At 72.5% G+C, this 52,662-nt stretch carries 58 protein-coding genes and 1 tRNA gene (1 of these 59 cut by a window edge); 36 read left to right on the forward strand and 23 right to left on the reverse strand.

Annotated features, from left to right (window positions below; genetic code table 11):
• Positions 1-1,098: the 5' portion of a CTP synthase gene (locus tag ACQUQ1_RS02295; protein ID WP_435062634.1), read on the reverse strand. 615 nt of this gene lie to the left of the window's left edge; only the first 1,098 of its 1,713 coding nucleotides appear in the window; its start codon is at positions 1,096-1,098; the stop codon falls past the left edge of the window.
• 285 nt (positions 1,099-1,383) lie between these two features.
• Here ACQUQ1_RS02295 and ACQUQ1_RS02300 point away from each other — a divergent pair, with 285 nt between their 5' ends.
• From ACQUQ1_RS02300 to cofC, 4 genes are all read left to right on the forward strand, one after another.
• Positions 1,384-2,319 carry a complex I NDUFA9 subunit family protein gene (locus ACQUQ1_RS02300; protein ID WP_435062635.1) on the forward strand — a complete coding sequence of 312 codons (936 nt, stop codon included), beginning with the start codon at positions 1,384-1,386 and terminating at the stop codon, positions 2,317-2,319.
• A 329-nt stretch (positions 2,320-2,648) separates the two neighbouring features.
• Positions 2,649-3,830, forward strand: coding sequence for a tubulin/FtsZ family protein (locus ACQUQ1_RS02305; protein WP_435062636.1), 1,182 nt, complete (start codon positions 2,649-2,651; stop codon positions 3,828-3,830).
• Positions 3,799-4,590, forward strand: coding sequence for a hypothetical protein (locus tag ACQUQ1_RS02310; RefSeq protein WP_435062637.1), 792 nt, complete (start codon positions 3,799-3,801; stop codon positions 4,588-4,590). Before ACQUQ1_RS02305 ends, ACQUQ1_RS02310 begins: the two co-directional genes overlap by 32 nt.
• A gap of 19 nt (positions 4,591-4,609) precedes the next feature.
• Positions 4,610-5,278, forward strand: a complete 669-nt coding sequence (gene cofC / locus ACQUQ1_RS02315) for a 2-phospho-L-lactate guanylyltransferase (RefSeq protein WP_435062638.1) — start codon at positions 4,610-4,612, stop codon at positions 5,276-5,278.
• 49 nt (positions 5,279-5,327) lie between these two features.
• Here cofC and ACQUQ1_RS02320 read toward each other — a convergent pair whose 3' ends face one another.
• Positions 5,328-5,996 carry an alpha/beta hydrolase gene (locus tag ACQUQ1_RS02320; RefSeq protein ID WP_435062639.1) on the reverse strand — a complete coding sequence of 223 codons (669 nt, stop codon included), beginning with the start codon at positions 5,994-5,996 and terminating at the stop codon, positions 5,328-5,330.
• Positions 5,997-6,412: 416 nt separating this feature from the next.
• On the opposite strand from ACQUQ1_RS02320, the gene cofG reads away from it, so the two are divergent.
• From cofG to uppS, 5 genes are all read left to right on the forward strand, one after another.
• A complete protein-coding gene (cofG, locus tag ACQUQ1_RS02325; protein WP_435062640.1) occupies positions 6,413-7,558 on the forward strand; it encodes a 7,8-didemethyl-8-hydroxy-5-deazariboflavin synthase subunit CofG in 1,146 nt (381 codons plus the stop codon).
• 227 nt (positions 7,559-7,785) lie between these two features.
• Entirely contained in the window at positions 7,786-9,531 is a 1,746-nt protein-coding gene (locus ACQUQ1_RS02330) for a nitrite/sulfite reductase (protein ID WP_435062641.1), read from the forward strand.
• Positions 9,524-11,281: a Coenzyme F420 hydrogenase/dehydrogenase, beta subunit C-terminal domain gene (locus ACQUQ1_RS02335; protein ID WP_435062642.1), complete on the forward strand. Its 1,758-nt coding sequence runs from the start codon at positions 9,524-9,526 to the stop codon at positions 11,279-11,281. The genes ACQUQ1_RS02330 and ACQUQ1_RS02335 overlap by 8 nt, the downstream gene beginning before the upstream one ends.
• Before the next feature lie 191 nt (positions 11,282-11,472).
• A complete protein-coding gene (locus ACQUQ1_RS02340; protein ID WP_435062643.1) occupies positions 11,473-12,393 on the forward strand; it encodes a mechanosensitive ion channel family protein in 921 nt (306 codons plus the stop codon).
• Between the two features lie 152 nt (positions 12,394-12,545).
• Entirely contained in the window at positions 12,546-13,448 is a 903-nt protein-coding gene (uppS, locus tag ACQUQ1_RS02345; RefSeq protein ID WP_435062807.1) for a polyprenyl diphosphate synthase, read from the forward strand.
• A 90-nt stretch (positions 13,449-13,538) separates the two neighbouring features.
• On the opposite strand, the gene ACQUQ1_RS02350 is transcribed toward uppS, so the two are convergent.
• On the reverse strand, positions 13,539-14,147 hold the full coding sequence (locus ACQUQ1_RS02350) for an undecaprenyl diphosphate synthase family protein (RefSeq protein WP_435062644.1): 609 nt from the start codon (positions 14,145-14,147) through the stop codon (positions 13,539-13,541).
• A gap of 205 nt (positions 14,148-14,352) precedes the next feature.
• Here ACQUQ1_RS02350 and ACQUQ1_RS02355 point away from each other — a divergent pair, with 205 nt between their 5' ends.
• Entirely contained in the window at positions 14,353-15,867 is a 1,515-nt protein-coding gene (locus ACQUQ1_RS02355) for a DUF92 domain-containing protein (RefSeq protein WP_435062645.1), read from the forward strand.
• On the forward strand, positions 15,864-16,316 hold the full coding sequence (locus ACQUQ1_RS02360) for a GNAT family N-acetyltransferase (protein WP_435062646.1): 453 nt from the start codon (positions 15,864-15,866) through the stop codon (positions 16,314-16,316). Before ACQUQ1_RS02355 ends, ACQUQ1_RS02360 begins: the two co-directional genes overlap by 4 nt.
• 6 nt (positions 16,317-16,322) lie before the next feature.
• Here ACQUQ1_RS02360 and ACQUQ1_RS02365 read toward each other — a convergent pair whose 3' ends face one another.
• On the reverse strand, positions 16,323-17,015 hold the full coding sequence (locus ACQUQ1_RS02365; protein ID WP_435062647.1) for a VTT domain-containing protein: 693 nt from the start codon (positions 17,013-17,015) through the stop codon (positions 16,323-16,325).
• A 204-nt stretch (positions 17,016-17,219) separates the two neighbouring features.
• On the opposite strand from ACQUQ1_RS02365, the gene ACQUQ1_RS02370 reads away from it, so the two are divergent.
• Entirely contained in the window at positions 17,220-17,609 is a 390-nt protein-coding gene (locus ACQUQ1_RS02370; protein WP_435062648.1) for a DUF5830 family protein, read from the forward strand.
• Positions 17,610-17,664: 55 nt separating this feature from the next.
• Here the strand turns inward: ACQUQ1_RS02370 and ACQUQ1_RS02375 are convergent, their stop codons facing one another.
• Positions 17,665-18,720: a DUF7115 domain-containing protein gene (locus ACQUQ1_RS02375; protein ID WP_435062649.1), complete on the reverse strand. Its 1,056-nt coding sequence runs from the start codon at positions 18,718-18,720 to the stop codon at positions 17,665-17,667.
• Positions 18,721-18,931: 211 nt separating this feature from the next.
• On the opposite strand from ACQUQ1_RS02375, the gene ACQUQ1_RS02380 reads away from it, so the two are divergent.
• A tRNA-Met gene (locus ACQUQ1_RS02380) sits at positions 18,932-19,080 on the forward strand.
• A gap of 494 nt (positions 19,081-19,574) precedes the next feature.
• Complete coding sequence (gene fmdA, locus ACQUQ1_RS02385; RefSeq protein WP_435062650.1) at positions 19,575-20,843, forward strand: formamidase; 1,269 nt, start codon at positions 19,575-19,577, stop codon at positions 20,841-20,843.
• A 57-nt stretch (positions 20,844-20,900) separates the two neighbouring features.
• Here the strand turns inward: fmdA and ACQUQ1_RS02390 are convergent, their stop codons facing one another.
• On the reverse strand, positions 20,901-21,224 hold the full coding sequence (locus tag ACQUQ1_RS02390; protein ID WP_435062651.1) for a hypothetical protein: 324 nt from the start codon (positions 21,222-21,224) through the stop codon (positions 20,901-20,903).
• Positions 21,225-21,314: 90 nt separating this feature from the next.
• Positions 21,315-21,461, reverse strand: coding sequence for a hypothetical protein (locus ACQUQ1_RS02395; RefSeq protein ID WP_435062652.1), 147 nt, complete (start codon positions 21,459-21,461; stop codon positions 21,315-21,317).
• Positions 21,462-21,677: 216 nt separating this feature from the next.
• On the opposite strand from ACQUQ1_RS02395, the gene ACQUQ1_RS02400 reads away from it, so the two are divergent.
• The 5 genes from ACQUQ1_RS02400 to ACQUQ1_RS02420 all read left to right on the forward strand — a co-directional run bounded on the left by ACQUQ1_RS02400 (position 21,678) and on the right by ACQUQ1_RS02420 (position 25,423).
• Positions 21,678-22,034: a hypothetical protein gene (locus tag ACQUQ1_RS02400; protein WP_435062653.1), complete on the forward strand. Its 357-nt coding sequence runs from the start codon at positions 21,678-21,680 to the stop codon at positions 22,032-22,034.
• Between the two features lie 47 nt (positions 22,035-22,081).
• Entirely contained in the window at positions 22,082-23,848 is a 1,767-nt protein-coding gene (locus ACQUQ1_RS02405) for a nitrite/sulfite reductase (protein WP_435062654.1), read from the forward strand.
• Positions 23,849-23,857: 9 nt separating this feature from the next.
• A complete protein-coding gene (locus ACQUQ1_RS02410; protein ID WP_435062655.1) occupies positions 23,858-24,145 on the forward strand; it encodes a DUF6360 family protein in 288 nt (95 codons plus the stop codon).
• 132 nt (positions 24,146-24,277) lie between these two features.
• A complete protein-coding gene (locus tag ACQUQ1_RS02415; protein ID WP_435062656.1) occupies positions 24,278-24,514 on the forward strand; it encodes a hypothetical protein in 237 nt (78 codons plus the stop codon).
• An 84-nt stretch (positions 24,515-24,598) separates the two neighbouring features.
• Positions 24,599-25,423: an HpcH/HpaI aldolase family protein gene (locus ACQUQ1_RS02420; RefSeq protein ID WP_435062657.1), complete on the forward strand. Its 825-nt coding sequence runs from the start codon at positions 24,599-24,601 to the stop codon at positions 25,421-25,423.
• A gap of 79 nt (positions 25,424-25,502) precedes the next feature.
• Here ACQUQ1_RS02420 and ACQUQ1_RS02425 read toward each other — a convergent pair whose 3' ends face one another.
• From ACQUQ1_RS02425 to ACQUQ1_RS02435, 3 genes are all read right to left on the reverse strand, one after another.
• The gene (locus tag ACQUQ1_RS02425) at positions 25,503-25,679 is read right to left on the reverse strand and encodes a hypothetical protein (protein WP_435062658.1); all 177 of its coding nucleotides are present in this window, start codon (positions 25,677-25,679) and stop codon (positions 25,503-25,505) included.
• A 125-nt stretch (positions 25,680-25,804) separates the two neighbouring features.
• Entirely contained in the window at positions 25,805-26,422 is a 618-nt protein-coding gene (locus ACQUQ1_RS02430) for a DUF1684 domain-containing protein (RefSeq protein WP_435062659.1), read from the reverse strand.
• A 79-nt stretch (positions 26,423-26,501) separates the two neighbouring features.
• Complete coding sequence (locus ACQUQ1_RS02435; RefSeq protein WP_435062660.1) at positions 26,502-27,110, reverse strand: DUF7282 domain-containing protein; 609 nt, start codon at positions 27,108-27,110, stop codon at positions 26,502-26,504.
• Between the two features lie 242 nt (positions 27,111-27,352).
• Here ACQUQ1_RS02435 and ACQUQ1_RS02440 point away from each other — a divergent pair, with 242 nt between their 5' ends.
• Positions 27,353-28,597, forward strand: a complete 1,245-nt coding sequence (locus ACQUQ1_RS02440; protein WP_435062661.1) for a threonine synthase — start codon at positions 27,353-27,355, stop codon at positions 28,595-28,597.
• Between the two features lie 54 nt (positions 28,598-28,651).
• On the opposite strand, the gene sucD is transcribed toward ACQUQ1_RS02440, so the two are convergent.
• The 3 genes from sucD to ACQUQ1_RS02455 form a co-directional block, all read right to left on the reverse strand.
• On the reverse strand, positions 28,652-29,521 hold the full coding sequence (gene sucD / locus ACQUQ1_RS02445; RefSeq protein WP_435062662.1) for a succinate--CoA ligase subunit alpha: 870 nt from the start codon (positions 29,519-29,521) through the stop codon (positions 28,652-28,654).
• 79 nt (positions 29,522-29,600) lie between these two features.
• Positions 29,601-30,746 (reverse strand): ADP-forming succinate--CoA ligase subunit beta, encoded by a 1,146-nt coding sequence (sucC, locus tag ACQUQ1_RS02450; protein WP_435062663.1) that lies wholly within the window; start codon positions 30,744-30,746, stop codon positions 29,601-29,603.
• Positions 30,747-30,868: 122 nt separating this feature from the next.
• Positions 30,869-31,153, reverse strand: coding sequence for a hypothetical protein (locus tag ACQUQ1_RS02455; RefSeq protein WP_435062664.1), 285 nt, complete (start codon positions 31,151-31,153; stop codon positions 30,869-30,871).
• Positions 31,154-31,315: 162 nt separating this feature from the next.
• Between ACQUQ1_RS02455 and ACQUQ1_RS02460 the strand changes: the two genes are divergently transcribed.
• Positions 31,316-32,278: an NADPH:quinone reductase gene (locus tag ACQUQ1_RS02460; protein WP_435062665.1), complete on the forward strand. Its 963-nt coding sequence runs from the start codon at positions 31,316-31,318 to the stop codon at positions 32,276-32,278.
• A 49-nt stretch (positions 32,279-32,327) separates the two neighbouring features.
• Here the strand turns inward: ACQUQ1_RS02460 and ACQUQ1_RS02465 are convergent, their stop codons facing one another.
• The gene (locus ACQUQ1_RS02465) at positions 32,328-34,718 is read right to left on the reverse strand and encodes a bacterio-opsin activator domain-containing protein (protein WP_435062666.1); all 2,391 of its coding nucleotides are present in this window, start codon (positions 34,716-34,718) and stop codon (positions 32,328-32,330) included.
• Positions 34,719-34,923: 205 nt separating this feature from the next.
• Here ACQUQ1_RS02465 and ACQUQ1_RS02470 point away from each other — a divergent pair, with 205 nt between their 5' ends.
• Complete coding sequence (locus ACQUQ1_RS02470; protein WP_435062667.1) at positions 34,924-35,268, forward strand: DUF7344 domain-containing protein; 345 nt, start codon at positions 34,924-34,926, stop codon at positions 35,266-35,268.
• Positions 35,269-35,280: 12 nt separating this feature from the next.
• On the opposite strand, the gene ACQUQ1_RS02475 is transcribed toward ACQUQ1_RS02470, so the two are convergent.
• Positions 35,281-35,427: a DUF7563 family protein gene (locus tag ACQUQ1_RS02475; protein ID WP_435062668.1), complete on the reverse strand. Its 147-nt coding sequence runs from the start codon at positions 35,425-35,427 to the stop codon at positions 35,281-35,283.
• Positions 35,428-35,634: 207 nt separating this feature from the next.
• Here ACQUQ1_RS02475 and ACQUQ1_RS02480 point away from each other — a divergent pair, with 207 nt between their 5' ends.
• Positions 35,635-36,009: a DsrE family protein gene (locus ACQUQ1_RS02480; protein ID WP_435062669.1), complete on the forward strand. Its 375-nt coding sequence runs from the start codon at positions 35,635-35,637 to the stop codon at positions 36,007-36,009.
• 454 nt (positions 36,010-36,463) lie between these two features.
• Here the strand turns inward: ACQUQ1_RS02480 and ACQUQ1_RS02485 are convergent, their stop codons facing one another.
• Positions 36,464-36,934, reverse strand: coding sequence for a hypothetical protein (locus ACQUQ1_RS02485; RefSeq protein WP_435062670.1), 471 nt, complete (start codon positions 36,932-36,934; stop codon positions 36,464-36,466).
• Here ACQUQ1_RS02485 and ACQUQ1_RS02490 point away from each other — a divergent pair.
• Positions 36,912-37,619: a CARDB domain-containing protein gene (locus tag ACQUQ1_RS02490; RefSeq protein WP_435062671.1), complete on the forward strand. Its 708-nt coding sequence runs from the start codon at positions 36,912-36,914 to the stop codon at positions 37,617-37,619. The two genes, ACQUQ1_RS02485 and ACQUQ1_RS02490, sit on opposite strands and share 23 nt — an antisense overlap.
• A 71-nt stretch (positions 37,620-37,690) precedes the next feature.
• On the opposite strand, the gene ACQUQ1_RS02495 is transcribed toward ACQUQ1_RS02490, so the two are convergent.
• The gene (locus tag ACQUQ1_RS02495; RefSeq protein ID WP_435062672.1) at positions 37,691-38,599 is read right to left on the reverse strand and encodes an A/G-specific adenine glycosylase; all 909 of its coding nucleotides are present in this window, start codon (positions 38,597-38,599) and stop codon (positions 37,691-37,693) included.
• 136 nt (positions 38,600-38,735) lie between these two features.
• Between ACQUQ1_RS02495 and ACQUQ1_RS02500 the strand changes: the two genes are divergently transcribed.
• From ACQUQ1_RS02500 to ACQUQ1_RS02510, 3 genes are all read left to right on the forward strand, one after another.
• Positions 38,736-39,059, forward strand: a complete 324-nt coding sequence (locus tag ACQUQ1_RS02500; protein ID WP_435062673.1) for a hypothetical protein — start codon at positions 38,736-38,738, stop codon at positions 39,057-39,059.
• 32 nt (positions 39,060-39,091) lie between these two features.
• A complete protein-coding gene (locus ACQUQ1_RS02505; RefSeq protein WP_435062674.1) occupies positions 39,092-39,433 on the forward strand; it encodes a hypothetical protein in 342 nt (113 codons plus the stop codon).
• Positions 39,434-39,524: 91 nt separating this feature from the next.
• A complete protein-coding gene (locus ACQUQ1_RS02510) occupies positions 39,525-40,028 on the forward strand; it encodes a hypothetical protein (protein WP_435062675.1) in 504 nt (167 codons plus the stop codon).
• A gap of 5 nt (positions 40,029-40,033) precedes the next feature.
• On the opposite strand, the gene ACQUQ1_RS02515 is transcribed toward ACQUQ1_RS02510, so the two are convergent.
• Together ACQUQ1_RS02515 and ACQUQ1_RS02520 are read right to left on the reverse strand one after the other, a co-directional pair.
• Complete coding sequence (locus tag ACQUQ1_RS02515) at positions 40,034-41,383, reverse strand: aminotransferase class III-fold pyridoxal phosphate-dependent enzyme (RefSeq protein ID WP_435062676.1); 1,350 nt, start codon at positions 41,381-41,383, stop codon at positions 40,034-40,036.
• A 214-nt stretch (positions 41,384-41,597) separates the two neighbouring features.
• Positions 41,598-42,884: an MgtC/SapB family protein gene (locus tag ACQUQ1_RS02520; RefSeq protein WP_435062677.1), complete on the reverse strand. Its 1,287-nt coding sequence runs from the start codon at positions 42,882-42,884 to the stop codon at positions 41,598-41,600.
• A gap of 89 nt (positions 42,885-42,973) precedes the next feature.
• Here ACQUQ1_RS02520 and ACQUQ1_RS02525 point away from each other — a divergent pair, with 89 nt between their 5' ends.
• Positions 42,974-44,269: an AI-2E family transporter gene (locus ACQUQ1_RS02525; RefSeq protein ID WP_435062678.1), complete on the forward strand. Its 1,296-nt coding sequence runs from the start codon at positions 42,974-42,976 to the stop codon at positions 44,267-44,269.
• Positions 44,270-44,284: 15 nt separating this feature from the next.
• Here the strand turns inward: ACQUQ1_RS02525 and ACQUQ1_RS02530 are convergent, their stop codons facing one another.
• Positions 44,285-44,563 (reverse strand): PadR family transcriptional regulator, encoded by a 279-nt coding sequence (locus ACQUQ1_RS02530; protein WP_435062679.1) that lies wholly within the window; start codon positions 44,561-44,563, stop codon positions 44,285-44,287.
• Between the two features lie 226 nt (positions 44,564-44,789).
• Here ACQUQ1_RS02530 and ACQUQ1_RS02535 point away from each other — a divergent pair, with 226 nt between their 5' ends.
• Positions 44,790-45,062, forward strand: coding sequence for an amphi-Trp domain-containing protein (locus ACQUQ1_RS02535; protein ID WP_435062680.1), 273 nt, complete (start codon positions 44,790-44,792; stop codon positions 45,060-45,062).
• Between the two features lie 198 nt (positions 45,063-45,260).
• Here ACQUQ1_RS02535 and ACQUQ1_RS02540 read toward each other — a convergent pair whose 3' ends face one another.
• Positions 45,261-45,407: a hypothetical protein gene (locus ACQUQ1_RS02540; protein WP_435062681.1), complete on the reverse strand. Its 147-nt coding sequence runs from the start codon at positions 45,405-45,407 to the stop codon at positions 45,261-45,263.
• A 153-nt stretch (positions 45,408-45,560) separates the two neighbouring features.
• Entirely contained in the window at positions 45,561-46,376 is an 816-nt protein-coding gene (coxB, locus tag ACQUQ1_RS02545; RefSeq protein WP_435062682.1) for a cytochrome c oxidase subunit II, read from the reverse strand.
• Positions 46,377-46,617: 241 nt separating this feature from the next.
• Between coxB and ACQUQ1_RS02550 the strand changes: the two genes are divergently transcribed.
• The 4 genes from ACQUQ1_RS02550 to ACQUQ1_RS02565 all read left to right on the forward strand — a co-directional run bounded on the left by ACQUQ1_RS02550 (position 46,618) and on the right by ACQUQ1_RS02565 (position 49,446).
• A complete protein-coding gene (locus ACQUQ1_RS02550) occupies positions 46,618-48,015 on the forward strand; it encodes a heme o synthase (protein WP_435062808.1) in 1,398 nt (465 codons plus the stop codon).
• A gap of 3 nt (positions 48,016-48,018) precedes the next feature.
• Entirely contained in the window at positions 48,019-48,696 is a 678-nt protein-coding gene (locus ACQUQ1_RS02555; RefSeq protein WP_435062683.1) for a DUF7546 family protein, read from the forward strand.
• 124 nt (positions 48,697-48,820) lie between these two features.
• Complete coding sequence (locus tag ACQUQ1_RS02560; protein ID WP_435062684.1) at positions 48,821-49,060, forward strand: DUF2061 domain-containing protein; 240 nt, start codon at positions 48,821-48,823, stop codon at positions 49,058-49,060.
• A gap of 143 nt (positions 49,061-49,203) precedes the next feature.
• The gene (locus ACQUQ1_RS02565) at positions 49,204-49,446 is read left to right on the forward strand and encodes a SelT/SelW/SelH family protein (protein WP_435062685.1); all 243 of its coding nucleotides are present in this window, start codon (positions 49,204-49,206) and stop codon (positions 49,444-49,446) included.
• A gap of 68 nt (positions 49,447-49,514) precedes the next feature.
• Here ACQUQ1_RS02565 and ACQUQ1_RS02570 read toward each other — a convergent pair whose 3' ends face one another.
• Positions 49,515-50,243, reverse strand: coding sequence for a class I SAM-dependent methyltransferase (locus ACQUQ1_RS02570; RefSeq protein WP_435062686.1), 729 nt, complete (start codon positions 50,241-50,243; stop codon positions 49,515-49,517).
• Positions 50,244-50,370: 127 nt separating this feature from the next.
• Between ACQUQ1_RS02570 and ACQUQ1_RS02575 the strand changes: the two genes are divergently transcribed.
• From ACQUQ1_RS02575 to ACQUQ1_RS02585, 3 genes are all read left to right on the forward strand, one after another.
• On the forward strand, positions 50,371-50,631 hold the full coding sequence (locus ACQUQ1_RS02575; RefSeq protein ID WP_435062687.1) for a hypothetical protein: 261 nt from the start codon (positions 50,371-50,373) through the stop codon (positions 50,629-50,631).
• A gap of 148 nt (positions 50,632-50,779) precedes the next feature.
• Positions 50,780-51,817: an ABC transporter ATP-binding protein gene (locus tag ACQUQ1_RS02580; RefSeq protein ID WP_435062688.1), complete on the forward strand. Its 1,038-nt coding sequence runs from the start codon at positions 50,780-50,782 to the stop codon at positions 51,815-51,817.
• On the forward strand, positions 51,814-52,593 hold the full coding sequence (locus ACQUQ1_RS02585) for an ABC transporter permease (protein ID WP_435062689.1): 780 nt from the start codon (positions 51,814-51,816) through the stop codon (positions 52,591-52,593). Before ACQUQ1_RS02580 ends, ACQUQ1_RS02585 begins: the two co-directional genes overlap by 4 nt.
• Positions 52,594-52,662: the final 69 nt, after the last annotated feature.

Genomic DNA, 52,662 nt, shown 5'->3' on the forward strand with positions numbered 1-52,662 from the left:
GGAGCCGAAGCCGCCGGGGACGACGACGCCGTCGGCGGACTCCAGGCGGTCGCGGTGGGCGCCGTCGGCCTCGTCGGCGGCGACCCAGACGACGTTCACGTCGACGCCGTGCTCCAGCCCGGCGTGTTTCAGCGCCTCGTGGACGCTCATGTACGCGTCCTCCAGGTCGTACTTGCCGACGAGCGCGACGTCGACCTCGCCGGTGCGCTCGCGGGTGACCAGGTCGCGCCAGGTGTTCTCGCGCTCGGCGCGCGGCAGCGCCTCGTCGGTCAGGTCGAGGCGCTCCATCACGTACTCGTCGAGGCCCTCCTCCTCGACCGTGAGCGGGACGTGGTACACGTCGTCCACGTCGGGGTTCGAGAAGACGGCCTCGGTGGGCACGTCGCAGAACAGCGCGATCTTCTCCTTCGTTGAGGGGTCGAGCTCGTCGTCACAGCGGCCCACGAGGATGTCCGGCTGGAGCCCGATGGAGCGCAGTTCCTTCACCGAGTGCTGGGTGGGCTTGGTCTTCTGCTCGCCGTTCTTCGAGTACGGGACGAGCGTGACGTGGGTGAAGAGGATGTCCTCGTCGTCCTCCTCGTGGGCGAACTGCCGGAGCGCCTCGAGGTACGGCATCCCCTCGATGTCGCCGACGGTGCCGCCGATCTCGACGAGACAGACGTCGGTCCCCTCGGCGGCCTCGCGGATGCGCCGCTTGATATCGTCGGTGACGTGCGGGATGACCTGCACCGTCTTCCCCAGGTAGTCCCCGGCGCGCTCCTTCTCGATGACGTGCTGGTACACCTTCCCGGTCGTGACGTTGTGGTCGGAGGTCATGTCGACCCCGAGGAAGCGCTCGTAGTTCCCCAGGTCCAGGTCGACCTCGCCCCCGTCCTTGAGAACGTACACCTCGCCGTGCTGGTAGGGGTTCATCGTCCCCGCGTCGACGTTGAGGTACGGGTCGATCTTGACCGCGGTCACGTCGAAGCCGGCGTTGGCGAGCAGGCGCCCGGTCGACGCCGCGGTGATCCCCTTCCCCAGGCCGGACATCACCCCGCCCGTGACGAAAATGAACTTGCGACCCAGCGATGGGTCGTACCCCGTCTGTTCGGTCGGCATACTGACCGTGCGGCAGGGCGGTGGAAAACCGTTTCGGAGCGCGGTTCCGGCCGCCGAGCGACCGTCGTTTCCGGCCGGTTCAGGGCGCCTTCCCCGGTCCCCGCCCTCCCCCGCCGTTCGTCCGAGTTCCCGTGGTGGCGGCGGTCGGCGCGGTCGCGACGCCCGGGTCGGGGCGGGTCGGGGCGGGTCGGGGCGCAGCGGTGTCCACGCGCCGCGGTCCCGTCGGGGACTCGTCGCCGTCGCGTCGACCGCACCTTTAGGTTCCGCCCGCCCCTGGGACGGGTCATGCGCGTAGTCGTCGCCGGCGGCACCGGCTTCATCGGGACGCACCTCTGCACGGAACTCGACCAGCGCGGCCACGACGTGGTGGCGCTCTCGCGCGACCCGTCCGGCGCCGGCCTCCCCGACGGCGTCGTCACGAAGGCGGGCGACGTGACCGACCGCGACTCGCTCGAGGGCCCCGTCGCGGACGCGGACGCGGTGGTGAACCTCGTCGCGCTGTCGCCGCTGTTCAAGCCGGACGGCGGCGACGAGATGCACGACCGGATCCACCGGCAGGGGACCGAGCACCTCGTCGCCGTCGCGGAGGAGGCCGGCGTCGACCGGTTCGTCCAGATGTCCGCGCTCGGCGCCGACCCGGACGGGGCCACCCACTACATCCGGGCGAAGGGCCGCGCCGAGGGGGCCGTCCGCGACTCCGACCTCGAACACGTGATCGTCCGTCCGTCGGTCGTCTTCGGCGACGGTGGCGAGTTCGTCCACTTCACGAAGCGCCTGAAGGAGATATTCGCGCCCGGCGTCCCCGTCTACCCGCTCCCGGGCGGCGGGCGGAACCGCTTCCAGCCGATCTGGGTGGGCGACCTCGTCCCGATGCTGGCCGACTCCGTCGCTCAGGCGGAGCACGGCGGGGAGACGTACGAGCTCGGCGGCCCGGACGTGCTGTCGCTGCGGGACATCGCGGAGAAGGTGTTCGAGTCCGAGGGGCGGTCGATCAGCGTCGTCCCGCTGCCGATGGGGCTCGCGAAGGTCGGCCTCACCGTCCTCGGCTCCGTGGGTTTCCCGATGGGCCGTGACCAGTACCGGTCGCTCCAGTTCGACAACGTCGTCTCCGACAACGACGTGGGCGCCTTCGGCGTCGCGGAGGCGGACCTGAAGACGTTCGACGAGTACCTCGGGCTGACGGCGGCCGGCGACGGGGCCGACGCGACGGCGACGGCGTAGGTGTCGCCGCCGGCGGTCGGGGACGAGGGCCGGCGCTGCCGGTCGACGGCGACCCGCGCCCGAACCGGATGCCCGTCCCGGTCGGGGGGAAGCCGCCCCGATCGGGGGGTCGGTCGCCGCGGTCGCCCCCGCCCGGTCGGAAGGTATAAATGTGTCATACGCACGTCTCATCCGTCGCCCCGGCCCGGTCCGGACCACACGATAGCCCCGGCGCCTGCGTGCGGTTTTCGGCGGTCGGGTCCGGTGGCGGCCTCTCGCGACTGATAGCCTCATCACAAGGCTTATACTTGTTCTGTCTCTGATTCTGGCCTAATGAGGAGGGGAGACGTATGAAACTGGCACTCATCGGATTCGGTCAAGCTGGGGGGAAGATCGTCGACAAGTTCGTCGAGTACGATCGACGCACGGGGAGCGACATCGTACGGGCGGCTGTGGCGGTCAACACGGCTAAGGCGGACCTCATGGGCCTGGAGAACATCCCGAACGACCAGCGGGTCCTGATCGGGCAGTCCCGGGTGAAGGGCCACGGCGTCGGCGCGGACAACGAGCTCGGCGCGGAGGTCGCCGAGGAGGACATCGACGAGGTGCAGGGGGCCATCGACTCGATCCCGGTCCACGAGGTGGACGCGTTCCTCGTCGTCGCCGGCCTCGGCGGCGGCACCGGCTCCGGCGGCGCGCCGGTGCTCGCGAAGCATCTCAAGCGCATCTACACCGAACCGGTCTACGGCCTGGGCGTGCTGCCCGGCTCCGACGAGGGGGGGATCTACACGCTCAACGCCGCGCGCTCGTTCCAGACGTTCGTCCGCGAGGTGGACAACCTCCTGGTGTTCGACAACGACGCCTGGCGCAAGACGGGCGAGTCCGTCTCCGGCGGCTACGACGAGATCAACGAGGAGATCGTCAAGCGCTTCGGCATCCTGTTCGGCGCCGGGGAGATCGATCAGGGGCAGGAGGTCGCCGAGTCCGTGGTCGACTCCAGCGAGATCATCAACACGCTCTCCGGCGGCGGGGTCTCGACGGTCGGCTACGCCAGCGAGGAGGTCGAGGAGACCGCCGGCGGGGGCGGCCTGCTCTCTCGACTCACCGGCGACAACGGCGACGACGACCTCGACACGGCTCACACGACTAACCGGATCACCTCGCTCGTGCGGAAGGCGGCGCTCGGCCGCCTCACGCTCCCGTGTGAGATCGAGGGCGCAGAGCGCGCCCTGCTCGTGATGGCGGGCCCGCCCGAGCACCTCAACCGCAAGGGGATCGAGCGCGGCCGCAAGTGGCTCGAGGAGCAGACGGGCTCGATGGAGGTCCGCGGGGGCGATTACCCCGTCACCGGCTCCGGCTTCGTCGCGAGCGTCATCCTGCTGTCGGGCGTGACGAACGTCCCGCGGATCAAGGAGCTCCAGCAGGTCGCCATCGAGGCCCAGGAGAACATCGACGACATCCGGCAGGAGAGCGAGGACAACCTCGACAGCCTCATCAGCGATGACGAGGACGAACTTGAGTCGCTGTTCTAGGCTCACCGCGGTCCTCGCAGTCCTCGTCGTCCTGTTCGCTGCGGTCGCCCCGGCGGCGGCCGTGTCGGTTCAGGAGACCGACGTGCCCGACAGCGGCGAGGTCGGCTCGCAGGTGACCGCGACGATGACGCTGACGCAGCTGTACGACACCTACGAGACGTGGCAGCTGGCGGGCTCGACGGAGCTGCGGAACGTCACCTGGACGGTGACGTTCCTGAACCAGGCGGGCAACCAGGTGCGCCAGGAGTCCTACGACGGCCAGACCTTCTCCGGCGCGACCGTCGACATCGAGGAGGGCACAGCCGAGGTTCGCGTCCGCGTGACCGGCACGGTGCCGGCCGTCGAGTCGTACAGCTACGACCCGCAGCAGTCGTTCACGCTGACGGCGCTCAGCCAGACCCGCCAGGGCGGTACGTCGAACGAACTGGCGAACGTGTCGGCGACCCACTACACCGCCGACAGCCGCGAGGCACGCGAGGCGATGGAGTCCGCGCGCGCCGCCATCGACGCCGCGGGCAACCCCTCCGAGGCCACGGAGACGTTCCAGAGCGCCGTGAGCGCGTACAACGCCGGTAACTTCGAGAACGCGATCCGCCTCGCGAACAACGCTGAGGAGGAGGCCAACCGGGCGCAGAGCTCACAGCAGCGCACGCAGCTGATCCTGTACGGCGTCGGGGGGCTCGTCGTGCTCGGCGTCGTCGCCGGCGGCGTCGTGCTGTTCCTGCGGAACCGCGGGGACGGCTACGACAAGCTCGGCTGACGCCGGCCCCCGCGTTCCCGTGCCCGATCGCGTCGACGCGCTCGTTCCGTTCTCGCCCGACCGTCCCAAGACGCGGCTCTCGGACACGCTCGACCCCGCGGAGCGCCGCGAGTTCGCCGGGGCGATGCTGACGGACGTGCTCGCGGCGCTGCGGGCGGCGGGCTTCGCGCCGCGGCTGCTCACGACCGAGGCGACCGGCCGCGACGTGCCCGAGACGGTCGACGACCGGCCGCTCACCCCGGCGGTGAACGCCGCGCTCGACGCGCACGGCCCCGGGCCGGGTTCGCCGCTGGCGGTCGTGATGGCGGACCTCGCGCTGGCGACGCCGCGGGCGCTCGCCCGCCTGCGCGGCGACGGCGAGGCCGGGACCGACGCCGGGGACCCCGCCGACGTGGCCATCGCGCCGGGTCGCGGCGGCGGCACGAACGCGCTGCTGGTGCGCCACCCCGCGTTCCGCGTCGACTACCACGGCGCCTCCTACCTCGACCACCTGCGGGTCGCCCGACGGATCGGCGCGAGCGTCCGCGAGGTGGACTCGCGGCGGCTGGCGACCGACGTCGACGAGCGGGAGGACCTCGTGGAGGTGTTGCTCGCGGGCGACGGCGCCGCGCGGGACTGGCTGGTCGATGCGGGCTTCCGGCTAGAAGCGGGAGACGGGCGGGTTTCGTTCGATCGAATGCGGGACTAGGAGCGGGTCGGATCGGTCCGGGGCCGCGGAACCCGGAGTCCGACGCCGCCTACTCCCCTGCCAGTTCGAGGCTCGTCACCATCCCCTTCGCGGCGGCGAGTTCGTCCTCGTTGACGCCGTGGCCCATCCCCTCGTAGATGCGCTCGTCGACCTCGGCGCCCAGGTCCGAGAGCACCTCGGTCGTCTCCTTCACGCGCTCCAGCGGGATGTGCGGGTCCACGTCCGAGCAGCCGAGGAAGACGGGCGTGCCGTCGAGGTCGCCGTCGTACTCGCGGGGCGTCCCCTCGGGGCCGATCAGCCCGCCGGAGAAGCCCACGAGGCCGCCGTAGCGCCGGGCGTTGCGGGCGGTCCACTCGGAGGCGAGACACGCGCCCTGCGAGAAGCCGAGCAGGAGCACGCGCTCGTGGCCGACGGCGTCGGCGACCGCGTCGACGACGTGGCCGACGAGCGCCAGCGCGGAGTCGAGGTGCGGTTGGTTCTTGTCCATCTCCTCCATGAAGGAGTGAGGATACCAGGTGTTGCGGCTGGCCGAGGGGGCGAGGTACGCGACCGAGTCGGTGCCGAACTCGCCGGCCATGCCGAGGATGCTGCGGGCGGTGGCGCCGCGGCCGTGGACCATCACGACCGCCGCGTTCGCGTCGGCGAGGTCGGCCCCGGCGTGGCGCACCGGCTGTCCGCCGTGGGGGCCCTCGACCTCCGTGGTGTCGATGTCGGTCATCGGGTCTACCGCGGCCCGCCACGGGGGAATCGGTTGCGGTGGCGGAAGCCGCGCTCGCGGACCGTTCCTGGTGATCGTCGCCGGCGTGTGGTCGGGACCGATCCGTGGTAGTTGTCGCCGGCGTGTGGGCAGGGTCGACTCGGACTGCGGGTTCGGGGGACTGATCGGGCACGGACTCCGTCACATGACAGCCACGTCCTCCCCAGTCGATTGCGTTCCTCGCTCCCTCCGGTCGCTGCGGTACTCGTCCCTCGCGCGCGTTCGGCGGGCACTACCCGGGACCTTCGGTCCCGTGAGTTCACACTCGCTACGCTCGCGTGAACGCGGGCCCGCCGCCGCGCGCCACCGCGTGGGTCGTTCGAGCCGTCGTCGCCGGGACCGACTCGTTTTTGCCCCTCCGTGGGGGAGTTCCCGGCGTGTTCCCCGGCGCCGACGAGTACGACATCGACGTCGAGGTGTCCGACCGCGAGGTCGAGCGCCTGCTGTCGGTGACGCCCGCCGACGTGTCGGCGGCGCCGGAGCTCACGTTCGCCCGGAACGTGTTCGTCCCGCTGACCACCGCGTGCCGGTACACCTGCACGTACTGCACCTACTACGACGTGCCCGGCGAGGCGAGCCTCCTGGCCCCCGAGGAGGTGCGCGAGCGGTGCCGCGTCGGCGCCGACGCCGGCTGCACCGAGGCGCTGTTCACCTTCGGCGACAAGCCGGACGACCGCTACACCGCGATCCACGACCAGCTGGCCGAGTGGGGGTACGACTCGATCGTCGACTACCACGAGCGCGCCTGCGAGATCGCCCTGGAGGAGGGCCTGCTCCCCCACTCGAACCCCGGCGACCTGGCCGAGGCGGAGTTCCGCCGCCTCCGCGACGTGAACGCCTCGATGGGCGTGATGCTGGAGACGACCGCCGACGTGGACGCCCACGCCGGGTCGCGGCGGAAGACGCCCGGCCAGCGCCTGCACACGATCCGCGCCGCGGGGGAGGCGCGCGTCCCGTTCACCACGGGCATCCTCGTCGGCATCGGCGAGGGCTGGCGCGACCGGGCGGAGTCGTTGCTCGCGATCCGCGCGCTCCACGAGCGCTACGGCCACGTCCAGGAGGTGATCGTCCAGCCGGTGACGCCCAACGAGCGCTCCGACTTCGAGGCCCCCTCGACGGCGACGATGCGGCGGGTGACGGCGATGGCGCGGGCGGCGCTGCCGGCGGAGGTGTCGGTGCAGTCGCCGCCGAACCTCGCGCCCGTCGGCGACCTGCTCGACTGCGGCGTCGACGACCTCGGCGGCGTCTCACCGGTGACGGACGACTACATCAACCCCGACTACGCGTGGCCCGCCCTCGACGAGCTCCGCGCGGTCGCCGACGCCGGCGGCGTCCCGCTGCACGAGCGCCTCCCGACCCACGAGCGGTACCTCCCCGAGGAGCACCGGCGCGCCGGCTTCGACGGCGACCCCGAGCCGGGCCGCTGGCTCCACGGCCGGATCCCGGACGCGCTCGCCCGCGAGGACGTCCACGGCGCCCGGTTCCGCGGGGTCGCCCGCCGCGACGCGCCGCTGCCGGTGTGAGCGGACGCCGCCGATAGGCGGACTATGTTGCCGGATATCTCGACGCCGCGCGCCCCGCCGCGGCGGACCGATCACCTCGTTCGAACGCGCTCGGGGGAAGAATTCGCCGATCCGGGACGCGTGCGGTATGTTGTCGATCGACACGGATACTGCCCGTATCGGGGAGCACGGGCGAGGGCTGCCACTGTGGGAAGGCCCACCTCGGTGTGTGGTGTGTTCACACGTCCATGAACACGGTGGAGCGCTGGAAACAGGAGAAACACCCCCTCGACGTGATCGAGGACGTGTACGCGTACGCGGAGGGGTCGCTCTCGTTCGACGAGATCGAGGCGCGGGCGGGCGACGGCGAGTGGGAGCGGCTCAAATGGGCCGGGCTGTACAGCCACGGGCGCCAGGACGGGTACTTCATGATGCGAACGAAGGTACCGGGCGGGCGCCTCACGCCCGAACAGGCCGAGGTGATCGGCGAGGTGGCCGACGAGTACGCCACCGCGCCCCCGGAGTACGGGGGCGAGAAACAGAACCCGGTGTGGGGGGACGCGTTCCTCGACATCACGACCCGACAGGACGTCCAGATGCACTGGATCGAGATCGGGGACGTCCCCGAGATCTGGGAGCGCTATGACGGGGTCGGCCTCACCACGATTCAGGGGTGCGGCGACTCGGCGCGCAACGTGCTCGGCTGTCCGGCCGCCGGCCTGACAGACCACGAGTGCTTCGACGCCCAGCCGGTGGTCGACGCCGTCTCGGAGTTCTTCACGGAGAACCGGGAGTACGCCAACCTCCCCCGGAAGTTCAAGATGACCGTTACGGGCTGTCGGGAGGACTGCGCGCAGTCGCAGATCAACGACGTGGGGCTGACGCCGGCGCGGAAGACGGTCGACGCCGACGCGAGCGGAGGCTCGTCGGACGAGTCCGACGGAGGCGAGGACGTGTACGGCTTCCACGTTCGGGTCGGCGGCGGCCTCTCGGACGGCCCGCGGATGGCCTCCCCGCTCGACGTGTTCGTCCCGCCGGCGGACGCCGTCGAGTTCTGTCGCGCGGTCGCCCAGACGTTCAAGGAACTCGGCGACCGGCACAACCGCGGCGTCTGCCGGATGCGCTACCTCGTCGAGCAGATGGGCCCCGAGGCGTTCGAGGCGGCCGTCCGCGACCGCTGTTCGGTCGACCTCCCGAGCAGGGGGACGGACCTGACGGTGGGCTACACCGGCGACCACGTCGGCGTCCACGAGCAGAAGCGGGAGGGTCTGCGCTACGTCGGTTTCAACGTGATCGCGGGCCGGATGGGCGGCGACGAGTTCGCCGCGGCCGCCCGCGCCGCGAAAGAGTACGGCACCGACGACGCGACGGTCAGGCTCGCCACCGACCAGAACTTCCTGATCACCCATCTCCCGGAGGGGGACGTGAACGACCTGCTCGCGGAACCGTTCGCCGCGGACTACCGGCCCGACCCGGGACCGTTCTCCCGCGGCGCCGTCGGCTGCACCGGCTCGGAGTTCTGCAACTACGGCATCATCGAGACGAAGAACCGCGTCCGCCGGTGGGCGAAGGAACTCGACGAGCGCGTCGAGACGCCCGACGACCTGGAGGTGGTGCGGATGCACATGTCGGGCTGTTCGGCCTCCTGCGCGCAGCCGCAGATCGCCGACATCGGCTTCCGGGGGGAGACTGTCAACGTGAGCGACGACCCGGATAGCACCGACGCCGAGGGCGACAACATCGTGGAGGGGATGGACTTCGGCCTCGGCGGCAGCCTCGGCGCCGACAACGAGTTCCTCGACTGGGTCGAGACCGCGGTCCCGGCGGGGTCGGTCGTCCCCGCGCTGGAGGAGCTGTTCGCGGCGTTCTCCGAGGAGCGCCGCGAGGGCGAGCGGTTCTACGAGTGGTGTCGCCGCCGCGACAACGGCGACCTCAGGGAGGTCATGCAACGGGCCGAGGCGAACGTCGCGGGGGGTGTCGCGGCCGATGACTGACGAGCGCGACCGCGTGGACGACGGCAGCGCCGACCGGCCGGCCGCCGAACCTCGGTCGAGCGACGCGCCCGCCGACGCCGCGCCCGAACTCGCGGAGACCGGGGACGTCGCTCGCGACGGCACGGACCGCCCGCTCCCGCGGGTGCCGGACGCCGGCGGGGCCGACGGGGAGGCGGGCGTGCCGCCCGTGAGCGGGGACGGCAGTCGGGGCGGTCGCGTCGGCGGCGACCCGTCCGACTGGAAGCCGATCCGGTACGTCCGGGGCCGTGACCGCGACCCCGGCGGCGACGGCGACGCCCGGGACGGCGCGGACGACGCCTCCGCCGCCGGCGACGCCTGCGGCTGCGGCGGCGCGTGCGGCTGCGGCGGGACCGGCGGTCGGCCCGCCGCGGCCGACGGGGGCACGACGCCGGCGAACGTCGACGCGGACGGGACCCTCCGCGACCTCGAGTTCACGCCGCCGGCCGAGGGAACGAGTCAGGACGTCGACGGCGGCGACCCGGCCGAGCGGGTGAACGTCCCCGAGGGGGTCGATCTCGACACGCCGGGCTACTCCATCCGGGGGGAGATGAACGACATCGAGACCCCGGACGAGAAGACGTGGTTCATGGAACTGGACGCGGCCGTCATCGACGAGGGGCGGTGCATCCAGTGTGGCACCTGCGTCGCCTCCTGCCCCTCCGACTCCATCGGTATCGGGGACGACGGCCTGCCGGAGCTCGTGAAGATGTGTACCGGCTGCTCGCTCTGCTGGGACTTCTGCCCCCGCGGCGGGCTCCGCTACGAGCGCCAGTGGAAGATCACCGGCGGCGAGGACAACGTGAAGGGGGCGGGCGACCCGATCACGGAGTTCTCTGCGAAGGTCGAGGAGGAGTGGCGCGAGAACGCCCAAGACGGCGGCGTCGTCACCTCGGTCCTGATCCACCTGTTGGAGGCCGGTGAGATCGACGGCGCGCTCGTCGCCACCGAGTCCGAGGAGGAGCCCTGGAAGGCCGAGAGCTTCCTCGCGACGACGCCCGAGGAGCTGATCGAGAACGCGGGGAGCTTCTACAACCAGACGATGGCGCTCGGGAACCTCGGGCTCGACCAGTGGCGACACAAGCTCCCGGACAGGCCGCCCGAGGACCTCTCGCTCGCGCTGGTGGGAACGCCCTGCGAGATCGAGGGGATCCGGGCGCTCCGGGACTTCGAGTGGGACTACGCCGCCCAGGAGGAGGGCGTCCGCGCGGTCGACTACACGATCGCGTTGATGTGCACGAAGAACTTCAACTACGAGCGGCTCGTCGGCGAGCAGCTGGCCGAGAAGCGCGACATCCCCCCGGAGGACATCGGGAAGCTCGACGTCCTCCACGGCGACATGATCGTCTACGGGCGCGACGGCGAGGAGGTCCTCCGGGAGGACGTCGAGCGGTTCCACGACGCCGCGCTGAAGGGGTGTGACGAGTGCGCCGACTTCACGGGGTACTGTGCGGACCTCGCGGTCGGCTCAGTCGGATCGAGCGACGAATACTCGAGCGTCATCGTCCGCACGGAGCGGGGGATGCGGGCGTGGGAGCTGACCGAGCCGGACCTGGACTACCACGACCTGGAGGACCGGTCCGCCATCGGGGGGCTCCAGTCGTGGGACAAGAAGAAGGCGTTCGAATCGCTGAAGCGGCCGTTCGACCCGGACGCCCCGCGGTTCATCGAGTACACCGACCACGCCGAGCGGTACGGCACGGTGGTGAACCCCCACGAGGCCGACCACTGAGCCGAGGCGCTCGCGGCGATCGGCCCGAGGACGCCCGCGGCACTCGGTTCCGTGAGGTCGCTCGCGTGGGAACGGCGCCGTGGGCGCGCCGCCGGTGCGGGCCCGGACCGCCGGGACGGACGACGCGACCCGCGCGAGAGCCGCCGACGCCAGCAGATTCTTCCGTCGCCCGACCGAGCCGGGATCCGTACATGTACGGCGTGACACCGACGGTCGCGGCGCTCGCCCTGCAGATCGACGCCGGGGCGGTCGTCGCCCGGCTGGGCGGCTACGCGACGAACGTGATCGGCTTCGTCCTCGGGTTCCTGCTCACCTACCTCCTGGGGAAGCTGGTCCTGCTCCCGATCGCACATCGGGTACTGAACCGTCGCGGCTTCGACCGAACCGTGCTCAGCCTCGCGGACAGCGTGCTGGCGGCGCTCGTCGTCGTGCTGGCGATCTCTATCGGGTTCATGGCCGCCGGCTTCCCGCGATTCCTCACCGCGGTCGCGACGCTCGGCGGCGCGCTCGCGCTCGCGGTCGGCTTCGCCGCCCAGGACCTCATCGGCAACTTCGTCGCCGGCGTGTTCATCATCAAGGACAAGCCGTTCGAGGTGGGCGACTGGATCGAGTGGAACGACAACGCGGGGCGCGTCGAGGACATCGACCTGCGCGTCTCGCGGGTGCGGACCTTCGACAACGAGCGGATCACCGTCCCGAACGGCGAGCTCGCGAACAACGCGATCACCAACCCCGTCGCCTACGACACGCTCCGCCAGAAGTTCGTCTTCGGCATCGGCTACGACGACGACATCGACCACGCGACCGACTGCATCCTCGAGGAGGCCGAGGGGGTCGACGGGATCCTCGACGACCCGGCGCCCTCGGTGCGCGTCATCGAGCTCGGCGACTCGGCGGTGGGGCTCCAGAGCCGCTTCTGGATCGACGAGCCCGACCGCGGGGACTTCGTGCGCGTCCGGTCGGAGTACGTGCAGGCGGTGAAGGAGCGCTTCGACGAGGAGGGGATCGACATGCCGTACGTCCACCGGCAGCTCACCGGCGAGGTGGAGGTGCTGGAGTCGGTCGCCGGCGAGACGGCGGCCGGCTCGACCGCCCCCGGCGACGACGCCTGAGCGGGGAGACGGGCGCGCGGCGCGGGGGTCGGGGGGCGGCGCGGGCCGCCGGCCGACATTCCTCGCAAGACACATATCCCGCGGCGTTCACAGGGCCGGTAGTGAGCCTTCGATCGCGCCTGGGGGAACTGGTAGACCGGGCCTACGAGCGGATGCTGCGCCGGGAGATCGGCGACGGGCCGGACCACGTCGCGATCATCCAGGACGGCAACCGGCGATACGCCCGCCGGCAGGGCGCGGACGCACACGACGGCTACCACGCGGGGGCCGACACGACCGAGCGGGTGCTCGACTGGTGTGCGGACCTCGGGATCGAGGAGCTGACGCTGTACGCCTTCTCGACGGAGAACTTCGACCGACCGGCGGAGCAGCGGGAGACGCTGTTCGACCTGCTGGAGGACAAGCTCCGCGAGTTCGCCGACGCCGACCGCGTCCACGAGCAGGGCGTGTGCATCCGCGCGCTCGGCGACGTGGAGCGCCTGCCCGAGCGCGTGCGGGAGGCCGTCGACTACGCCGAGGCGCGGACCGCCGAGTACGACGACTTCACGCTCAACGTCGCGCTGGCGTACGGCGGCCGCAACGAGCTGCTGGGGGCGGTCCGGGCGGTCGCCCGCGACGTCGCCGACGGCGACCTCTCCGCCGACGAGGTGGGCGTCGCGGAGGTGGAGTCGCGGCTGTACCGCCGGCCCGTCCGCGACGTGGACCTCATCATCAGGACGGGGGGAGACGAGCGCACCTCGAACTTCCTGCCGTGGCACGCCAACGGCAACGAGGCGGCGGCGTACTTCTGCTCGCCGTACTGGCCGGAGTTCTCGAAGGCGGACTTCCTGCGCTCGATCCGCACCTACGAGGCGCGCGAGGAGTCGTGGCGGCGCACCCGGACGAAGCGGGCGGCCGCGCTCGTGCGGGCCGTCGCGGAGGTCGAACTCGACGAGGCCCGCCGCGTCGCCGCGCGCCTGCGCGAGCGCCTGCCGGGCGAGACCGAGGAGGTCGACGAGGCGCTGGAGGCGGGCGACGTGGGCGAACCCGCGGCGGCGGGCGAGACGGCGGACTGAGGCGGCGCGGACGCCGTCGGTCGACGACCGCCCGCCTCCCGAACCGACCTCGCCTCGCTCCGCTCGCGACGGGGGTCGGAAGGCGAGCAGTCACCGTCCGAACCGCCGCTGGCGGTTCTGGTAGTCGAGCACCGCGCGGAGGTAGTCGCGCTTGCGGAAGTCCCGCCAGTTCACGTCGGTGAAGTACAGCTCCGAGTAGACGGACTGCCAGATGAGGAAGTCCGAGAGGCGCTCGGCGCCGGTCTTGATCACCAGGTCGGGCTCCTCCGGGAAGATGAGCCGCTCCTCGATGTCGGCCTCGGCGATCCCGTCCGGGTCGAGGTCGCCCTCCTCCACCGCCGCGGCGACCTCGCGGACGGCGCGGGCGAACTCCCGCTTGCCGCCGAGGCCGATGTTCACGCGGATCGGCGCGTCGGCGCGCTCGGTGTCGTCGGGCGTGCGGACGGCGAGCGGGCGCGGGGCGTCGACGCCCGCGAGTTCGCGCGCGAGCGTGTCGACGACGGCCTCGTCGAGCACCGAGACGGAGACGGTGACCCGCTCGGCGCCGTACTCGAACGCCCAGTCCAGGAACGCCTCGAGCGTGTCGTAGGCGCCCTGTTCGAGCAGGTCGCGCTCGGTGATGACCAGCGCGACGTGCTCCGGGGGGTCGCCCTCGTTTCGGCGGTGGCGCACGCCGAGGTACGCGTCGTAGAGTCCCACTGCGTTCCGAGGTGTGCGCCCGGACGGGGGAAAGCGTTACCGCTCCCGACGGGAGCCGTCCGCGGACGCGTGTGGTCGCCGGGGCGGCGACCCCCGAGGCCGCGGCCGGTGCCGGGGCTGGGACGGCGCCGCCCGCTCGCGGCGCGGGCGCCCGGCGAGGGGGTGTCCCGGGACCGTTAAGTGTGCGTCGGGGGTACCCTCGGCCGTGAGACACCGACTCCGGCGCGCGGGGGCGTTCGCCGTCGTCGCCTCGACGGTGTTGGCCGCGCCGGCGTTGGGTCCGGCCGCCGCCGCCCCGTTCGCCGCCGTCGCCGTCCTCGCGGCGTTCGTCGTCGACGACGGTCGGGTCTTCGACCTGTTCGCCCGCCCGGGCGACTACGAGGACCGCCGGCTCAACGGCCTCGCGGGCTTCGCGCTCGCGGCGACTGCCCTCGGCGTGCTGACGGCGCTCCCGCAGGCGCCGATGCCGACGACGGTGTTCGCGGCGGCCGTCCTCTCGCTGGCGTACGGCGTGCTCGGTCGCGAGTTCGTCCGCGAGTCCACGGGCGACGAGTTCGCCACGACGACGGCGTTCGCGTTCGCCGGCTTCGTCGCCGCGACGCTCGGCCAGGTCGGCGTCGCCGTCGCCGGCGCCGGCCTCGACCCGTCGGCCGTCCCGGTGTACGTCTTCCTCGCGGCGACGGCCGCGCTCGTCGCCGCGCTCCTCCGCTCGGTGCTGTTCCCCCGCGACGACCCCATCGTCATGGTGTCGGTGGGCTTCCTCCTGTGGCTGCTGTGGGCGCTCGTCTCCGCCGACGGCGTCGCCGTCACGCCCGCGCTGGTCGCGGCCAGCCTCGCCGTCTCGGTCGGCCTCGGCCTCGTCTCGTACGTGCTGGAGACGGCCTCCGTCTCCGGGATGCTCACGGGCGTGCTGCTCGCGTTCCTGACGGTCGTCCTCGGGGGGATCGGCTGGTTCCTCGTGCTGATCTCCTTCTTCGCGGTCGGCGGCCTCGCGGCGAAGTTCCGCTTCGAGGAGAAGGACGCCCGCGGCGTCGCCGAGGGCAACGACGGCGCCCGCGGCGCGGGCAACGTCCTCGGCAACTCCGGGATCGCGCTGCTGGCGGTGCTCGGGTACGCCGCCTCCAGGGCCGCGTGGCCCGACACCGCCGTGGCGACCCTGCTCGCGTTCGCGTTCGCCGGCTCCGTCGCCGCCGCGATGGCGGACACGCTCTCCTCGGAGTTCGGCGGCCTCTTCGACGCGCCCCGCCTCGTCACGACGCTGCGGCCGGTCGAGCCGGGCACGGACGGCGCGGTCACCTGGCAGGGCGAGGTCGCCGGCGTCGCGGGCGCCGGGCTGGTGGCCCTCACCGCCGTGCTGGCGATGCCGCTCGGGGCGGACGCCGGGGTCGTCGTCGGCTCCCCCTCGCCGGTCGTCTCCGCGGGCGCCGCGTTCGCCCCCGCGGCCGTCGCGGTCGCCGGCGCCGGCTTCGTCGGCATGACCGTCGACAGCTTCCTCGGGGCGACCGTCGAGGGCGACCGGCTCGGGAACCAGGCGGTGAACACGCTCGCGACCCTCTCGGGGGCGCTCGCCGGCGTCGCCCTCTCGGTGCTCGTCGGCGCGGCGCCGCCCCCCTCGCCGTCGGCGCTGACGGCGGCGCTAGAGGCGGCGCTGACCGTGGCGCCGGAGACGGCGCTCCCGGTCGCGACCGCGGCGCTCGCGACCCTCCCCGTCCTCCCGTGACGGTCCGTCCGGGGCGGCCGGCCGACGAACCCGCGCTCCGCGCCCTCCAGGGGTACCTCCGCGAGCCGAGCCCGGACCTCCTCGCGCACGGGCTCCGGACGGGCGCGGTGCTCGTCGACGACGTCGGTACCGAGGAGGACCGGTCCGGCTCCGGCCCCGCGGGTCCGGTCGGCTACGCGCTCCCCGTCGCCGGCGACGGCGTCCACGTTGCGGAGCTGGTCGTCCACCCCGAACGCCGGCGCGAGGGGCGCGCCACGCGGCTGCTCTCGCGGGTTCTCGACGGCGCCGACGGGCGGGTCACGCTCCTCGTCGCCGCCGACAACGACGCCGCCGGGCGGCTCTACGAGGGACTGGGGTTCCGACGGGTCGAGCGCCGGCCGGGGTTCTACGACGACGGCACGGACGCGCTCCTGCTGGCCCGGGAGCCGGGTCAGGGCGCCGACGAGTAGTCCGGGTCAGGGCGCCGACGAGTAGTGACGGTACGCCGGGCCGACGAGCAGCAGGGCGCCAGCGACCCCGGCGGCGGCGACGAGCCACGGGTCGAACACGCCCTCCAGGCCGGAGGTCGCGATCCGGCCGGCGGAGGCGCCGGCGACCGTCCCGGCGACGGCCCAGGGGAGTTCGCCGAGGGCGCTGCCGACGACGAAGGGGACCGTCCGGACGCCGGCGAGGCCCGCCCCGACCGAGACGGCGTCGGAGGGCAGCGGCAGCAGGCGGGAGGCGGCGACTGACCGGGTGCCGCCGGCGACGGAGACGGCGCGCTCGCCGGCGCCGACGGCGCGCTCGACGGCGCGGCCCACGGCCGCGGTCGCGCCCGTTCCGGCGGCGAGTTCGGCGCCTACGGCGCCCTCCTCGTCGCGGCCGCGGCGGGCGAACAGGTACGGCGGGACCGACGTGAGCACCATCAGCCCCAGCGCCAGCGGCACCGCCCGGAGGCCGAAGCCGTAGCCGGCGACGACCGCCAGCAGCGTCACCGGCCACGCCAGCGCCGGCCGCACCAGCGCGAGCGCGACCGCCGCCGCGAGAAAGCGGACCGGGTCGGCGACGATCCAGTCGACCCGCTCCAGCACCGCCGCCGGCGAGGTAAGCGCGGCGGCGACGGCGACCGCGGCGACGACGGCCCCCCCGGCGACGACTCGACGGTTCACGGCCGAAGTGGGCGCGTCGGGCGAATAAACGACGCGGTCCCGGCGGGGCGTCGGCACCGCGGCGGAACCGCAGTGAACGGCGTTTGGTGAAACTGCACGGGGCGCCGTGGGGCGAACTGCGAGGCGAGCCGTGGGGCGCTCCGGCGGCGTCCCCGGACGCTCCCGGGACTGTTAAGCGCCGGCGTCGCCAACCGACGCGGCGACGTGACGGACGACCGGGACGGGCCGGCGCGGCCGCGCGAGGAGACGGTCGCGCTCGGCGTCGAACTGCTCGACCACCTCGAGGACGACGAGCTCCCGCTCCCTGAGCTGCTGGACCGGCTGGAGACCGTGACGACCAGCCCCGCCGTCACACGGGAGGTGCTGGAGGAGGCCGAGCGGCGCGGCGTCATCGAGCGTGAGGACGCCGTCGTCCGCGTCCACGGCTCCGGGTTCGTCCGCTTCGACTCGCAGGTGGTCCGCCGGGAGGGCGACTTCTCGTGTCGCCGCTGCGGCGCGGGGATCACGACCGGCCACTTCGTCCGTCTGGACGCGGGGGAGCTCGGGCCGTTCGGCTCCTCGTGTATCAGGAAGGTCACCGGCCGGGAGGAGTAGTCGCGGCGGCGAGGCCCGGGCGGCGACGGCCCGGGAGCGGACGCGGCCGGAGCCCTCAGCGGCCGCGGCGGAGTTCCTCGATGAGCTGCTCGATGAGCTCGTTGTGGCGTTCGAGCCGTTCGGCCTGCCGGTCGACGGTCTCGCGCAGCGCCGCCACCTCCTCGGCGAGGTCGTCGGTCGGCTCGGCCGGCTCGAAGCCGCTGTCGCCGAACGCGTCCCCGGCTGCGGCGGCCTCGCCGGCCGCTCCGGCCTCGGCGTCGTCGGCCCGACGGGGCGGCTCCGTCGCGGCGGCGCCGACGCCCGCGGTCGTACCGTCGGCGGCGCCGCCGGGGTCGGACGGGGGGTCCTCCAGCGGGTCATCGCGGGTGCCGGCGTCGGTGTCGATCTCGGCCGGTTCGGCCGAAAGCGGGTCCGGCCCGCCGCCGAAGTCGGCGCGGTCGAGCGCGCCGCCGTCGCCGTCCTCGCCGTCGGCCTCCGCCGAGAGCGCGCGGAACTCCTCCAGGGTCGCCACGTCGTAGTGGTCCAGCAGCGCGTCCGCGAGGGTCTCCTCGATCTCGCGGGCGCGGTCGCTGGGCGCCTTGAACCGCTCCTGGCGCCCGTTCGTCGCGAGCACGAGCGTGGTCGCGTGGCTCCCCTCCTCGACGTCGAAGTCGCTCACGTCGTCGTAGCGGAACTCCTCGTAGTCCTCGTCCCAGACGGCGGCGCCGACGTGCTTCACCAGGCGCGCGGAGGTGACGACCAGCGTGAGTTCCGAGAACCGGAACGTCCGCTCGACGGTCTCGCCGGGGTCGGTGATCCCCGCCGCCGAGAGGACGCCCGCGAGGACCGGGTGGAGCACCTCCTCGAGGCTCCCGCGCGGCACCGAGAAGGTGCGCTCGCCGTCGAGGCCGTACTCGAGGGTGACCTTCGCCTTGCGGCGCGACTCGGAGACGGAGACCCGCTCGGCGTCGTGCGGGTACTCCTCGACGGACTCGTCGGAGAGCAGCCCCTCGGCGCGGTAGACGAGGGTGCGGGTCGCGGTGACGAACAGCTCGTCGTCACCGCCGAGGTGGACGCGGGCGACCGGGCTCTCCTCGCCCAGCTCCCCCTGGACCAGTTCCGGCAGCGTCATACCAGCCGTTCGCCCGCCGCGTGGCTTAAACCCGGCGGGTACGCGCCCGGCCGGCGAGAACGCGCCCGCGATCCGCCGGCGCCGCCGGACCGCCCGCGTCTCCGTCGCCGCCGGCGCGGCGCCGCCGGACCGACCCGCGGGTGTGACCCGTCGTGCCGAACCCGCTCGGGATGGGAAGGTTCAAGAGTGCGACCGCCCGACGTGGACGTGAGCCGGGGTGGCTTAGCTGGACATAGCGCCGCACTCATAGGGTTTCGAGATTCGGTGCGGAACGCCTTGGAAGCCTCCGCCCCAACGGGGCCCGCCGAGCCTCGTACCTGGGCCATGCGGAGATCGTGGGTTCGGAGCCCACCCCCGGCATGTTTTCACTCCGTTCGACGACCGAACGCGTTCTCGTGCGTCTCGTCGCCGTGCCGACCCCGCCGGGACGCCGCACCGATCGGTCGCCGGGAGGGAAGGGGAGAGACGTTCGGGAAGCGGGTGGGAGGACGTCCCCCCACCCTCGCCAACGCCGCACGGAACGAGGCCGATGAGCAAGCGGAGAGTGGGGCATGGTGACCGACGGTGGCTATCGTCGGTGCCTGCTCCGGCCTCGACGGGAACGACGACGGCCGGCGTGATAGATCCCCGTGTTAACGAGAGTTATCACAAACGAACCGTTCACGCCGCCCCCCACGAGGGCGTCTCGGAGGGGCACGTGAGGACGCCCGTCGCCGCGACCTCGGGTCCGCCCGGTCGCCGGATCGCCCGATGGCCCCCCGTTCGGACTGCACGCCCCACGACCGTGAGAATTGTGAACAACCCTTACTTATTGTCGGTACAATAGGTACGCGGGTGCGTCAGCCCAGACTGCCATGCCCGAAGTACACTTCGAGGTCGACACCACGAGACCCCCGGACGACCAGCCCGGGGCGAACCCGTTCAACCGATGGCATCCCGAGATCGAACCGGCGGTCCACGCCGAACCCGGGGAGACGGTTCGGCTCGAGTGCCTCGACTGGACCGGAGGACAGATACTCGACAACGACGATCCGAACGAGGTCCGCGACGTGGACCTCAACCAGGTCCACTACCTCAGCGGGCCGGTGGAGGTCGCGGGCGCCGAGCCCGGCGACCTGCTCAAGGTCACGCTGCTCGACATCGGCGTACTGAACGACCGGTCGGAGTTCGGATTCACCGGCATCTTCTCCCAGCAGAACGGCGGCGGCTTCCTGACCGACCACTTCCCGGACGCCGCGAAGGCCATCTGGGACCTCGACGGCACGTACGTCTCGTCCAGGCACATCCCGGACGTGTACTACGAGGGGAAGATCCATCCCGGGCTGATCGGGACCGCGCCGTCGCAGGAACTGCTCGAGGAGTGGGTCGACCGGGAGGCCGAACTGATCGACAAGCACGACGAGGACCCCGAGTCGATCCCGAACCACCCAACGGGGGAGTCCGAGCCGCCGGTCGCGAGCCCGCCCACGCCGGACGGCGCCCAGGCGGGCGAGGCGGAGGGCGAGGTCGCCGAGCGCATCGAGGAGGAGGGCGCCCGGACCGTCCCGCCCCGCGAACACGGCGGCAACACCGACATCAAGGACCTCTCGCTGGGCTCCACCATCTACTTCCCGGTGTTCGTGGAGGGCGCGAAGTTCGGCATCGGCGACATCCACGCCTCGCAGGGCGACGGCGAGATCACGTTCTGCGGCGCCATCGAGATGGCCGGGTACGTCGACGTGAAGTTCGAGCTCGTCAAGAACGGGATGGAGACCCACGGCGTCGGCCACCCGATCTTCGAGCCGGGACACCGCGGTCCGACCTTCTCGGACTACGTGGTGTTCGAGGGCTACTCCGTCGACGAGGACGGGACCCAGCACTACATGGACCCGCACGTCGCGTACCGACGGGCCTGCCTCGAGGCGATCGAGTACCTGAAGAAGTTCGGCTACACCGGCGAGCAGGCGCTGATGATCCTCGGGACGGTGCCCATCGAGGGGCGCCACAGCGGCGTCGTCGACATCCCGAACGCCTGCTCGACGCTCGCGCTCCCGAAGGAGGTGTTCGAGTTCGACATCAGCCCGGACGAACTCGGCGAGACGGAGGACCGGGGGCAGATCCCCGTCACCGACGACCCCCTCTGACCGTCCCCTCGGGACCGACTCCCCGACCGTTATTCGCCGACGGCGCGGACCCGGCGGTCACCCGTCGCCGGACTCGGGGTCGCCCTCGTCGTCGACGGCCCGCCGGATAGACGCCGCGAGCGCGGCGAGGGGGTCCGCCCCGGACGCCTCGCGGTCGCCCGTCGCCACGGCGTGATACCGGGCCCCGCTCTCGAGCGCCAGCCGTATCGCGTCGTCGGTCGTGAAGACGCGTTCGCCCGCCGCATCGTTCAGGTCGTCGCGGACCGCCCGGAGCAGGTCGCGGGTCTCCATCGACATCGTCAGCGACACCTGGAACCGATGGGGGATGTCCTCGTGGAACTCCCTGACGGCCGCCGCCAGTTCCGGTTCTCCGTCCGACATGTTCCGTGAGGTGGACGCGTCCGACAGTAAGCGTTTGGGCGGATTCGGGACCGCGGGCCCGCGAGAATCGGTGGTCGAACGGCGCGGCGCTCAGTCGGCGTCGACCGGGTCCCCGTCCTCGTCCTCCGAGAGGTGCTCCCACACCTCCGCGCAACCGCACCCGTCCTCGAGATCGTCGAGATGAGACGTGTCGACTTCCTCGTCGCCGTATCGATCGTCGGTCGTCTGTTCTGCCATCGGTGCAGTACACGGACCCTACCCTCATAAACCACCCACGCCCGACCAAGCCTCACCGAGGCTCCCCGGTAGCGAACGATGTTGCCGGTATCTCGAACGCGCGTCTCGACCGGATCCGAGGGAGGTCGGCGGGTTCGTCGCCGAAGCGGCGTCACCGGAACCGTCGGCCGTTGCGACCGGCGACGGGGGTATGTCCGCCGGCCGCGTCGGTCGGGTATGAGCGTCGCCCTCCGCGTGCTCGACGACGGCGCGTGGGTGTCCGTGAACGACGAGCGCCGGGTCAGCGTCAGCGAGCTGTGGCGGGTCGGCGACCCGGACGCGTGCGCCTGCGAGTGTGCCGACTACGTCGTCGAGGGGTTCACCGACGTGGGCGTCGACGGCCGGACCGTGACCGCGGACGTGTACGGCCAGTGCATCCGGTGCGGACGGGCGGCGAGCGTCCCGGGCCTCCCGGTGGGACGGATCGTCGGCGGCGAGTTCCGGCCCGTCGCGGGCGGCGCGATCCGGTTCCCGCGCGGGGGGCTCGGGGCGCCGCAAGCGTTGCCGCTTCCCGGCAGCGCCGGGGAGGATTGACGGGGAGGCGCGCTTTAGGGGCGTCGGGCGAATGTGTTCGTGCACGAATGCCGACGGACGTCGAAAAGTGGAAATCGGAGGTGTACGGCAACGAGATCAGGGAGCACCTGATGGAGTTCGCCGAGGAGGGGTGGGAGTCGATCCCGGAGGACGAACACGACGCCTGGTTCGAGCGCTTCAAGTGGTGGGGGCTGTACCACCAGCGGAACGGCCAGGAGAGCTACTTCATGATGCGGATCGGGACGCCCAACGGCGTGCTGAAGCCGGGGCAGGTCGAGGTCGTCGCCGACATCGCCGACGAGTACGCCCGCGGCCCCGCCGAGAACCCCGAGTTCGGCGACGCGTACGTCGACTGGACGACCAGGCAGTCGATCCAGCTCCACTGGATCCGGCTGGAGGACGTCCCGGAGATCTTCGAGAAACTGGAGGCGAACGGCCTGTCCACCCAGCAGGCGTGCGGCGACTCCTGGCGTAACATCGTCGGCTGCCCCGTCGCGGGCAAGGACTCCGCGGAGTTCGTCGACGCCCTCCCCGTCGCGATGGACCTCAACGAGACGTTCAAGGGCAACGACGACCACGCGAACCTCCCGCGTAAGTGGAAGGTGAGCGTCACCGGCTGCCGTGAGGGCTGCGGCCAGGGCGACATCAACGACCTCGCGTTCGAGCCGGCCGAGAAAGACGGCGTCAAGGGGTTCAACGTCCGCGTCGGCGGCGGCCTCTCGCGCAACGAGCCGCGCCTCGCGCGCAGCATCGACGTGTTCGTCCCGCCGGAGGACGTCGACGCGGTCGCGGGCGGCATCTCGGCGCTGTTCAACGACCACGGCGACCGCGAGGACCGGTACAACGCCCGGATGAAGTTCCTCACCGACGAGTGGGGCACCGAGAAGATCCGGCGCGTCCTCCAGGAGGACTACGTCGACTTCGAGCTCCAGCGCGCCGGCGAGGACCTCCGCGACGAGTACACGTACAACTCCGGGCGCAACGACGCCGGCCACCACGACCACGTCGGCGTCCACGAGCAGAACGACGGCAACTACTACGTCGGCCTGAACGTCCTCGTCGGACGGATGGGCGCCGACGACACCCGCGAACTCGCCCGGATCGCCGACGAGTACGGCTCCGGCGAGGTGCGCGTCACCCAGCGGCAGAACGTCATCGTCACCGACGTGCCCGAGGAGAACCTGGACGACCTGCTCGCCGAGGACCTGCTCGACACCTACGAGCCGGACCCGCACCCGTTCATGCGCGGCTCCATCGCCTGCACGGGCACGGAGTTCTGCTCGCTGTCCATCGTCGAGACGAAGAACCGGCAGGTGCGGTACGCCCGCTGGCTCAAGGACAACGTCGAGGTGCCCGACGGCGTCGAGGACTTCCACATCCACCTGTCGGGCTGCACCGCATCCTGCGCGCAGCCGCAGATCGCCGACATCAGCCTGCGCGGCATGAAGACCCGCAAGGACGGCGAGCCGGTCGAGGCGCTCGACATCGGCCTCGGCGGCGGCCTCGGCGAGGACCCGCGCTTCGCCGAGTGGGTCGAACAGCGTGTGCCCGCCGACGAGGTTCCCGGCGCCATCGCGAACCTCCTCGCCAACTTCGAGGAGCGCCGCGAGGGCGACGAGAGCTTCCGCGACTTCGTCGAGCGCACCGACGAGGAGACGCTGAAGGAGCTCGTCGAGCCGGAGGAGACCTCCTACGAGGACCCCTACATGCACAACACGAAGATGACGTGGTACCCGTACGCCGAGGACGACGACATGGACGCCTCGCCCGCGCCGGCGCGCGCGGACGGCAGCCCTATCCCGTCGGACGACTGAGGGCCGCCCATGCCCGACCGGCTCATCCGCGTCAACGCCTACACAACCTTCGACTTGCTCGACGGCTTCGCCCGCGGCCACGACTTCGAGGAGGAGGCCGTCGCCGTGCTGAACGTGACGGCGCCCCGCGAGGACCCCGATGAGGTGACGCTCGAACTCGAACTCGACAACACCGGGCTCGCCGAGCTCCCGGCCCACGCCGAGGGCGTCACCCTCTCGGCGGCCGAGGCGCGCGAGCTCGCGGGCGAACTTGAGAAGTACGCCGCCCGGGTCGAGGCCGCACAGCGCGAGGACTGAGGTCCGTCGGCCCCTCGCCCCGCCTCGCCCCCCGTTCGCCGGCGCCGCCCTCCCCGAGTCGGCGACGCCCGCGTTCTCACGCCCGAGACGCGGGGACGAACCCTTTTACGGTCCGGCGGGGGAGCCGCCCACATGTGGGTACGGGAGCGGGACGCGGTCGACTACCTCGGCATCGGCGCCGTCACGCTGCTGGCGTGGATCCACTTCCCGTACCGCTTCCTCGTCTACACGCAACTGCGCTACTGGGCGTGGTGGCTCCAGCGGTGGGTCGACCAGTCGCCCACGCAGGCCATCGGGCTCGTGGTCGTCGTCGCGGCGCTGGTCGGGGGGCTGTTCCTCGCGGGCATCGTCCGGTCGGCGTCGACCTGAGCGGACGACCACGCGTCCTGCCGGTCCGAGGTCCACTTGGCCGCTTTCTCGGGGCTTGATGTGTCGCCGGCGCCGAGCGCCCCCATGACCGACCGAACCGGCCTCAGGGCCGCGCTCCGGGAGGGGCCCGCCGGCCACTGGTGTGCGATCCCCGCGCCGGGGGTCGCCGAGTCGCTCGCGCTGACCGACGCCGACTTCGTCGTGATCGACACCGAACACACGCCCGCCGGAGTCGAATCCGTCGAGGCGTGCGTCCGCGCGGTCGACGCCGCGAACGGGACCGCGTCGGGCGGGGAGGGGGACGAAGCCGCCGACGGCGACGGCGCCGACGCCGACGGCCACACCTACCCGGTCGTCCGCGTCGCCTGGAACGACCACGTCCGGATCAAGCGCGTGCTCGACACCGGCGCCGCGGGCGTGATGGCGCCGCAGGTGAACACCGCGGCCGAGGCCGAAGCGTTCGTCGCGGCCGCGCGCTACCCGCCCGAGGGCCGCCGGGGCGTCGCCGGCGCCCGCGCCTCCGGCTACGGCCGGGACCTGGGGGCGTACTACGACGGCGCGAACGACCGCGTCGCGACGATCGCGCAGGTGGAGACCGCCGAGGCCGTCGACAACGCGGGTGAGGTATCGGCCGTCGAGGGGCTCGACGCCCTGCTCGTGGGGCCGGCCGACCTCTCGGCGAACCTCGGCGTGTTCGGCGAGTACGGGTCCGAGCGGTTCGTCTCGGCCGTCGAGGACGTGCTCGCGGCGAGCGCGGTCCCGGTCGGCACCCTCGCCACCTCGCCGGCGGAGGTGGACCGCTGGACCCACCTCGGATACGACTACCAGATCGTCGGCGTCGACGCCGGCTACCTCGCCGCCGGGGCGGAGGCGGCGCTGGAGCGGTACGCGGGCGCGGACGGGGACTGAGCCGGCGCGGGAACGGGCGGTCGGGACGCGGGTCGTCCGGGAGGACGACCGGGGCGCGGAGAGCGAGAGAGACCGCCGGTCAGACCGCCCGGCCGCCCTCGCTCGTGCCGATCAGGTACGTGCCGGCGACGAGCAGGGCCGCCGCGGGCAGCAGCGCCGCGGACGCGAGGGTGCCGGCGCCGACGCCGAGCCCCGGGAGGAACAGCAGTACGCCAACGACCATCAGCACCGCGCCGACGAGCGCCTTTCGGTTCATACCTCCGTCTCGGGGCTCGACGCGTACTAAGGCTTGCTCTTCGTGCCGTCGCCGCCGCCGTCCCCGTCCCCGCCTCTGTCTCTGTCTCTGTCTCCGTCGCCGCCGGGAACGCCGCCGCGGGCGGGTCAGTCGCCGCCGGGCAGGTCGGGGTCGCGCTCGCCCGCGGGCACCGCCACCTCCAGCCAGTTCTCCGTCGGCGGGAGCGGACAGGCGAACGCGTCCGAGAACGCGCAGAAGGGGGTGTACGCGAGGTTGAAGTCCAGCGTCACCGCGTCCACCTCGCCGAGGTCGCCCTCCGGGTGGAGGTCCATGTACCGGCCGCCGTCGTACGTCTGCTGGCCGGTGGTCTTGTCGCGGAACGGGAGGAACAGCGCCGCCGACCCCTCGGCGCGAAGCGCCTCCAGCGACGCCTCGACTCGCTCGCCCTCGGCGTTCGGCAGCGCGAACGACAGCGTCGCGACGCGGTGGAAGCGCTCGGCGGTGCCGTTGCGGACGGTCAGTTCCGTCGTCTCGGGGTCCTCGTGGACGGTCACGTCGGCCTCCACGCGGTAGGCGGGGTCCGGGTCGAAGTAGTCCAGCCCGTCGAAGTCGTCGCGCAGCGCCGGGTCCAGCGGCGACTGCGGGTCGCTCGCGAGGAACTCGTCCTTCTCGGCGCGCATCTCGCGCAGGCGGGCGAGCCACGCGTCGTCGGCGTCCCCGGCGGTCGTCCCGCCGGCGCCGTCGGTCGCCGTGTCGTCGGTCATGGCCCACCGTTGGGCGCGACGGCGGAAAAACGGGTCGCGTTCGGCGCGCCGGGGGGACGTCCCCGACGCCGGAACGGCGCTACCGGCGCGCGAGCAGCGCGGCGGCGACGAGCGCGACCAGGGCGACGGCGACCCCGAAGCCGGGGCCGCTCGTCTCGGTGGACCCGTCGGTCGCGGCGGTCGTCTCGGCCCCGCCGTCCTCGGTCGCGGTGGCGGTCGCCGTCGCGGTGGCGGTCGCCGTCGCGGTCGAGCGCGTGAACTCCTCGGTGGAGACGTACGCCGTCTCGGCGACGGCCTGGCCGTTCTCGTTCGTGTACGCCGTGTCCTCGGAGGCGTTGAACGTCTCCGAGCCGTTGTTCACGTGCGCCTCGGCGACGAGGACCTGGCTGCGCGAGAGGTCCGGCGAGACGGGGACGGTGACGTTCTCGTGCGTGCCGTTGCCGAGGTACTCCGAGTGGCCGATCAGGCCGCCCGAGGAGTTGTAGACGGCGACGAAGCCGCCCTCGGGCAGCGTCACGGAGGAGACGGTGACCTCCTCGACGCCGACCTGGTCGTCGAAGTCGACGTCGGCGGAGGCGTTCGCGGTCTGTGCGGTCGCGGTGCCGGCGGCGAGGCCGCCCGCGAGGGCGACGGCGCCGACCAGCACGGAGAGCAGTACGAGCGCGGGGATCGTGGTTCGTGCGTTCATCGTAGAGAGCGGCTCGCGGCAGATCGAACGCCGGAGCTATCGCCCGATTCTCGACTGTCGGGGAAGAGTCCGTCGCTCCCGAATGGGGAAAGATGGCATACGACGTGGGGATCGCTGCCGAGCACTGAGGGGACGGCGCCGGCGACGCCGGGCCGATGTGAGGGCGAGCCGGGCCGACGTCGGGGAGCGCCGGGGCGACGCCGGGCGGCGGACTTTTCACCGCGGCCCGGTCCCCGTACGGTATGCTCGTCTGCTACGCCTGCGGTCGCCGTCACGGGTCGGGCCAGCGGTGCGACTGCGGGGAGCCGCTGTGGTTCGGGACCGACCCCGACGGGGTCGAGTGGCCCGACCGCGACGGCGTGTGGGCGTTCGCCGACCTCCTCCCGGTCGACCCGCCGCGGGGCGGCCTCGCGGCCGCCGCCGGGGCGACGCCGCTGGTTCGCGCCCCCGGTCTCGACGTCGACGACGCCCGCGTCCACGTGAAACTGGAGGGGACGAACCCGACCGGCTCGTTCAAGGACCGCGGGAGCGCCGTCGGCGTCGCCGGCGCGGTCGCGGGCGTTCCCGGGGACGGCGACCCCGACGCCGTCGGAACCGTCTCCCACGGCAACATGGCCGCCTCGATGGCCGCCCACGCCGCCGGACACGACCTCGACTGCGTCGTGCTCGTGCCCGCCGACATCTCCGACTCCCGGCTCGACCGCATCGCGTCGTACGGCCCGCGGATCGTCCGCGTCGACGGCGACTACGGCCGCCTCTACCACGACGCGCTCGCGCTCGGCCCCGAGGCTGGCGTCGAGTTCGTCAACTCCGACTCGCCGCTGCGCGTCGCCGGCCAGAAGACGACCGCCCTGGAGGTCCTGCGGGCGTTCGCGGCCGGGGACGCTGGCGGGGGCGACGGGGGCGCCGGGCGCGCGACCGCCGCGGCCGGCCCCGACGCGCCCGACGCCGTGGTCGTGCCCGTCAGCAGCGGCGGCCACGCCAGCGCGGCCTGGAAGGCGGTCCGCGAGGCGACTGCGGCGGGCCTGGTCGACGACCCGCCGCGGCTCTACCTCGTCCAGACGGCCGCCTGCGCCCCCGTCGCCGGGGCGTTCGAGCGCGGCGACGACGCGGTGACGCGCCTGGACCGCGAGGCGGTCGGCGAGACGGTCGCCTACTCCATCGCCAACCCCGACCCGCCCAGCGGGACCCGGGCGCTCGCGGCCGCCCGCGACACCGGCGGCGCGGCGCTCGCGGTCGACGACGACGCGATCCGGGCGGCCCGCCGGCGGTTCGCCCGCGCCGGGATGCGCGTGGAGGCCGCCTCGGCGACGACGCTGGCGGGGCTCCGGCGGCTCCGCGAGCGCGGCGAGGTGGACGCCGGCGAGCACGTCGTCCTCGTCGCCACGGGCGTCGGCTACGGCGGCGGCGGGGACGCGGGGCCGACGGACGCCGAGACGGTGACGCGGGCGGACCTCGCGGCGGCGCTCGGCGTCGACGACGGGTGAGAAAACGAGGACGGATGGAACGGGGAGAGAACGGGGACCGGAGAACGCGACCGCCTACAGGAAGTCCTCGATGTAGTCGGCGACCTCGTTGGGGGTGTCGCCGACGGGGACGCCCGCGTCGTTGAGCGCGCCGATCTTCGACTCGGCGGTGCCGGTGCCCGAGCCCGAGACGATGGCGCCGGCGTGGCCCATGCGCTTGCCCGGCGGGGCGGTGCGGCCGGCGATGAAGCCGGCGACGGGCGTGTCCATGTTCTCGGCGATGAACTTCGCCGCCTGCTCCTCGTCCTCGCCGCCGATCTCGCCGCACATGACGACGGCCTTCGTGTCCTGGTCGGCCTCGAACGCCTCCAGCGCGTCGACGAAGGAGGTCCCGATGATCGGGTCGCCGCCGATGCCGATGGCGGTCGTCTGACCGATACCGCGCTCGGTGAGGTTCGAGACGACCTGGTAAGTCAGGGTGCCCGAGCGGGAGACGAGCCCCACGTCGCCGGACTCGAAGATGTTGCCCGGGAGGATCCCGAGCTTGGCCTCGCCGGGCGTGATGATGCCCGGACAGTTCGGCCCGATGAGGCGCGTGTCGACTTCCGAGAGGCGCTTGTTCACCTTCGCCATGTCCTGGGTCGGGATGCCCTCGGTGATGGCGACCACGAGGTCGAGGTCGGTGTCGAGCGCCTCGAAGACGGCGTCGCCGGCGAACGCCGGCGGGACGAACACGACGGAGGCGTCGGCGTCCTCGGCGTCGACGGCCTCGTCGACGGTGTCGTAGACGGGGACGCCGGCGACCTCCTGGCCGCCCTTGCCGGGCACCGCGCCCGCGACGACGTTCGTGCCGTACTCCAGCATCTGTTCGGTGTGGAACTTGCCCTCCCCGCCCGTGATGCCCTGCACCACGACCCGGGTGTCGTCGTCGACGAAGATACTCACGCGAACCACCCCGTGGTGAGCGTGAGTTCACGAATAGTGAGCGAGCGAACGACGTGAGCGAGCGAACTTCTCGGGTAAGTCATTGTGTCACCTCCTGTGCGTTCTCGACCGCACGCTGCACCGCGTCCTCAAGGGTCCCCTCGACCTGCACGAGGTCCTCGTTGAGGATCTCCATCCCCTCCGCGGCGTTCGTCCCCGCGAGGCGTACGACCACCGGCTTGGGGATCTCGTCGAACTGCTCCAGCGCCTCGTTGATCCCCTTGGCGACCTCGTCGCCGCGGGTGATCCCGCCGAAGATATTGAACACGACCGAGTCGACGTTCTCGTCGGAGAACACCATGTCCAGCGCGTTCGTGACGCGCTCGGCCTTGGCGCCGCCGCCGATGTCGAGGAAGTTGGCGGGCTCGCCGCCGTAGTAGTCCACGAGGTCCAGCGTCGTCATCACCAGCCCCGCCCCGTTACCGATGATGCCGACGTTGCCCGACAGGCGGACGTAGTCGAAGCCGTACTCGTTGGCCTTCGCCTCCAGTTCGTCGCCGGCGGCCTCGTCCTCCATCTCCGCCAGCTCGGGCTGCCGGAACAGCGCGTCCTCGTCGATGTTCATCACCGCGTCGGCGGCGACGACCTCGCGGTCCGAGGTGACCATCACGGGGTTGATCTCGATCTCGGAGGCGTCCTTCGACTCGTAGAGGTCGTACAGCGTCCCCAGGATCGACGCGACGTCCATCGCCACGTCGCGCGGGATGCCCGCCTCGAAGACGACCTTGCGCGCCTGGTAGGAGTGTAGGCCGAACGCGGGGTCGATGTGCTCGCGGGCGATCTTCCCGGGGGTCTCCTCGGCGACCGACTCGATGTCGACGCCGCCCTCGGTCGAGACCATGGCGACGGGCTCGCCCTCGCCGCGGTCCATCGTGATGCCGACGTACAGTTCGTTCTCGAAGTCGACGCCGGCCTCGACGAGGACCTCCTCGACGGTGTAGCCCTTGAGGTCCATCCCGAGGATGGACTCGGCGGCCTCGCGCGCCTCGGCCTCGCTCGTGGCGATCTTGATGCCCCCAGCCTTCCCACGTCCGCCGACGTGGACCTGCGCCTTGATGGCCGCCGGGTAGCCGATCTCGTCGACCGCGTCCATGACCTCCTCGACGGTGGACGCGAGCCGCGAGTCCGGGGTCGGGATCCCGGCGTCGGCGAAGACCCGCTTCGCCTGGTACTCGTGAAGCTTCATGCGTGTCTACAGCCTCCCCTCTCGGGGTTAAATCCCGCCGGTTCCGGTCGCGCTCGCGGCCGCGTCCGGGTCCGTGCCGTCGGCGCCCGCCGCGCGGCGTGACTCGGCCGCCCGCCGGTTCGTCACTCGGCGAGCGCCTGCCCGACGGCCGCCAGAAGGAGGCCCCCGGCGGCGACGACGCCCGACCACAGCACCGACGGCCGGAGCGTGATCGCGTTGCAGCCGTCGGTGTAGGTCAGCGTCGGCGGCCACGACTGCACGCCGAGCAGTCGGTAGCCGGTCAGCGGCAGGGGACCCGAACAGGCGGCGTCCGTCGACGCCGCGATCGGCCCGACCGCGACGAGGAGGACCGCACACACGAGCAGTCCGGCGCCGAACGCCGTCGCGCCGACGCGTCGGAGGGACATACCGGGTCGCTACCGCGGCGGACGGTTTCACTCCACCGGTCGGCCGGGGGCGCGCCCGCGGTCCCGGGGGGGCGGCGAGGCCGTGGGCTCGACGGGCACGGCGACTGCGGCGCGGTTCCGGCGCCGCCCGGAGTTAAGTCGCCTCGGGCGCAGGGGACGGCCATGCGCGCGGTCCGCTTCCACGAACACGGCGACGAATCGGTGCTCACGGTGGACGAGGTCGACCGGCCCGAGCCGGCCCCCGACGAGGTGCTCGTCGAGGTGGCATCGGCGGGCGTCAATCCCGTCGACACGTACTTCCGCGAGGGATCGTACGAGCCGTACGGCCTCCCGGCGATCCCCGGCGTCGACGCCGCCGGCGAGGCCGTCGGGGTCGGCGCCGAGGTCGAGGGGATCGCCGTCGGCGACGCCGTTTTCGCCACCGGCCTCTCCAGCACGATGCCCGGCGGCTACGCCGAGTACGTCGCGGTCCCGGCCGACCGGATCGCCGCGCTCCCGGAGGGCGCGGACCTCGTCGCCGCCGGCGGCGCGGGCGTCGCGGCCGTCACGGCGTGGCGAGCGCTCGTCCAGCACGCGACCCTCCGGCCGGCCGAGACGGCGCTGATCCACGGCGGCTCCGGCGGCGTCGGCCACGCGGCCGTGCAGGTCGCTGCGGCGTCGGGGGCGCGCGTCGTCGCGACGGCCGCGCCGGAGTACCACGACGCGGTCGCCGGCCTCGGCGCCGACGCGGTGCTCGATTACGCCCGGGACGACCTCGCGGACGCGGTCGTCGAGGCCGCCGGCGGCGACGGCGTCAACGTGGTGCTCGACCACCGCCTCGACGAGTACCTCGGCTTCGACGCCGAGGTGGCGGCCCACGGCGCGCGCGTCGTCGGCATCGGCGAGAACGACCCCGAGATCGGCTTCCCCCACTCGGCGTCGGCCCGGGGCAAGGACCTCTCGCTCCAGCTGATGTCGATGTTCAACACGCCGAGCCTCGCGGACGCGCTCGCGGACCTCGCGTCGCTGTGGGGCGAGGACGTCTCGATCGAGGTGGCCCGGAGCTACGACCTCGACGAGGCCGCCGAGGCCCAGCGGGCGGTGATGGAGGACAGCTTCCTCGGGAAGCTCGTGATCGAGCCGTAGTCGGCGACGCGTCCCGGGACCGACCCCTATCTGTACCGCGCCGATCCGCCTACCCGTCGGCGAACAGCGCCTCGAACACCTTCCGCTGGCCCTTCCGGAGGTGCTGGTGGAACGTCGGCGCCGCGATGCCGAGCGTCCCGGCGACCTCCTGGGCGGTGGCGTCCCGCGGCCACGCGAAGTACCCCGCGTGGGTGGCCGTCTCCAGCGCGGTCCGCTGGCGGTCGCTCAGCTCCGACGCGAGCGCGCTCGCCGTCGGGTCCTCCCCCCGCCCCGCCCTCGTCACCTGACGGCGCCGCAGGAGCGACGCGCCCGGGTGCGTCTCGCGGACGGCGTCGATCACCGGCCGGACCGGCGCGCTCGGCGACAGACACACCGTCAGTCGGTAGTCGCCGTCCTCGATCACGGCCTCCTCCACCGCGCCGCCGAGGGAGGCGATGACGGACAACACCGGCGGCTCCGACACCGACAGCTCGAACCGTCGGTCGTCCCCGTCGGATCTGACCGTCACCGATTCGTAGAAGGGAACCGTCTCGACCATCGCCTCCAGCGTCCCGACGCCGGCGGGTGTCGTCGTCCCGTACAGCAGGAACCGGTCGTCGCCGACCGGGATCACGTGACCGAGCTCGATCGGCTCGTCGCCGGGGGCGTCGACGCCGAGGTCGTCGAGCACGTCCTCCACGAGGAACTCCAGTTCGACGACCTCGTCGCCCAACAGCGCGCGCTTCCGGTCGACCGCGGCGATGGCGTGGCCGACCACCTCCCCGACCTGCTCGATCACCTCCCGCTCCCGGCCGACGAACGCCCTCGGCCGGTCGGTGTACACGTTCAACACGCCGTAGACGGTCCCCTCGTGGGTGATCGGGATCGCCGCCGACGATCGGTAGCCGTACTCCGCCACCTCGTCGGCCCAGGGCTCCTGTCGGGGGTCCTCGTCGGCGTGCTGGGTCGTCTGGACCTCGCCCGTCCGGTAGGCCCGTCCGGTCGGGCCGTTCCCGTGTTCGTCGTCGGGGTCGACCGAGACGGTCGTGTCGTCGAGGTACCCCTCGACGCCGGCCTCCGCCCTGGCGACGACCTCCCGGGTCGCGCCGTCGGCGTCGCCGATCCACGCGAACCGGTAGGAGTCGGAGGCGGCGAAGCGCTCGCAGACGGCCGTCTCGATCTCCGAGCGCGTCGACCGATCGATGACCGCGTCGGTGATCTCTCGGACGACCCGGTTGACGCTGTTCACCGCCGCGAGCTGTCGGCGCCGGCGCTCGACCTCCCGCCGCTGCCGGTCGCGCTCGATCGTGGACGCGAGCACGTTCGCGACCGACTGGACGAACGCGGCGTCGTGCTCGGAGACGTCGGCCGGCTCGGTGTCGTGGGTGCCGAGGATCCCCCAGGGCGCCTCCGGCGACCCGATCACCGTGCTGATCCCGCTGCGGACGTCGTGGTCGGTGAGGAGGTCGGGCCCGTCGAAGCGCGTCTCGCGGGCGAGGTCGTCGACGACGACCGGCGTCTCCGTGGACAGCGTGTAGGCGGCCTGCGAGTCCGCCTCGGTCGCCGACACCGTCGCCGAGCCGACGACGCCCTCGTCCCAGCCGACGCCCTCGCGGAGCAGGAGCTCCTCGCCGGCGGCGTCGAGCTCCAGCACCTTGCAGTAGTCGTTGCCGAGCGTCTCGGCGACGAGCGCGGCGGCGTCCGCGAACAGCGCGTCGAGGTCGTCACACTCCAGCGCCCGCTGGCCGATGGCGGCGACCGCCCGCTGCTGGCGGATCCGCTCCTCGAGTTCCCGCTCGCTCTCGACGCGCTCGGTGATCTCCTGGGACATCCCGAGGGCGGCGAACACGTCGCCGTCGTCGTCGCGGATCGGATGGAACTGGTACCGGTACGTCCGTTCGCCGACCGTCGCCTCGAAGCGCGACGACTCCCCGTCGAGGGCGTCGACGTACCGCGGGACGACCACCTCGGCGACCTCCTCGGGGAGCCGGTCGAGCGACTCGCCCTCCAGTTCCGCGCGCCCGAGGTCGGCATACCCCTCCAGCGAGCCGCCGAAGGCGGTGTAGCGGAGGTCGCGGTCGACCATGGCGACGACGCCGTTCGGGAACTGCTCGATCAGCGTCCGGTACAGCCGCCTCGACTCCTCGCGCTCGCGCCCGTCGCCGTCCTCCCGCCCCCGGTCCGCGGGGCGACCGTCGCCGGCGGCCGAGCCGGCCTCGTCGTCGGCGCCGTCCCCGGCCGATCCGTCGTCCACGGCCGGGCGCCACCAGACGCGCCCGCCGGCGCCGACCTTCTTGGTCTCGACCGCCCCCACCCCCGCGAGCCGCTCCAGCCGCGCGTAGGCGCTCCGGCGGCCGAGATCGAGGCGGTCGGCGACCTCGCTCGTCGTCAGCGGGTGCCCGCGTCGCTCGAACACCGCCGCCGTCTCGCGCAGGGTGCCCGGCAGCGTCTCCGGATCCATTGCGGGGGGTGTGGCGACCGTCGATCAATCAACGTTCCGCCGGCGGAATCAAACAGTTGTTTATCCTAAACAAAACCGGGACGTATCCAATAAATTCCGTACGCTACTGAACAATAACCGAACCAATAACGCGTCGGCATCCCACGAGAGTTCACCTACACAGTTCTAGCGCACGCTTAGGCCCCGGCCGTTCCTCGGACGAGCCATGCCCGCTGACGAAGCGGTCCCCGGCGACGGTGACCTCCGACATCGGACAGCGAACGACCAGCGTCGGTACCCGAACACGGCCGAACTCCACGAGAGCGACCGCCACCACCTGCTGGAGTCGGACCGGCGTCGGCTCGTGTTGGCGATCCTCGGCGAGCGAACCCAGCCGGTCGAACTCGACACGCTCGCGGCGGCCGTCGCCGCGGCCGAGGAGGGCGTCGACCGGGCGGACGGGGACGCGCACGACCGCGTGACGGTCTCGCTCCACCACGTCCATCTGCCCAAACTGGACGACTACGGCGTGATCCGCTACGACCGGGAGTCGAACACGGTGGGCTGGTGACCCGTCGGGGACTCAGTTCTTCTTCGCCCGGACGGTCTTGCCGCGTCGGACCATGTCCTCGCAGTGGGGACACGCCCGCGGCCGGGTGACGCCCTCCGGCTCGAACACCTTCACGTATCGCTCCGTCACGAACGATTCGCAGTTCTGGCAGGTCGGCATACTCGCCCGGGGGAGCAGGGGCCGTAAACGAATTACGGTTGCCGGCGCCCGGATCACCGGGTGACACACGCCGCGACCGTCGCCGAGCGATCCCTCTCGCGCCCCGATATATCAGGGATGTAGTATTCTCGTCGGGGGTCGCCGCGCGGTTCCCGCCCGGGTGGACCGGGCGGTACGTTGACCGGCCTCCGGACCGAACTCGCGGGCATGCGAACCGTCATGCACTGTACGGCGGGGTCGGCGTCCGCCCAGCGGCGCGCCCTCGCCAACGCCGCGAACCTGCTCGCCGACGAGACGCTCGACCTGGAGGCGCTCGCGGTCGTGTTCAACGGCGACGGCGTCCACGCCGCCCGCGCGGACGCCCCCGTCGCCGACGAGGTGCGGGGCCTGCTCGCGCGGGGACCGGAGGAGGACGCCGCGCCGGACGCGCCGTTGATCGAGGTGTGCGCCTGCTCGAACTCGCTGGCCTCCCGGGGGGTCGACCCGGACGAACTCGTGCACGACGTGCGGGTCGTCTCCAGCGGGATGGGGGAACTCTCCCGGAGGCAGGCCGACGGCTACGGGTACATCCGGGTGCCGTAGCGCGGGCCGGCGGGACGGACCCGAGGCGAGGCGGGTCCCACTGCCGCCGTCGGCGACTCGACGTCGCCGTCCTGCGGGGGGACAGCGCCCACGGCGAGGGCGTTCCGAGCACGAGCGTCGACAGAGGCTCCTTTCGGGAGCGAACGCCCGACGCACCCGTCGTCGAGCCGGGATCCGTAGGTGAGACCGGGAAGATCGTCGTGCCACGATATAATCATTAGTAATACGACACGTAGCGGCGGGTTACCGCTCGTTGACGGCCATTAACTATGGGCCCGTGACGTCCCATGCGCTCCGTGAAACGGGCCGTCGTACCGGGGGTACTGAGCGTCGTCTTCGTCGTCTTCGTCGTCTCGATAGCCGCGCAGGGGACCTCCGCCGTCCCGGAGCGGGATGTCGCGGACGACGGACGGTTCGGTTCCACGACCGGGGTCGACTCGCGCCTCTCGCCGATTCAGCAGTACGAGTCCCCAGCCGAGGACCTCGGAAAGCAAGCGACGGCGACAGCAACGCCGACGGCGACACCGATAGCAACGGCGACTGCGACGGCAACGCCGACAGCGACTGCGACGCCGACAGCGACAGCGACGGCGACGCCGACAGCGACAGCGACGGCGACGCCGACAGCGACCGCGACACCCACACCAACCGAGACGCCGACGCCGACAGGAACGCCGATGCCGACAGGAACGCCGATGCCGACAGGAACGCCGATGCCGACAGGAACGCCGACGCCGACCGGAACGCCGACGCCGACCGGAACGCCGACCGAGACGCCGACGCCGACCGAAACCTCGACCCCCTCGCCGACCGAGACGCCGACGCCGACCGAAACCTCGACTCCGTCACCGACCGCCACGCCGTCGCCGACGCCGACCCCCGCGGAGGCGAGGTTCGATGTCGTGGCGGCGACCCTCAACGACACGCAGGTCGCCGCGGGGGAGAGCGTCCGGATAGCGCTGAACGTCGAGAACGTCGGCGAGCGGGACGGCACGTTCCGGGCGGACCTGTTCGTGGACTCCGAGACGGCCGATTCGAAGTCGGTCGCCGTCGAGGCGGGCGGGAGCGAGACGGTCGTGTTCGTGTATCGGTTCGAGGAGCCGGGCGAGTACGAGGTCGCCGTCGAGGACGCGTCGCTCGGCACGGTGACCGTGGTCGCCGCCGGCGACAACGGGACGACGCCCCGCCCCGGCGACGACGCCGGGGACACCGGCCCCGTCGAGGTCACCGACGCCCAGGTTTCGTCCGACTGGATCAGGGAGGGCCACGAGGCCACCGTTCGGGCGACGGTCGTGAACACGGCGAACCGGACGGCGAACCGGACGCTCACGGTGACGGTCGACGACCGACCGGTCGCGAACGAGACCGTGCGGCTCGGCCCCGACGAGCGGGAGGAGGTGACCGTCGAGTTCGACGCCGTCGGCGGGACCGTCGAGGTCGAGGGCGTCGACGCGGGCAGGATCAGCGTCGGCGAGCGGTACGGGGGGACCGAAACCGACCCCGACGACGCCTCCGGGGGCGACTGGCCGGTGCTCGAATTCGGCATCGCCGCGTTCGTCGGGGTCGTCCTGACCCTCACCGCCGTCGCAGCCCTGTCGCCCGAGCGCTGACGATGCGGGACGGCCGTCGATACGGTTCCTCGGCGTCCCCCGTCCCCGGCCGGTACGGGCTCGCGGACCGGCTATCGCCGGAGTCGCGCGACGGGCCCGTCCTCGCGCTCCTCGAGTTCGACCAGCCCGTCGTCGCGCAGGTCCGCGAGCAGCCCGCGGAGCCACTCGCGGCCGTCGTCGCCGTCGGGCGCGTAGTCGACGCGGACCCGCGGGCCGAGCTCGTCCAGTTTCAGCTCCTCGTACTCGCCGAGCGCGCGGACCACCTTCCCGCGGAACTGCCGCCGGCTCCCCTCGAAGTCGGGCTGTTCGGGCACGTCCGGCGCGGTGAAGTCACCCGTCTCGTAGGCGCGACACCAGCGCCGCCACGGACACCCCGCCTCGTCACAGCGGGGCGACTGCCCGCAGGCGACGCCCCCCAGCTCCATGATCGCGTTGTTCCAGACGCGCGATTCCCCCTCGGGCATGAGTGCGGACGCGGCCGCCCCGAACGCGTCGTCGTCGTCGGGCACCCCGAACGCGCGGTACAGCACCCGCTTCACGTTCGTGTCGACCACCGCGTCGCCGTTGTCGAACGCGAAGGAGGCCACCGCGTTGGCGGTGTAGGGGCCGACGCCCATCAGCTCCTGCAGCTCGTCGGGCTCCTCGGGAAACGCCCCGTCGTACTCCTCGACCACCTGCGTGGCGGCCTCGTGGAGGTACTTCGCGCGGTTGTTGTACCCCAGCGAGTGGTCCGACCAGAACGCGACCACCGCGCCGCGCTCGGCGGCCGCGAGGTCCTCGACGGCGGGCCAGCGGTCGAGGAAGTCGGCGTACGCCTCCTCGACCCGCGAGAGCTGCGTCTGCTGGCTCATCACCTCCGAGACGAGGATCCGGTAGGGGTCGTCCGTCCGGCGCCACGGGAAGTCGCGGTGGTCGTCCTCGTACCACGCGATCAGCGCCTCCCGGACCGCCTCGCGGTCGTCGGGGAGGTGGTCGCTCATTACCCGTGGCTACGCCGCCGGGCGAAAAGCGCTGACGGTTCCGCGGGGTCGCCGGCGCCGGGCCGGCGGTGCCCGCGGGCCCCTCGCTGCCCCCGCGGCGAAACCGCTTTGCCGACGCCCTCTCACACGCCCGCCCATGCGACAGGACCTGGTCCTCGCCGCCGTGCTCGCCGGCGCGGGCGTCGCCCTCCTCCCCGCGGTGCTCGCGTTCTACCTCGCGGCCGGCCCGACGATGTGGCTCGCGACCGGCGCGGTCGTCACCGCCGTCGGCCTCGCGTTCGCGTACACCGCCGACGACGAGTCGGCGGACGGCGACGGGGCCGGCCCCCGGAAAACGAACTGCCCGCAGTGCGGGTCGCGAGTGTCCGCGACCGCGACGGCCTGCGAGTACTGCGGCGTCGGGCTCGGCGGCGGCGACACGGACGGCGACCGCGGCGTCCCCGATGCCGACGGAGCGTAACGGGTATCCCCCGGCCGCCGCTTCCTCCGGCCATGGGACTGGACGACCTCGACGCGGCGATCACCGACGAGTACGGCGACCTGGACGACGAGGCCTCCCTCGAACTGGACCGGGAGACGAAACACGAACTCGCGCTGCTGTCCGCGGCGCTGGGGACCGACCGCGACGAGCTCCTGCGGCGGGGCGTCCACGCGCTGTTCCGGCGGACGCTCGACACGGGCGACCTCGACTTCCACCTCCGCCAGGCGTTCGACGTGACCTACGACGAGTACCTCTCGGGGATGACCTACGACGAGATGACCGGCGGGGCGGGCGGCGCCGGCGGCGCCGGCGGCTACCCCGAGCGGAGCGACGACCGGCGGTACCAGCAGTAGGGCGGTCCGGCCCGGCCCGCGCCGTCCCGCCACGCCCCCGGCGGGCGGGAACCGGGGGAAGGACCTTGGCCGCGGCGGGCGAACGGGGGGTATGGGACTCGATGTCGACACCCCCGACCCGCCGAGCCTGAGCGGCCCCCGCGGCCGGGGCGAGTACGACGCGGTCGACGCGGGCGAGGACGACGCCGGCGACGACTACCGACGCGAGGAGATCCGGACGGTCCTGCGCGACGGGGCCTGGCGCGACGCGTTCGCGGAGTGGGCCGAGAGCACGTACCTGTCGGCCGACGAGGTCGCGGCGGTCGACCGGCTCGGGCTGTTCGACGAGTTCGACTTCTACTGGGACCCCGCGGGCGACGAGGTCGGCTACCGCGCCCCGTCGGTCCCCGCCGACGAGCGGGGGTCGATCCCGGGCGACGACCCCGACGGCGTCGACGAGGAACTCGACGCGCTCGGCCGGACGGTCTCGGAGATGCTGGAGAACGACTACATGCTCCGTGACGAGGTCGACGGCGAGTCCGACTTCTTCGCCGAGGAGGAGGAGCGCGAGAGCGAGGCGGAGGCGCGCGACGCCGGCGACGACCCGGCGGCGTAACGCGACTACGTCGCGTCGCCGACGGCGTCGATCAGCAGGTTCGCGCCCATCTCGATCTCGCGCTCCCTCACGTCCATCGGCGGGAGGAACCGGATCACGCTCGACCCGCACGCCAGCGTGAGCAGTCCCCGCCGCAGCGCCGCCTCCAGCACCTCGTCGCGCAGGTCGGTCGACTCGAACTCGACGGCGAGCATGAGGCCCTTCCCGCGCACGTCGACCACGCCGCCGAGGGCGGCGTCGCGGACGGTCTCCTTGAACTGCTCGCCGCGAGCGACCGCGTTCTCCAGCAGGTCGTGCTCGTCGATGGCGCGAAGCGTGAAGGCGCCCTGCGCGGCGGCGACGACGTCGCCGGCGCCCCACGTCGAGGAGAGGCGCGCGCGCTCGTCGGGGAAGGTTTCCCCGTCCGCGATGGTCGCGCCCACGCGCATCCCCTTCGCGCCGGTGATCACGTCCGGCTCGACCGCGTAGTGGTCCGAGCCCCACCACTCGCCGGTGCGGCCCATCCCCGACTGGATCTCGTCGGCGATCAGGGGCACGTCGTGCTCGTCGGCGAGGGCCGCGACCTCCTCCATGAACGGCTCGGAGGGGAAGCGGTAGCCCCCCTCGCCCTGGATCGGCTCCATGACGATGTACGACAGCTCCTCGGGGTCGACGTGGCCGGTCTTCGGGTCGAGCTTCTCCCTGAGCACGGAGGTGTCGCCGCCGTCGACGAAGAAGCCGCACGAGCACGACTCCGGCGAGCAGGTCCGGTCGTCGCAGAAGGGCACGTCGTGGACGCCCGGAACCTCGGGGAAGCGGCGGCGGTACACCGACTTCGAGCGGTTGAGCGAGAGCGCACCCAGCGTCCGGCCGTGGAACGCCCCCTCGAAGGTGACGCCGTACTTCCCTCCGCCGGAGGCGTCGTAGCATATCTTGATCGCGTTCTCGACGGCCTCGGCGCCGGAGTTCGAGAGGAACACCGTGTCGAGTCCGTAGCGGGCTGTCCGGTCGGTCAGCTCGTGCATCAGGTCCGCCGGACCGGGCAGGTCGGCCTCGCCGGGGTCGTTCCCGTCGGAGACGTAGAAGTCCTGTCCGGCGATCTTGGTCGGGTCGACCAGGTCGAACTCGGCCATCGGCTCGGTGACCTTCGGGTTGTTGTAGCCGAGCGGCGCGGCGGCGACGTGGGAGGTGAAATCCAGCAGGACGTTGCCGTCGACGTCGGTGCAGAACGGCCCCTCGGCGTCGGCGGTGATGTCCCACACGAAGTCGTACACGTACGTGCTCGTCGCCGCGACCTCGCGGTGGTACTCGGCGTACTCGCGGGCGCGGGTCCCGGGCATCTCCGTGACCCGGACCTCGGCCGTGTCTCGGTCCATGCGGGAGAGTGACGTCCGGGGCGAATAAAAACCGCGGGTCGAATTGTCGATCAGTCCAACTCCGAGGCGGCAGATCGACGTGTGTTCAACACTCCGCCGATGTGGCGATTCGGATTCCGGACCGATCCCGCTCTGTCGAACTTCGTTCAACCGTCGTCGACGCCGCGTCCGGCGTCCCGTCGGTCGGGGGACGGGGTCGTCGTCGCGTCGCCGGTCACAGCATCGTCGCCGCCGCGGCGACGACGCCGGAGACGGCGACGAGCGCGAGGCTGTAGGCGGCGACCCGGCGGACGAACGCGCGGGGCCCCGCGACCGCCAGCGCCGCCTTCACGGCGACGCTGGAGACGGTCGCCAGCAGGACCGCGACCGTCGCCGCCTCGGCGCCGACGGTGCCCCCGCGGTACAGCAGCACCGCCGAGGTGGTCGCGCCCGCGGAGGAGACCAGCCCGGAGGCGGCCGCCGAGGCGTACAGCCCGGCGGTGCCGAACCGGATCTGCGCCACGCTGCTGACCGCGAGGATGAGCAGGAACGCCGCGCCGAACGCCAGCGCGTTGCGCAGCGAGAACGGCGAGTCGAGCGCGAGGTCGACCTCGGCGCGCCAGTCGGCCGTGGCCGCGGCCACGGCGACCGCGCCGACCGCGAGCGCGCCCAGCGGGGCGACGACGCCGACGAGCACGGGCGCGTCGCCGGCGGCGGTGAACGCGACGGCGATGGCGAGGTTGCGCAGCGCCATCGCGGCGTCCGCGAGCAGCACCCCCGCGACGGCGTACGACACCGACTCGGCGCGGTCGGTCGCGTGGTCGAGCATCGTGCCGACCACGGCCGTCGAGGACGCGAGCCCGCCGAAGAAGCCGGTGACCGCGATGCCGCGGCCGCCGTAGGTACGCACCAGCGCGTAGTTCACCATCCCGATGCCCGCCACGGTGACGACCATCAGCCAGGCGACCCGCGGCTCCAGCGGGACGCCGAAGACGACCCGCTCGCCCGCCGGCAACACCGGGTAGACGACGAACGCGAGGATCGCGAACTCGGTCATCGAGCGTAGCTCGGTCCGCGACAGGTCGCCCGCGAACGAGTGGAGCTCCCGCTTCAACACGAGCAGCGCCGACGACACGACCGCCACCGTCACCCCCTCTACGACGTAGCCGGCGGCCACGAGCGCGCCGACGCCGTACGCCGCGAGCAGCGACACCGCCGTGGTGAGCGAGAGCGACCCGTCGCCGCCCTCGCGCAGCCCTCGAACCGCCAGCAGGACGCCCTGCACCACGACGAGGACGCCGCCGACCGCCAGCAGCGCCTCCCCGACGGCCGTCTCCGACGCGAGCAGGGTGAACACCGCGCCGACGAGGCTCGTCAGCGAGAAGGTCCGGATGCCGGCGGACTTGTCGGACCACTCGCGCTCCAGCCCGAGGAACAGCCCGAGCGCCGCCGCCAGCGCCAGCCGCACCACCGGTACCGACAGCGGGTCGGTCGCCATCCCCTCGGCTCCCGTCACGACCATCGATTCTATATTGCTCTATAGTGGTATATACTTCTTCGGGCGGCGGGCGGCCGCGACACCCTTTTGTCGGTTCACCGACCGGTCACGGTATGGTCCTCTCGGACGTCGACTGGTCGCGCACGGCGTGGTGGGGAGTGGCGGCCGCACTCGCCGCGGCGCTGTCGTTCGTCGTCCACTCGTTCGTCGGCACGTTCGTCTTCGGCGTCTTCATCTACTACGCGACCCGGCCGCTGTACAACCGGATCCGCCGGCGGGTCCCGCAGTCGAGCGTCGCCGCCGCCGTCGCCATCTTCGCGATGGTGCTGCCGGCGCTGCTCCTTGCCGGGTACGCGCTGCTCATCGTCGCGAACCAGGTGCAGGACCTCGACATCGCGGACAGCGGCTACCTCGACCGGCTTCCGGTGACCGGGGACACCCTCGACACGCTCGCGGACCCGACGAACCTGGCGACGCTGGAGTGGGAGCGGTACGTCACGGCGAGCACCGTCTCCGGCGCCATCGACTCGCTGGGGCAGGCCGCCGGCACCGTCGCCTTCCTCGGGACGGGCGCCGTCCACCTGTTCGTGATGCTGGCGATCGCGTTCTACCTCCTGCGCGACGGGAGCCGCCTCGGGCGCTACCTGACGCGCTTCGCCGACTCGGGCGGCGTGCTGGAGGCCTACGGGCGCGCCGTCGACCGGGACCTGAAGTCCATCTTCTTCGGCAACATCCTCAACGCCATCGTGACCGCGACCATCGCCGTCATCGTCTACTCGGTGCTCAACGTGTTCGCGCCGCCGGGCGCGGCCATCCCGGCGGCCGCGCTGGTCGGCCTGCTCGGGGGCGTCGCCAGTCTGATCCCCATCGTCGGCATGAAGCTCGTGTACGTCCCCGTGGCGCTGTTCATGGCGGTGCGGGCGGTCGCGACCGACGGGACGGGAACCCTCTGGTTCGTCGGCGTCTTCGTGGCCGTGTCGCTCGTCGTCGTCGACACCATTCCGGACCTCGTGCTCCGCCCGTACGTCTCCGGCCGCTCGCTCCACGTCGGCGCGGTCATGCTCGCGTACACGCTCGGCCCGCTGCTGTTCGGGTGGTACGGCATCTTCCTCATGCCGATCCTGCTCGTGCTCGTGATCCACTTCGCGCGGGTCGTCCTCCCCGAACTGCTGGCCGGGGAGCCGCTCCGGCCGTACGCCGTCGACCCGACGCACCTCGCCGACGACCGGCCGCCGGCGGGCGTCGACCGCGCGGATCCCGTCCCGGACGGGGAGGGGCCGCCCGGCGGCGAGGCGGCCGACGGGGACGTCGCTCCCGGCGGAACCGACGGCGATCGGGGTTCGGACGGGGAGGGCGGGACGGAGGGGTCGAACCGGACGGAGGAGTCGAACGGGGCCGACGGGGCGTGAGCGGCCCGGCGCGGGTCACTCCAGGTCGACGTACTCGCCCTCCCACTCGCGGCGGGCCTCGATCTCGCGGCGCCCGCGGCGCGTGAGCGTGTAGTAGTTCGTCCGCCGGTCGCGCTGACCCTTCTCGACGAGCCCCTTGTCGACGAGCGTGTCGAGGTTGGGATACAGCCGCCCGTGGTGGATCTCCTTCTCGTAGTAGTCCTCCAGTTCCTCCTTGATCGCCAGCCCGTGGGGCTCGTCCTGCCCGGCGATCACGTACAGGAGGTCACGCTGGAACCCTGTCAGGTCGTACATCGGTAATGTCGATGTACCTGTTACTGTCGAATCGAAATAAACATACCGGCACGAACGGCCCGATGTCGACCGACAGCCCGTCAACGGTGCCGCATCACCGATCGACGTCGTGTCGAGGAACGAATACGTCCGATCTCGTGTCGGGCGAGGTGACGGGTGCGACGGCCCGCCGGCGCCCCCGGGAAGCGACGACCGACTTTTACCGGCTCGACGCGTTCTGTGAGCCATGCCGGAAGAAGTCCTGTTCGAGTCCGAGACGCGCCTGCGCCGCGACGAGATCGCCAGCCACCTCCGGGCCGTCGCGGACAGGCTCAACGGCGACGGCGAACTCACCCTGTCTGGCGGCGGCGACTCGCTCACGATGGCGGTGCCCGAGTCGGCGACGTTCGAGGTGAAAGCCGAGCGCGAGACCGGCTCGGGGCCGGACGAGCTGAGCGTCGAGTTCGAACTCGAGTGGGACGAGGGCGACGGCGCCGAGGGCGGGATCGATATCGAGTGACGCGTCGGTCGGCCGACGTCGTACGGTACGGCGCCGGCGCTGTCCGGGTGGCGGTTCGGGTCCCGAGAACGAACGGGGGCACGCCGCGGAAACACCCGCGGCGTGCCGCCCGGATCGGTCCCCGCTGACGCTTCGGCCCTCCAGACGAAGCGTCACCGGCAACTACTCCGGGCGATCGAATAAATCTACCGGGCGTCGCTAGATGTACTCCTCCTCGAGTACCCACCCGAGCGCCCGCTTGTAGTAGGTGAACATCTGACGGATGCGCTCGTGGCGCATCTCCTCGTCGTCCAACTGCTCCTGGAGGAACTCGTACTGCTCCCTGATCTCCGCCTCGTCTCGCATGCGAAGTCGTACGCGGGGGACCGCCTTCAAACGTCGGCAGCGGGGGTCACCGGCTTCAAGCGGAAGCCGAGGCCGGCGCCACGGCGGTCGAGGGCTTCTGCGGCGAACCGGCGGAGAGAACGAGCAGCCCGCGTCGCCCCGGTCGCGGAGGCGTCAGGCGCCGAGGCCGGCGGGCGCCGCCAGCGAGGCGCTCTCGTTGCCCGAGGCGCCGTCGGCGGTCTGCCGGTCGAGGAATCCCTGGTAGGTGTTCTGATCGACGACGATCACGTGGAAGTACATCTTCGAGTGGGCGACGCCGCAGTACTCCGCACAGTAGCCCTGGTAGACGCCCGTCTCGGTCGGCGTGGTCTTGATCGTATTCTCCTGGCCGGGGATCGCGTCCTGCTTCAGGCCCAGTTCGGGGACGTGGAGCGCGTGGATCACGTCCTCGGAGGTCACGGTGAAGTACACTTCCTGTCCGACGGGGAGAACGATCACGGGCCCTTCGAGCCCCTTCGCTTGCGGGATCGCCGTGGTGTTCAGGTCGCCCGCGGTCAGCTCGGAGATGTTGGAGGTCCGGTAGTTCATCCGCCAGTTCCACTGGTAGGCGACCGTCTCGACGTGCACGTCGCCCTCGGAGGGCTGAATCTCGTCGGTGCCGCCGGTGTAGGTCACGGCCGGGTTCGCAAGGACCCCGTAGGAGGCGGCGCCGACGAACAGGAGGACGATGGCCGTCGCGACCGTCCACGTGATCTCCAGGCGCCGGTTCTCCCGCGTGGGTGCCGGCTCGTCGTTGTCCTTGAACTTCAGCACCGTGTAGATGAGAATGACCTCGACGAGGACGGTGATCGGAATCGCGACGTACAGCAGCCGCCCGTTCAGGTCGTTGATCAGTTCCGCGGTCGTGGAGGGCTGCGCCGCCGCCGGCACCGCGAACAGCGCGAGCCCGACGAGCCCGACCAGCAGGCTCCCCAGTCGCGTACCCTTCATTACGTGCGCGGTTAGCGCAGGCCACGTAAATACCTGCTGTTGTCGCCCGAACCACGGGACGCGGACGACGTCGCCGGCGGCCGCCCGTTCGGTCGGACCGCCCGTCGCGAGGCGTCCGGCCCGGCGGCGCGGGCCGCGGGGCCGCGTCCCGGTCCCGGAAAGCGCGGGGTTGATATGCGGCCGGGCGCAACCGTCGACAGTGCTCTCGAAGCGGTTCCCACCGCTCCTCGCGGCGTCCGCGATGGGCGTGTACCTCCTGCTCGTGGTCGGCGCGACCACGGCGGTCACCGACGCCGCCGCCGCGTGTACGGCCTGGCCCGCCTGCGGCGACGGGCTCTCCCTGCCCGCCGAGCCGGCGGGCTGGGTCGCCCTCGGCCACCGCGTGGTGGCGTTCGCCGTCGGGCTGCTGCTCCTGGGAACCGGTCTCGCGGCGTGGCGCGCGCGCCCCGCCCGTCGCGTCCGCCTCGCGCTCGCGCTCGCGTTCGTCCTCTACCCCGTCGAGTCGCTGCTCGGGGCGTACGTCGCCACCCGCGGCACCGGCACGCTCGCGACCGTCGGGGGCGTCGCCGTCGGCCTCTCGACGCTCCACCTCGCGGGCGGCCTGCTGGTGTTCGGCGGCCTGCTCGCGGCGCTGGCGTGGGAACTGGAGGCGCGGACCGGCGACCCCGACGACGATCCGGCGGTCGACCCCGCCGGACCGGACCCGGCCGGCGAGCCCGTCTCGACCGGCGGCGAGCGTCCGCCCGTCCCGACGTGGGGCGAGGCGCCCCTCCGCCGCGGCCGCCTCGTCGCCGGCGCCTACTTCCGGCTGATGAAGCCCCGGCTAATGTGGCTGCTGTGTCTCGTCGCCGGCGCCGCCATGGCGCTGGCGGGCGGCCCGGGCCTCACCGCGCCGGTCGTCGCCGCGACGCTCGTCGGCGGCGCCCTCGCCATCGGCGCCTCGGGGACGTTCAACCACGTGCTCGAACGCGACGTGGACCGCCGGATGCGGCGGACCAGCGACCGCCCGCTCGCGGTCGACCTCGTGTCGGTGCGCAACGCCGTCGCGTTCGGCCTCGCGCTGACCGCCGTCTCCGTGGCCCTGTTCGCGTGGGTGAACCTCCTCGCGGCCGTCCTCGGCCTCGTCGCCATCGTGTTCTACTCGGTCGTCTACACGCTCGTGTTGAAGCCGAACACGGTGCAGAACACTGTCATCGGCGGCGCCGCGGGCGCGCTCCCGGCGCTCATCGGCTGGGCGGCGGTGACCGGCGAGGTCGGCCTCGGCGGCCTCGCGCTGGCGACGCTCATCTTCCTGTGGACGCCCGCGCACTTCTACAACCTCGCGCTCGCGTACAAGGACGACTACGAGCGCGGCGGTTTCCCGATGATGCCGGTGGTGCGCGGCGAGACGGCGACCCGCCGCCACATCGTCTGGTACTTCGGCGCGACGCTCGCGGTCGGCGCGGCGATGGTCGGCCTCGGCCGCCTCGACTGGCTGTACGCGCTCGCCGGCGTCGCCGTCGGGAGCGTCTTCCTGTGGGCCATCGTCCGCCTCCACTACGAGCGCGACGAGTCGGCCGCGTTCCGCGCGTTCCACGCCTCGAACGCCTACCTCGGCGTGGTCCTGCTCGCGGTCGTCGTCGACGCGCTCGCGGTGTAGCCGATGAGCGCACGGACCCCCTCGTTCGCCGGCGTCAACCTCGCCGTCTCCCGCCGCGACGTCCTGGTCGCCGCGCTCGTGTTCAACCTCGAGTGCGCGGCCGTCGTCGCGTACTTCGCGTTCACCAACGCCAGCGTCTCCTCGCCGCTGTTCACGCTGTACGGGCTGGTCTGGGTGAACCTCGCGCTGCTCGTGTTCGCGCGCTACCGCCCGCCCGCTGGCGACGCCCGGACGCGCCGCCGCGCGCTGGCCGTCGCCGGCGGCTACGCGCTCCTGCTGGCCGTCTTCGGCGGCGTCGTCGGCGTCGCGCCGCCGCGCACGGCCGCCGGCGTCTCGCTCGCGCTGCTCCCCCCGGGGTGGGGGCCCGCGCCGATCGTGAACGTCGGCGTCGCCGCCGCCGTCCTCATGCCCGCGAAGGTGCTCGGCTACGCGGCGCTGGCGTACCTCCTGTACGGCGCGGTCGTCGACGCCGCCGGCGCGGGCGTCGCGGGCGTGCTCGGCCTGTTCTCGTGTCTGTCGTGCTCGCTCCCGATACTGGCGGGCGCGGCGGCGTCGCTGGTCGGCGGCGGAGGGTTCGTCGCCGCGGCCGTCGCGGGCCTCGGCTACGGCCCGTCGACGCTGGTGTTCGTCGCCACGGTCGCGCTGCTGTGGTGGCGGCCCGGGTTCGACCTCCCCCGGTAGCACGGGGGACGCCGACGGAGTCGACCGGCCGACGGTCGCCCCCGCTGTAAATAACCTTCCATGGTTACCTCTCGCTGGGACGTAACTGCGTGGAGTTATTATCCGCGCGTCCGGTGGTGGACACATGGGACGGCTCCCGCTCCCCCGGCCGGCGCTCCAGCACCGCAGGCGCGCGATCCTCAAGACCCTGTGCTATCGGCTGGTGATGGTGGTGATCACGGTCCTCGTCGCGTGGGCGGTCGTCGGCGACGTGGCCGACGCGGTGAACATCGGCGTCGTCACGAACGTGGTGAAGACGGCGACGTACTACACCTACGAGCGGGTGTGGGACCGGATCGCGTGGGGGATCGCCGACCCGGCGTGACGGCGGCCTCCGGCGACGTCCCTCCTCCGGCCACGACGCCGAAGGGGGAGAACCGACGTGCCGGCCGGCGGGGCCGGCCCCGGACGGGTCGTCCGGGTGCCGCCGTCGGACTTACCTCGCGTGCGTCCCTACGCCGTGAGCGCATGACACAGGTCGAGATCGAGTACTGCGTGCCGTGCGGGATGCTGGAGCGCGCACAGGACGTCCAGGCGGCGATCCTGGAGGAGTTCGGACAGGGAGTCGAGTCGGTGGCGCTGGTCACCGGCGACGGCGGGGTGTTCGAGGTCCGCGCCGACGGGGAGGTGGTGTTCGACAAGGAGTCCGACGAGTTCGACGTGGACGCCATCGTGGAGTCGGTCGGCGGCCACGTCGGCGCGACGGCCTGAGGCGAGGGCGGGGGTCCGCCGACGGAGACGCCGGTCGCCCGACCCGCTTTTTTGTACCGTACGCGGGCTCAGTCCTCCGCGAGCCGCGCGAACAGGTGCGTCCACGAGCCGCCGTCGTCGTCGGCGACGGCGTCGTCGAGCACGCGCTCGTCGGTCACCCGGAACCCCGCCTCGCGGAGGTGGTCGCGGGTCCGGTCGATGCCCGGGAACGACCACGCCATCAGCTCGCCCGAGCCGAGCCAGTCGTCGTTCGCGCCCGACCACCCGTCGTCGCCGGTGGCGGCCGTGAGGTAGAGTCGGCCGCCCGGGCGGAGCACCCGTGCGAACTCGCTGAAGACGGCCGGGTGTTCGGACACCGGCACGTGGATCACCGAGTGGAGCGCCGTCACGGCGTCGGCGGCGTCCGACGCGACCGGGAGCCGCGTCAGGTCGCCCCGGACCAGGGCCGCGTCGGTCCGCTCGCGGGCCAGGTCGAGCATCGACGCCGAGAGGTCGACGCCGATCCCCTCGACGCCGTGCGGGAGACGGTTCAACACGGGCGTGCCCTGCCCGCACCCGGCGTCGAGGAGCCGGTCGCCGGCGGAGAGGCCGCCGAGGAACGATCCCACGACCGGGGCCTCCGCGGCGTCGCGCTCGCGCCGGTAGGCCTCGGCCATCCCGTCGTATCCGTCGCGCACCGCCGCCCGCTGTGTGTGCGGATCGACGGCGGGCGCCGAGTCGTCGTCCGCGGTCGGGTCGGGGTCGTCGGGCTCGGGGGTCGACCCGTCCCCCGTCCCGCCGGAGGGCTCGTCGTCCATACGCGGCCGTCCGGTCGGGACGACAAAACGGTTCGGCCGCCCCGTGGCGCGTTCCCACGCCCCGGTCTGATCGGTTCGATACTCGGCCCGGTGGAATTATCAGTCTCGGGCCCGCGACCGACCGGGTATGGCGGGGGAACCGATCGAGCCGTGGGCGTCGGCGGCGACGCCGGCCGACGCCGTCCGCGACGCGCTCGCGGGCGAGGTCGGCGGCTTCCTCGCGCTCGGCGCGACGCTCTCGCCGGTCGGGGCGCTGCACGCGTGTCACGGCTGGCTCGTCGCCGCGGGGGTCGACCCCGGAGCGGCCGCCGCGGCCGTCGTCGCCGCCGCGGTCGGCCGGTGGGCCGTCGGCGTCTCCCTGTTCGCGACGCGGGCGGTCGAGTGGTGAGCGCGGGGTCGACCGGCGCCAGAACCGGGCGTGTCCTCGCCGGCGCCGTCCGTCGTGGTCGTCGTCTTCCCGGTGGCGGCGCCGTCGCCGTCCCGGGCGACGCCCTGCCTTCGGCACCCTTACTTCCGCGAGGACCGGACCGGCCCCCATGAACGACGCGACGGTCGTCCGCGCCGTCGACGCGCGCAAGTCCTACGACGGGACGGTCGCGCTCGACGGCGTCTCCCTCGACGTCCGCGAGGGAGAGGTGTTCGGCCTGATCGGCCCCAACGGCGCCGGGAAGACGACGCTCGTGCGCGCGCTCACCGGGACCGCGGGGGCCGAGGGGACGCTCGAACTGTTCGGCGACCCAGCCCGCGAGTCCGACCGCTCGCGCGTCGGCCTGCTCCCCCAGGAGTTCGGCCCGCCCGAGCGCCTCACCGCCCGCGAGCTCGTGGCCTACTACGGCGGCCTCTACGACGAGTCGCGCCCCGTCGACGACGTGCTCGCGGACGTGGGCCTCGCGGACGACGCCGACGCGTGGTACGAGCAGCTCTCCGGCGGCCAGAAGCGCCGCGCCTGCGTCGCCACCGCGCTCGTGAACGACCCCGACGTGCTGTTCCTCGACGAGCCGACGACCGGCATCGACCCCGCCGGCCGGCGGTCGCTGTGGGGGCTGATCGAGGACCTCGCCGACGGCGGCGTCACCGTCTTCCTCACGAGCCACTCGATGGACGAGGTCGAGCGTCTCGCCGACCGCGTGGGCCTGCTCCGCGACGGCCGCCTCGTCGCCGCGGGCACGCCCGCCGAACTCGTGGCCGAACACGGCGGGCCCGCCCGCCTCGTCGTCGCCGGTCCGGACGTGGCGGCCGGGGCGGACCCGCTCCGCGACGCCGGCTTCGCCGTCGAGGTCGGCGCCGACGAACTCGTCCTCGGCGACGTGGCGCCCGCCGACCTCGCGGACGCCGTGACCGCCCTCGCCGACGCCGGCGTCGCCTACGAGTCGCTCACGTGGACCGAACCGACACTGGAGGACGTGTACCTGCGGCTCACCGGCGAGACGTTCGAAGGAGCCTACACGCCGGGCGCGAGCGCGGTCGCGGGCGAGGACGCCGCGACCGACGCCGCCGCCGCGATCGACCCCGCCGCCGGCGCCCGCGACTCCGCTACCGCCGCCGACGCGACCTCCGCGGAGGTGGACCGGTGACCCGCGCCGGCCGGATCCGCTCGGAGATCGTCGCGGCGACGCGGTCGTTTCTCCGGCGCCGGACGGCCGTATTCTTCACGTTCTTCTTCCCGCTGCTGCTGGTGCTGATCTTCGGCGTGCTCGTGCGCACCCAGCCGGGCGGGGGCGGGCTGTTCGCCCGACCGGACGCCTACTACCTCCCCGGCTACCTCGCCACCGTCGTGCTGTTCACGCCGCTGTCGCGGGTCGGCTCGGAGATAGCCCGCCATCGCGACGGCCACCGCTTCGAGAAGTTGGCGACGACGCCGCTGACGCGCGGGGAGTGGCTGTTCGCGCACACTCTGGTCAACGTCGGGGTGATCGGCCTCGCGTCGCTGCTCGTGTTCGCGCTGGTGACGCTGGTCACCGGCGCGCGCATCCCCGTCTCCGCGGACCTGCTCCTGCTGGTCCCCTTCGTCGTCCTCGGGGTCGTCCTCTTCTGCGGGGTCGGCTCGGTGCTCGGCCGGGTGTCGGACACCCAGGACGGCGTCATCGCCGCCTCCAACTCGGTGGCGTTGCCGCTGCTGTTCCTCTCGGACACGTTCGTCCCCCCCGAGTTGCTCCCCGAGTGGTTCCTCCCGGTCGTGAACCTCTCGCCGCTGACGTACTTCTCGCGCGGGGTGCGGGCGCTCACCTTCGCGGCGCCCGAGGGCGGCGGGCTCGCGGGGCTGGGGCCGACCGCGAACCTCGCGATCCTGGCGGCGCTCGCGCTCGTCGGGTTCGCGGTCGGCGCGGTCGCGGTGCCGCGCGGGGAGTAGTGGATCGGGTCGTCGGCCCCGCCGGATCGCCGGCCCGCGTCCGGGCCGTTCGATCGTCGGTCCTCGGAG

The sequence above is a fragment of the Halobaculum sp. EA56 genome (assembly GCF_051195075.1).
In the GTDB taxonomy this organism is placed as follows: Archaea; Halobacteriota; Halobacteria; order Halobacteriales; family Haloferacaceae; genus Halobaculum.

What these genes read in the sequence shown, in the direction of transcription:
- ACQUQ1_RS02300 (WP_435062635.1), top strand. Translation starts at nt 1,384, where the DNA reads ATGCGCGTAGTCGTCGCCGGCGGCACCGGCTTCATCGGGACGCACCTC.
- ACQUQ1_RS02305 (WP_435062636.1), top strand. Translation starts at nt 2,649, where the DNA reads ATGAAACTGGCACTCATCGGATTCGGTCAAGCTGGGGGGAAGATCGTC.
- ACQUQ1_RS02310 (WP_435062637.1), top strand. Translation starts at nt 3,799, where the DNA reads ATGACGAGGACGAACTTGAGTCGCTGTTCTAGGCTCACCGCGGTCCTC.
- ACQUQ1_RS02320 (WP_435062639.1), bottom strand. Translation starts at nt 5,996, where the DNA reads ATGACCGACATCGACACCACGGAGGTCGAGGGCCCCCACGGCGGACAG.
- ACQUQ1_RS02330 (WP_435062641.1), top strand. Translation starts at nt 7,786, where the DNA reads ATGAACACGGTGGAGCGCTGGAAACAGGAGAAACACCCCCTCGACGTG.
- ACQUQ1_RS02335 (WP_435062642.1), top strand. Translation starts at nt 9,524, where the DNA reads ATGACTGACGAGCGCGACCGCGTGGACGACGGCAGCGCCGACCGGCCG.
- ACQUQ1_RS02340 (WP_435062643.1), top strand. Translation starts at nt 11,473, where the DNA reads ATGTACGGCGTGACACCGACGGTCGCGGCGCTCGCCCTGCAGATCGAC.
- uppS (WP_435062807.1), top strand. Translation starts at nt 12,546, where the DNA reads ATGCTGCGCCGGGAGATCGGCGACGGGCCGGACCACGTCGCGATCATC.
- ACQUQ1_RS02375 (WP_435062649.1), bottom strand. Translation starts at nt 18,720, where the DNA reads ATGACGCTGCCGGAACTGGTCCAGGGGGAGCTGGGCGAGGAGAGCCCG.
- fmdA (WP_435062650.1), top strand. Translation starts at nt 19,575, where the DNA reads ATGCCCGAAGTACACTTCGAGGTCGACACCACGAGACCCCCGGACGAC.
- ACQUQ1_RS02390 (WP_435062651.1), bottom strand. Translation starts at nt 21,224, where the DNA reads ATGTCGGACGGAGAACCGGAACTGGCGGCGGCCGTCAGGGAGTTCCAC.
- ACQUQ1_RS02395 (WP_435062652.1), bottom strand. Translation starts at nt 21,461, where the DNA reads ATGGCAGAACAGACGACCGACGATCGATACGGCGACGAGGAAGTCGAC.
- ACQUQ1_RS02400 (WP_435062653.1), top strand. Translation starts at nt 21,678, where the DNA reads ATGAGCGTCGCCCTCCGCGTGCTCGACGACGGCGCGTGGGTGTCCGTG.
- ACQUQ1_RS02405 (WP_435062654.1), top strand. Translation starts at nt 22,082, where the DNA reads ATGCCGACGGACGTCGAAAAGTGGAAATCGGAGGTGTACGGCAACGAG.
- ACQUQ1_RS02410 (WP_435062655.1), top strand. Translation starts at nt 23,858, where the DNA reads ATGCCCGACCGGCTCATCCGCGTCAACGCCTACACAACCTTCGACTTG.
- ACQUQ1_RS02415 (WP_435062656.1), top strand. Translation starts at nt 24,278, where the DNA reads ATGTGGGTACGGGAGCGGGACGCGGTCGACTACCTCGGCATCGGCGCC.
- ACQUQ1_RS02420 (WP_435062657.1), top strand. Translation starts at nt 24,599, where the DNA reads ATGACCGACCGAACCGGCCTCAGGGCCGCGCTCCGGGAGGGGCCCGCC.
- ACQUQ1_RS02425 (WP_435062658.1), bottom strand. Translation starts at nt 25,679, where the DNA reads ATGAACCGAAAGGCGCTCGTCGGCGCGGTGCTGATGGTCGTTGGCGTA.
- ACQUQ1_RS02430 (WP_435062659.1), bottom strand. Translation starts at nt 26,422, where the DNA reads ATGACCGACGACACGGCGACCGACGGCGCCGGCGGGACGACCGCCGGG.
- ACQUQ1_RS02435 (WP_435062660.1), bottom strand. Translation starts at nt 27,110, where the DNA reads ATGAACGCACGAACCACGATCCCCGCGCTCGTACTGCTCTCCGTGCTG.
- ACQUQ1_RS02440 (WP_435062661.1), top strand. Translation starts at nt 27,353, where the DNA reads ATGCTCGTCTGCTACGCCTGCGGTCGCCGTCACGGGTCGGGCCAGCGG.
- sucC (WP_435062663.1), bottom strand. Translation starts at nt 30,746, where the DNA reads ATGAAGCTTCACGAGTACCAGGCGAAGCGGGTCTTCGCCGACGCCGGG.
- ACQUQ1_RS02455 (WP_435062664.1), bottom strand. Translation starts at nt 31,153, where the DNA reads ATGTCCCTCCGACGCGTCGGCGCGACGGCGTTCGGCGCCGGACTGCTC.
- ACQUQ1_RS02460 (WP_435062665.1), top strand. Translation starts at nt 31,316, where the DNA reads ATGCGCGCGGTCCGCTTCCACGAACACGGCGACGAATCGGTGCTCACG.
- ACQUQ1_RS02465 (WP_435062666.1), bottom strand. Translation starts at nt 34,718, where the DNA reads ATGGATCCGGAGACGCTGCCGGGCACCCTGCGCGAGACGGCGGCGGTG.
- ACQUQ1_RS02470 (WP_435062667.1), top strand. Translation starts at nt 34,924, where the DNA reads ATGCCCGCTGACGAAGCGGTCCCCGGCGACGGTGACCTCCGACATCGG.
- ACQUQ1_RS02475 (WP_435062668.1), bottom strand. Translation starts at nt 35,427, where the DNA reads ATGCCGACCTGCCAGAACTGCGAATCGTTCGTGACGGAGCGATACGTG.
- ACQUQ1_RS02480 (WP_435062669.1), top strand. Translation starts at nt 35,635, where the DNA reads ATGCGAACCGTCATGCACTGTACGGCGGGGTCGGCGTCCGCCCAGCGG.
- ACQUQ1_RS02495 (WP_435062672.1), bottom strand. Translation starts at nt 38,599, where the DNA reads ATGAGCGACCACCTCCCCGACGACCGCGAGGCGGTCCGGGAGGCGCTG.
- ACQUQ1_RS02500 (WP_435062673.1), top strand. Translation starts at nt 38,736, where the DNA reads ATGCGACAGGACCTGGTCCTCGCCGCCGTGCTCGCCGGCGCGGGCGTC.
- ACQUQ1_RS02505 (WP_435062674.1), top strand. Translation starts at nt 39,092, where the DNA reads ATGGGACTGGACGACCTCGACGCGGCGATCACCGACGAGTACGGCGAC.
- ACQUQ1_RS02510 (WP_435062675.1), top strand. Translation starts at nt 39,525, where the DNA reads ATGGGACTCGATGTCGACACCCCCGACCCGCCGAGCCTGAGCGGCCCC.
- ACQUQ1_RS02515 (WP_435062676.1), bottom strand. Translation starts at nt 41,383, where the DNA reads ATGGACCGAGACACGGCCGAGGTCCGGGTCACGGAGATGCCCGGGACC.
- ACQUQ1_RS02520 (WP_435062677.1), bottom strand. Translation starts at nt 42,884, where the DNA reads ATGGTCGTGACGGGAGCCGAGGGGATGGCGACCGACCCGCTGTCGGTA.
- ACQUQ1_RS02525 (WP_435062678.1), top strand. Translation starts at nt 42,974, where the DNA reads ATGGTCCTCTCGGACGTCGACTGGTCGCGCACGGCGTGGTGGGGAGTG.
- ACQUQ1_RS02530 (WP_435062679.1), bottom strand. Translation starts at nt 44,563, where the DNA reads ATGTACGACCTGACAGGGTTCCAGCGTGACCTCCTGTACGTGATCGCC.
- ACQUQ1_RS02535 (WP_435062680.1), top strand. Translation starts at nt 44,790, where the DNA reads ATGCCGGAAGAAGTCCTGTTCGAGTCCGAGACGCGCCTGCGCCGCGAC.
- ACQUQ1_RS02540 (WP_435062681.1), bottom strand. Translation starts at nt 45,407, where the DNA reads ATGCGAGACGAGGCGGAGATCAGGGAGCAGTACGAGTTCCTCCAGGAG.
- coxB (WP_435062682.1), bottom strand. Translation starts at nt 46,376, where the DNA reads ATGAAGGGTACGCGACTGGGGAGCCTGCTGGTCGGGCTCGTCGGGCTC.
- ACQUQ1_RS02550 (WP_435062808.1), top strand. Translation starts at nt 46,618, where the DNA reads ATGGGCGTGTACCTCCTGCTCGTGGTCGGCGCGACCACGGCGGTCACC.
- ACQUQ1_RS02555 (WP_435062683.1), top strand. Translation starts at nt 48,019, where the DNA reads ATGAGCGCACGGACCCCCTCGTTCGCCGGCGTCAACCTCGCCGTCTCC.
- ACQUQ1_RS02560 (WP_435062684.1), top strand. Translation starts at nt 48,821, where the DNA reads ATGGGACGGCTCCCGCTCCCCCGGCCGGCGCTCCAGCACCGCAGGCGC.
- ACQUQ1_RS02565 (WP_435062685.1), top strand. Translation starts at nt 49,204, where the DNA reads ATGACACAGGTCGAGATCGAGTACTGCGTGCCGTGCGGGATGCTGGAG.
- ACQUQ1_RS02570 (WP_435062686.1), bottom strand. Translation starts at nt 50,243, where the DNA reads ATGGACGACGAGCCCTCCGGCGGGACGGGGGACGGGTCGACCCCCGAG.
- ACQUQ1_RS02575 (WP_435062687.1), top strand. Translation starts at nt 50,371, where the DNA reads ATGGCGGGGGAACCGATCGAGCCGTGGGCGTCGGCGGCGACGCCGGCC.
- ACQUQ1_RS02580 (WP_435062688.1), top strand. Translation starts at nt 50,780, where the DNA reads ATGAACGACGCGACGGTCGTCCGCGCCGTCGACGCGCGCAAGTCCTAC.